This window comes from Stenotrophomonas sp. YJH_SMC_53 (genome assembly GCF_059369995.1).
Window position 1 is genome coordinate 57,168 of sequence record NZ_JCAFTF010000009.1, and the last position, 56,324, is coordinate 113,491.

Below are 56,324 nucleotides of genomic sequence, written 5' to 3' on the forward strand. Positions count from 1 at the left end.
CAGCGCAACGTGGCTGCGGCCGAATCCAGCCACCCGGCGATGAGCGCGTAGTCGTGGGGTTGCACGGGCTGCAGGCGGTGGTCCATGGCGGCCGGATCGCAGGGTGAGGCGCCAGCATATCCGAGTGGCCTCGCGGGCAGCGCGCGGACGTGGCGCCGCGAACATGGTGACCCCGGCCCGATTCGAACGGGCGACCTTCCCCTTAGGAGGGGGACGCTCTATCCAGCTGAGCTACGGGGCCATGCAGCCGGGAAGTTTACAGGCAACGTGCCCTGCCCTCCAAGCATTCATGTTCCACTCGGTTCCCCTGGCGCGTTGCACCATGGCCGGTCGGGGCGCTCTGCTACCATCGGCGATTCAGTTCATCGCGTCCCCCACCTGCCCGCGATGGCACCAAACAACGTAACGAAACACAGGAGTCTGCATGTCTTCCGAGCTGCTCAAGTCCCTTGGCCTGGACGCGATCAACGCTGGCACGTACCTGGGCAACGGGGAGTGGTCGAGCGCGACCAGCGGTGAGCTGATCACCCCGGTCAACCCGACCACCGGCGAGCCGATCGCGCAGGTCCGCGCCACCACTGAGGCCGAGTACGAGACTGTCGTCGCCCGCGCCCAGGAAGCCTTCAAGGTCTGGCGTACCACGCCGGCGCCGCGCCGAGGTGAAGCCGTGCGCCTGTGCGGTGAAGCACTGCGCAGGCACAAGGACGCCCTGGGTTCGCTGGTTGCCCTGGAAATGGGCAAGAGCAAGCCGGAAGGCGATGGCGAGGTGCAGGAGATGATCGACATCGCCGATTTCGCCGTGGGCCAGAGCCGCATGCTGTACGGCTACACCATGCATTCCGAGCGCCCCGGCCACCGCATGTACGAGCAGTACCACCCGCTGGGCCTGGTCGGCATCATCTCGGCCTTCAACTTCCCGGTCGCGGTGTGGAGCTGGAACTCGTTCCTGGCGGCGATCTGTGGCGACGTGTGCATCTGGAAGCCGTCCAACAAGACGCCGCTGACCGCCATCGCCTCGCTGAAGATCTGCAACGATGCCCTGCGCGAAGCGGGCTTCCCGGACATCTTCTTCCTGATCAACGATGCCGGCACCGCGCTGTCGGAAAAGATGGTCGATGACCGCCGCGTGCCGCTGATCAGCTTCACCGGCTCGACCCAGGTCGGCCGCACCGTCAACGAGAAGGTCGCACGCCGCCTCGGCCGCTGCCTGCTGGAGCTCGGCGGCAACAACGCGATCATCCTGGACGAAACCGCCGACCTGAAGCTGGCTGTGCCGGGCATCGTGTTCGGCGCCGTCGGCACCGCCGGCCAGCGTTGCACCACCACCCGCCGCCTGATCGTGCACCGCTCGATCTACGCCGACGTGCTGGCCACCCTGGTCAAGGCCTACAAGCAGGTGGAAGGCAAGATCGGCGATCCGACCGATGCCGCCAACCTGATGGGCCCGCTGAACAGCGAAGGCGCCGTGCAGCAGTTCCTCGATGCCATTGCCCAGGCCAAGGCGGCCGGCGGCACCATCGAGACCGGCGGCACCCGCATCGACCGCGCCGGCAACTTCGTGCTGCCTGCAATCGTCACGGGCCTGAAGAACAGCGACGCCGTGGTCCAGCACGAGACCTTCGCACCGATCCTGTACGTGATGCCGTACGACACCCTCGACGAAGCCATCGACATGCAGAACGGCGTGCCCCAGGGCCTGTCGTCCTCGATCTTCACCCAGAACCTGAAGACCGCCGAGAAGTTCCTGTCGGCCGCCGGCAGCGACTGCGGCATCGCCAACATCAACATCGGCACGTCCGGTGCGGAGATCGGCGGCGCCTTCGGTGGCGAGAAGGACACCGGCGGTGGCCGCGAGTCCGGTTCGGATGCCTGGAAGGTCTACATGCGCCGCCAGACCAACACCATCAACTATTCGGATTCGCTGCCGCTGGCGCAGGGCATCAAGTTCGACCTGTGATGGCAAACGACGCAGACACGTCTGTGGGTCAGAGCCCCTCCGGGGATCTGAGCCATGCCCAGGGTCTGATCCCCGCAGGGGCTCCGATCCTCGATTTCAGCGGCCGCCGCGTGCTCATTGCCGGCGGCAGCAAGGGCATTGGTCGTGAAATGGCACTGGCCTTTGCTGGTGCCGGCGCGCAGGTCTCGGTCTGCGCGCGCGGCCAGGCCGGACTGGAGGCCCTGCGCACCGATGCACAGGCGCAGGGCACGCCATTGCATGCGTTTTCCACCGATCTGGCCGATCCTGGCCAGATCCAGGCCTGGCTGCAGGCCGCCGCCGATGCCTTCGGCGGCATCGATGTGCTGGTCAACAATGCCACCGGCTACGGCATGGCCGACAATGAGGAGGGCTGGGCCGCGAGCCTGCAGATCGACCTGATGGCGGCGGTGCGTGCCTCACGCCTGGCCCTGCCCTGGCTGCGCGCATCCAGCGATGCCTGCATCCTCAATCTGTCGTCGATTGCCGCGCAGCAGCCGCGCCCCGGTGGCGCGCCCTACGCCGCTGCCAAGGCCGCGCTTTCGCACTACACCACCTCGCAGGCGCTGGCGCTGGCCAAGGACCGGATCCGGGTCAACGCCATCGCACCGGGCTCGATCGAGTTCGATGACGGGCTCTGGGACCGTCGCCGCATCGAGGATCCAGCGCTGTACCACGGCACCCTGGCGAAGATCCCGTTCGGTCGCTTTGGCCACCCGCGTGAGATCGCCGACGCCGCCCTGTTCCTGTGCTCGCCACTGGCGCGCTGGGTTACCGGCAGCGTGCTCAACGTGGATGGCGGCCAGGTGTTGATGGGCTGAATCTGTAGAGACGAGCCCATGCTCGGCTTGCACGCAAGACGCGGTCGATCCCGCATCAGCCCAAGGGGGCAGCCGAGCATGGGCTCGGCTCTACAGGGCACTGCCCATGGGATTGCCCGGGCAGAGGCACTATCATGTGCACACTGCCAAGGAGGACCCGATGAGCGTGGCACCCCGACAGACAAGCGCCCTGGCCGTGGTCAGCCTGGTCATGGGCATCGCCAGCTGGACCGTCCTGCCCTTCGTGGCCAGCATCGTCGCCATCATCACCGGCCACATGGCCCGCGCCGAGATCCGCCGCCGCCCGCATGAACTGGAAGGCGACGGCCTGGCCGTTACCGGCCTGGTGCTGGGCTGGGTCATGGTCGGCGCCGCGCTTGCCGCCGTCCTGGTCTTCATCCTGTTCTTCGGCGGCCTGGCATGGCTGGCGGCGGTGTCGAACTGACGCCATGACCGCCTCCGACAGCACTGAACGCTTCAGCAGCCGCGTCGCCGACTACGTCCGCTACCGGCCCGACTACCCGCCCGCACTGCTGGACTGGCTGCACGGCCCGATGGGCGTCAGCCACCAGGCCCGTGTCGCCGACATCGGCGCCGGCACCGGCATCTCCAGCCGTCCGTTTCTCGCCAGCGGTCATCCGCTGGTGGCGGTCGAGCCCAACGCTGCGATGCGCGCCGCCGCCGAACAGTGGCTGGCACCGCAGTATCCGGACTTTTCCGCTGTCGATGGCCGCGCCGAGGCCACCGGCCTGGGGGACGCCAGCATCGATCTGGTCAGCGTCGCGCAGGCCTTTCACTGGTTCGACACCGTGGCGGTGCGCGCCGAGTGGCAGCGCATCCTGCGCCCCGGTGGCCAGGCACTGATCTACTGGAATTCGCGCCTGCTCGATGCCAGCCCGTTCCTGATCGGCTACGAACAGTTGCTGCTGGACTACGGCACCGACTACACCGCTGTGGCCGAGCGCTACCAGGACGATGCCACCATGCAGGCCTGGTTCGGCCCCGGCCTGCGCGGCAGGGTAGAGCTGCCAAACGTGCAGCATCTGGACTTCGACGCCTTGCGCGGGCGCCTGCTGTCCTCCTCCTATGCACCCCAATCCGGTCATCCCCGCCACGCGGCGATGATCGACGCTCTGCATGACCTGTTCGCCGCCCATGCGGTGGACGGCCAGGTCGCTTTTGAATATCGAACCCGAGCCTTCCTCGGCACGCTGGACTGAACCGACGCATGTATTCGCTTGCCCGCCCCTTCCTGTTCTCGCTCGACGCCGAGCGCGCCCACGGCCTCGGCCTGTCCGCACTGGACCTGGCCTATCGCACCGGCACCACGCCGCTGCTGGCCGCACGCATCGCGCCGATGCCCAGCACGGTGTTCGGGCTGACCTTCCCCAATCCGGTCGGCCTGGCCGCCGGCCTGGACAAGAACGGCGAGCACATCGATGCACTTTTCGCGCTCGGCTTCGGCTTCGTCGAAATCGGCACCATCACCCCGCGCCCGCAGGCCGGCAATCCGCAACCGCGCCTGTTCCGCCTGCCGGAACACAACGCCATCATCAACCGCATGGGCTTCAACAATGCGGGCGTGGATGCGCTGGTGCGCAACGTCGAGCGCGCGCGCAACCGCCGCGGCCTGCTCGGCATCAACATCGGCAAGAACAAGGACACCCCCAACGAACAGGCCGTGGACGATTACATTGCCTGCCTGGACAAGGTGTACCCGCTGGCCGATTACATCACCGTCAACATCTCCTCGCCCAACACCGCAGGCCTGCGTGAGCTGCAGGAAGAGACCGCGCTGCGCCAGCTGGTCAGCCAGCTGCGCGACCGCCAGGAAGACCTTGCTGCCCGGCACGGCCGACGCGTGCCGATGCTGGTGAAGGTGGCGCCGGACCTCAGCGAACGCGATATCGACGCCGCCGCCCGCGTGCTGGGCGAACTGCAGGTGGACGGCGTGATCGCCACCAACACCACCATCGACCACAGCAGGGTGGCCGGCGATCCGCTGGCCAATGAGGCTGGCGGCCTGTCCGGTGCACCGGTGCTGGAGCAGTCCACGCTGGTGCTGCGCCGCCTGCGTTCGCGCCTGCCCGAATCGGTGCCGCTGATCGGCGTCGGCGGCATCCTGTCCGGCGCCGATGCCGTGGCCAAGATGGCCGCAGGCGCGGCACTGGTGCAGTGTTACAGCGGCCTGATCTTCCGTGGACCGGCGCTGGTTTCCGAATGCGTGGAGGCGATCCGTCGCCGCCGTGAAGCGCCAAGCCGCGGCGCGGTGGCCCCGCTGTGAGCGCGCCCATGGATACCATCGACGGCAACGCCCCGCTGCGCTGGACGCTCACCCGCAATGCGCCGCTGCAGGCGCTGAATACCTTCCATGTGCAGGCCAGCGCCGCGCAGCTGCTGGAACTGCACGATGCCGCGCTGCTGCCGGACGTGCTGGCATTGCCTGAGGTGGCCAGCGGCCCGCTGCTGGTGCTGGGCAGCGGCAGCAACGTTCTGATCGCCGAGGACCTGCCCGGCACCGTGCTGGTGTTCGGCAACCGTGACATCAGTTTCCTTGAACACCGCGCCGACCATGCGGTGATCCGTGCCGGTGCCGGCGTGCCATGGCATGGCCTGGTGATGTGGTCGCTGCAGGAAGGCCTGTCTGGCCTCGAAAACCTGGCCCTGATTCCCGGCACGGCCGGTGCCGCGCCGATCCAGAACATCGGTGCCTATGGCGCGCAGGTTGGCGAGTTCATCCAGGCGGTCGAAGCGTGGGACTGCCAGGAGCAGGCCTGGGTGCGGCTGGACAACGAACAGTGTGGCTTCGCCTACCGCGACAGCGTGTTCAAGCAGCAACCCGATCGCTACCTGATCACCGCCATCGAACTGAAGCTGCCACTGCTGCACGATCTGCGCATGGACTACGCCGGCATCCGCGAGGAGCTGCAGGCACAGGGCGTGGAGCTGCCGAGCGCAGTGGACGTGGCCAATGCCGTGATCGCGATCCGCCGCCGCAAGCTGCCCGACCCGGATGTACTGGGCAACGCCGGCAGCTTCTTCAAGAACCCGGTGCTGCCGCTGGAACAGGTCGACGTGCTGCTGCAGCACTTCCCCGACCTGCCGGTGTTCCCGGCCGAGCAGGATGACAAGCGCAAGGTCTCGGCGGCATGGATGATCGAGTCCTGCGGCTGGAAGGGCTTCCGCGAAGGTGATGCCGGCGTGGCGCCAAGCCACGCGCTGGTGCTGGTCAACCACGGCAATGCCAGCGGCGCTGAACTGCTGGCGCTGGCGCGCCGCATTTCGGCCTCGGTGCTGGAGAAGTTCGGTGTGCCGATCGAACCGGAGCCCCGCCTGCTCGGCGCACAGTGGTGAACACCCCCGCCCTTTCCCCAAGCGCCCCGATGCGGGCGGCGCTGCTGATGCTTGGCAGCACGATGGCATTCGGCCTGATGGCGGTCGCGATCCGCTACGCCACCCGGTACGTGCCAACCCAGGAAGTGGCGTTCTTCCGCAATGCCTTCGGCCTGCTGGCGTTGCTGCCGATGCTGCTGCGGCCGGGCCGTGCTCCGCTGAAGACGCAGCAGCTGCCGCGCTATTTCGTGCGCAGTGCGATCGGCCTCGGCTCGATGCTGTGCGCGTTCTGGGCGCTGGGCCACCTGCCGTTGGCGCAGGCGGTGTCGCTGTCGTACTCCACGCCACTGTTCGTCACGATTGCCGCCGTGCTGTGGCTGGGTGAAACCGTGCGCGTGCGCCGCTGGGCCGCGGTCGTGGTCGGCTTCATCGGTGTGCTGGTGATCGTGCGACCCGGTACCGCCGGCTTCACCGCGGGCAGCCTGGTCGCCGTGGCCGCCGCGGTGCTCAGTTCGCTGGTGGCGATCCAGATCAAGCAGCTCACCCGCGTCGACAGCGCCGATACCGTGGTGCTCTACACCTACGTGTTCTGGGTGCCGCTGTCGCTGGTTCCGGCGCTGTTCGTCTGGGTCTGGCCCAGCGGCATGGCCTGGCTGTGGCTGCTGGCCACCGGCGTGCTCGGCACCATCGGCCAGCTGTTGTGGACGCGGGCGCTGCGCCTGGGTGAAGTCTCGGCGCTGACCCCGATCAGCTTCCTGCAGCTGCCGCTGGTGACGCTGTTCGGCTGGCTGCTGTTCAACGAAAGCGTGGACCGCTGGACGATCATCGGCGCCGGCATCATCCTCGCCGCCAACGCCTACATTGCCCACCGCGAGGCCGTGCTGTCGCGCCGCGCCGCCAGCGCAGCCGCCTCTGCAGCGGCGAAGCCCGCCGAGTAGATCCGCGCCACGCGTGGATGACGCTGCACTCCTCTGTAGAGCCGAGCCTACGCTCGGCTGCTCTTCGCGCCTCCACCGTTGACTGAGCGCGCAGGGTTCATCCACGCATGGCGTGGATCTACAGCGCGCGATACACCCGCTCCGCCGCGTCGAACACATTGCCCGGTGCGAACTGTTCGCTGAGGAAATGCAGCGACTGCCGGCGCAGCTGCGGCGACCGGTCCTCCCCATCGCTGCCCAGCAGGACCTGCTGGAACTCGATCAGGTCCTGCAGGATGCGCCAGTGACGGTACCAGGCAATCCAGCGAGGGTCGCCGCGGTCGCTGCCATAGCCCTCCTCGAATCCCAACGGGTTCTCGCGGCCCCAGCGCCCGCCGACAGCGCCACCGATGAACATCAGGTCGCGCTCGCGCGGTGCCAGCGACAGGCCATCCCAGTCGATCAGATGCAGGCCACCGTCATTGCCCATCAGCAGATTGCCGGCATGAAGGTCGGTGTGGCACAGGTGCAGCCGCACCGGCACATCCTGCAACGCCGCGTGCAGCTGCAGTGCCTGCGCGTGCAGCGCCGCGATGCGCGCGTGCTGCTGGTCCCAGACGGAAACGAAGGCACGGCCCAGCCCATCCTTGGCAGCCGCCAGGCCTTCGCCGGCCAGCCACTGCCCGACGGTATCAAGCGCCGCGGTTTCCATCCGGATGCTTGGCAGCGCTTCCTGCAGCGCCGGTGGCGGGCACGCCTCGTGCAGGCGCCGCAGCACCTCGCCCAACCGTTGCCATTGCGTGCGGCTCAATGCCGCCTCGAAACCGGACTGGCCTTCCACATACGGGAACAGGGTGAACTGCAGGCCCCAGCGCTGCACCGATGCCCCGCCGGTCAACGCCGGCCAGGGCGCAACGATCTCCTCGATACCCAGCGTGCCGCGCAGCCAATGCAGGGTGTCCCAGACGGCAGGGGCCACCTGGTAACTGCGGCATTTCAACCACCACTGCCCGCGCCGTGCATCGATGCGATACACGCTGGCGTTGGCATCGGCGCCAACCGGGCGTGGCACCACGGCGGTCGCGGTGATGCCATAGGATTGCTGGAGGACTTCGCCGAGATGCTGCGCCGAAGCGGATGACATGGATGCAAGCGGAAAGTGTTATCTGCGACAACTATCGCAGATGTGCCCGCCACGACACAGACATGTCCGTCACAACATCGTGCCTGCGCGACCAACGTGCTAGCCGGCGACGCGACGCATCACCGCTTCCAATGGCCCCCGCGTGAACCGCCACGACCACAGCCACGCTGCGCCCGTGGCCAGCATCAGGAACAACAGCGCCCACAGCAGCACGGTCGGTAGCGACGCGCTGCCATCGAGCAGCCCCAACCATTCCAGCGTACCCATGCCCAGCAGGATGTGGCCGACGTAGAGGGTCAGGGTCATTCGCCCTGCTGCAGTCAGCGGTTCCAGCCAATCCCCCGGATAACGGCGGCTGATCCAGAGGCACGCGGCAATCGCACTGCAGGCTGCGCCCGCACCGGTCAACACGTAGGCCGGTCCCGGCGGCATCGGCTGCGTTCCCAGCCACGGCTGCCAGGGCGTTCCCTGTGCAAGGTGCTGCACGGCCTGGCCTGCGCCGATCAGCAGCAGGCCCACCAGCAGCAACGCACGCTGCGCCCGCGGTTGTGACAACGGCAGGCGCGCCAGCAGCATGCCCAGCAGGAAGAAGCACATCCAGGGCAGCAAGGGATGGAAGCCGTTGAACAGCAGGTTGCGCGCGGCACCCGGCCACTGCCAGAGACCGGCATACTCCAGCGTCTGCCAGTTCCAGCCCTGGCTGTAATTCCAGTGCAGCAGTGCCCAGAACGACCCGGCCGCCAGGCCGGCGATGCTGGCCAGCAGCACCCGTGACGACGCACGCAGCCACAGCACCGCCAGCGCGAAATACACCGCGTAGTAGTGCAGGATGTCGGCCGGGAACAGGGTCAGGTTGAGCAGGCCCAGCACCAGCAGGAACAGCGCGCGCCGCCAGGTCTGCGCGCCGGCCGGCATCCAGCCAAGGCGCTGCGTGGCCAGTACCAGGCCAAGTCCGGCCAGGGTGACGAAGGTCGCAGAGGCCTTGCCTTCCAGCAGATGGAAGAAGCCGGCCAGCCAACCCTGACCCTCTGCCGGCACGGCCATCGCCAGGCGGAAATTGACCAGCACCATGCCTGCCAGCGCCAGATACCGTGCCAGGTCGAGGCCGTGCAATCGCCGCTCAACCGCGCTCATGCGCGTGCACCGAGCAGCAGCGCGAGCAGGCCAGGGTCAAGCGGAGCCTCATCGGTGCCACCGGCTTCGCCCAGCCCGCGACGCAGCGCATCGCTTTCGATGGCATCCAGCAGCACCTGCGCCTGCAGTGCCGGGGCCAGCACGGGACGCCGACGTTCACGCTGTGCCACCTGCTGCAGCGCTTCGGCCAGCACAGCCTGCAACTGCCTGCGATTGGCCGCAAATGCCTCGGCCACGGCCCGATTGCGTGCGCTCTCGGCCAGCACTTCGACGGCGAGCGTCGCCCATTCCGGATGGCTGCACAGCGCGTGGAAGTCCTGCAGGAACGCCAGCACCTGCGTGCGATCACCGTCGGCCACGGCCAGCCGCTGCAGCAACGGCGCCAATTCCTCGCTCTCGGCCACGGCCACTGCAAGGATGATCGCTTCCTTGCCAGGGAAGTGGTTGTAGAGATTGCCCAGGCTGACGTCGGCCGCCTGCGCGATGTCACGCATGCTGCTCTGGTGGAATCCCTTGGCGAGGAAGCACTGCAGGGCGGCCTGCAGGATCTGCGCGTTGCGTTGCGCGTTGCGGTCGGCTCGGTTCATGGCGCCAATACTGAACGAACGTTCGTCCACATGGAAGATGGCAACCCGGCCAACCAGCGAGTTCCGTTCAGCCGGCCCTTGACCTCAACTGCGGTTGAGGCCCGATGCTGCACGGCCCGTTCCAAGCCCAACCCGGAGAGACTTCATGCCGCGGATGATCACCGCCCTGCTCGACAGCCGCGTGCTGTGGTTCCTGGCCCGACTGCTGCTGGCCGTGGTGTTCCTGTCATCGGGTCTGGCCAAGCTGCTGGCGTGGGACAACAGCGTGGCCGAAATGCAGGCGGCCGGGCTGCAACCGCCTGTGCTGTTCAACCTCGCCAGCGCCGTGGTGCTGCTGGGTGGCTCACTGTGCCTGCTGCTTGATCGCCTGCTCTGGCTGGGCAGCGGCGCGCTGGCGGTGTTCATGCTGCTGACCATCGCCATCGTGCATGCCTTCTGGACCAAGCACGGCGCGGAACAGCAGCTGGCCCTGTTCTTCGCACTGGAACACCTGAGCGTGATCGGTGGGCTGATCTGCGCGGCCATCGCCAGCCGCGCGCGGGCTCAGAAGAACTCGTCGAGCAGCCGGTAGAACGCCAACCGGCGCTCGTCGGCTACAGCGCCGTAGCGTTGGAACAACGGCGTGACCCAACGCGTATCACCGAAGTTGTGGACCAGGCTGCGCGCGGCCAGCGCCAGGTCCTGGTAACGGTCGGCCACGCCCAGCCGCCCACAGTCGATGAAACCGCTGAAACGCCCCTCGGCCACCATCAGATTCGGAAGGCAGGCATCGCCATGACTGACGACCAGATCTTCATGATCGGGACGGGTGCTGCACAGTTGGGCGAAGACCTGCTGTGGACTCTGTCCCAGGCGTTCGTCATCGAAGTCATCGGCGTCCACGCGCCCCGCCTCGACCCGTGCCTGCGCGGCCGGCAGGCGCGAGGCCAGCCGCTGATCGAACGGACAGGCTGCTACCGGCAACGCATGCAGCCCGCGCAGCGCGTCGGCCAGTATCTCCACCCGTTGCTGCGGCGCGAGTTCCGGCGACGAAGCCAGATCGCGGCCAGGCAGCGCGCTCATCAGCAACCAGTGCCGGCCCGCTTCTTCGGCCGTGGCAATCACCGTTGGCGCCGGTTGTCCCTGTGCCTGGAGCCAGCGCAGGCGTGCGATCTCATCGCCCAGCTCACTGAAGGCATCGATCAGTTCCGACTTGAGGAAGGCGTCGGGTCTACCTGGCCGCAGCACGCGGGCAACGTCGGCCCGCGAAACACCCATCGACTGCCGCTCGATGCGCGCGCCGGCCAACGCTTTCTGCCACGCCAACGGCAGCGGCATGCCATCCGTGGTGGCGTTGTGCTCGTCCATGCCAGGAGATTCCTGTTGCCGGTGACCCTACGCATTCTCGCTCATCCTGGCGCACATCGCCCCCCGTGCGGGAGGCAGCCTGAGCGAGCTGACCGGGCCGTCGGCGGCCACTGCGTCCCAGCGCCTGCAGCAGCGACGGCTGCTGCCACGGTACCGGTGCCAGTTCGACGACACGGCCTCGACCCTTACCGCCGAACGCGGCGGCCCGCGCGCGTTCGCCAAGTGGAGCACCGTTCTGGCAGCCGATCGTGGCTGCCGCAGTACAACGAGGAAGCAACATGAAATTGATGGTCATCGGCGCCAGCAAGGGCCTGGGACGCGCGTTCGTGGAAGGCCTCTGTGCCGCGGGTGACACTGTGATTGGTGTCTCGCGCAACCGCCCGTGCGGCATCGCCTGCGCTGACGGCGTCACCCTGCAATGGATCGAAGCAGACCTGTCCCGGCCGACCGTGGCTGCCGACCACATCGCAGCGCAGGCACCGGCCGATATCGATGTGCTGATCCACAACCTGGGTATCTGGGAAGACAAGGCCTTCAGCGACGAGTACGCCTTCCTCGATGAAAGCGATGCTGCACTCAAGAAGCTGGTCGACGTCAACATCACCGCGACCCTTTTACTGCTGCAACGCCTGCTGCCCCGCGTACTGGGCGCAGCGCGCCCGCAGCTGGTGCTGACCGGTTCGACCTCGGCCCTGCCTCGCAGTGGCCGCCCGGAAGTGGCGTTCGGCGCCTCGAAGTTCGCCCTCAACGGCATCGCCGATGCGCTGCGCGAAGGCTTCCGCGATCGCCGGCTGGCGGTGACCAGCCTGCAGTTGGGCTACCTCAACACCGACGACGCCTTGTCGGTGCCGGTGGCCGAGGCCGCAGCGCGCGGCGACGGTGAGCAGGTGCCGGTCCACGATGTCGTGGCCATGGTAAGCGCCCTGTTGCAGCTGTCATCCTCCGGCTTCGTGCGCGAACTGGTGCTGCCCGCCATCGCCGACCCGCGCTACTGACCTTGCCGGCCGCCGCAGAGCACGCTCAGTGGCCGCGCGCGCGGTCGTGGTTTACCCTGCTCGTCACTGGCCGTCGGTCACAGGCGGGAACCTGCTATGGATGCGCTTTCACGGGTCTCGACCCAGGTCCTGGACAGCGCCCTGCCCAGCCTGCCGCTGTATCTGCTGCAGGCCACGGCAGTGATCGGCATGATCGGCGTGCTGCTGATCGCCACCCGTCGCGCCGGGCACGCCATTGAAGGCCGTCGCCTGTATGTCGGCGTAGCGCTGGGCCTGATCTACCTGTTCAATTCCTGGTTCGTGGCCCGTTATTCCCAGGGTGTGGTCAAGCTGCACCTCGGCTTCGACATCCTGCTGGTCAGTGGCCTGCTGGGCGGATGGCGCGGGGGCTTGGCCTGCCTGACCGCCGCCCTGCTGGCCCGCTACCAGTTCGCCGGTATCCCGTTCTTCCTGCCTGCCAGCCTTGAGGCCGTGTTGCAGATGGTGGCCGGCGTCTGGCTGCGCAGGCACCTGCACCCGCGCATGCTCAACGAGCTCTCGCCGCGCATGATCCTGCAGGCCTGGGGCGTGCGTATCGGGGTAACCGCTCTGGGTTTGGCGCTGGGTGTGGCGATCATTGGCACCGATCAACTGCCGGTGGCCGAGCTGGCGATCCAGCGCGTGCTGGCACTGCCGGTCTCGCTGCTCGTGCTCGGCGCTGTGTTCGCGCTGGTCTACAACGATGCCCAGATCGATGCGCAACGCCAGCGCGAACAGGCCTGGCTCCGCATCGATCCGATCAGCGGGCTGCCCAACATGCGTGCGCTCGGTGAACGCCTGCAACAGTACTGGCGGGATAACGACGGCACCGGCAAGGCCTGCCTGATCGTGGCCGAGATGGGCAACCTGCGCGATCTGCGCCTGCGCTACGGGCCGTTGCAGGACAACGGCCTGTGGCAGCGCGACAGCACCGGGGAGGTGCATCGGTTGCTGCCCTCGCTGTCGGCTGCGCAGCTGGAGATCTACCAGTTCGGTGATGCCGCGCTGGCGATCCTGGTGCGCGGCCTGACCTTGTCCACACTGCGCACGCAACCGCAGATCACCGAGCTGGCCAGCAACCTGGCCGATCGGGTCGGCCGCGATTGGCCGGTCTTCCGGCCGCTGTTCCGCTGTGCAGTGGTTGAATTGAAGCCCCCTGCTGATGCCGACGAAGGACATCTTCCGTTCCGCGCCATCACCGTGGCACTGAGCGCGATCGAGTCGGGCGTGGTGTTCTTCGATGACCCGATCCAGCGCGACAGCGAGATCGACGCCCTGATCGAGGCTGCGCTTGAGCACTGGCTGCAGCAGGGCAATGCGCCGCTGTGCTACCAGCCCAAGCATCGTCTGCAGGACCGCCAACTGGTCGGCGCCGAAGCACTGCTGCGCATGCGCGACGGGGAAGGCCGGCCGATTGCCCCGATGCGGGTGATCTCGCTGCTGCGCCGGCAGGGGCGGCTGGCAGACCTGGAATGGGCCACGCTGCGGTCGGCGGTGCACTTCCTGCAGCACTGCCGGCGGGACGGCGCGGCGCTGACCATTGCAGTCAATGTTTCAGCCGAATCGCTGCGACTGCCCGACTTCGGCCTGCGCCTGCAGGAGCTGCTGCAGCTGCATGACATCCCCGGTGCGATGCTGCGCCTGGACATCGTCGAATGGACCGAAATCGTCGAGCGCGACGTGGTCGATGCCAACATCGCACAGCTTCTGGCAGCCGGGGTCACCCTGTCGCTGGATGATTTCGGCGCCGGCTATTCAACCCTGATCCTGCTTTCGCAGCTGGCCATCGCCGAGGTCAAGATCGAGCAGGCACTGATCGCCACGCTGTCCGACGCCAAGTCACAGTCGATCGTTCGCTTCATCGTCGACGTCGCGCACCGCTGCGGCGCGATCGTGGTGGCCGAGGGTACCGAGACCCTCGCCCAGGAACAGAAGCTGCGCGCACTCGGGGTGGATGTCGGCCAGGGCTACCTGTACTCGGCGGCACTGCCGGCCGACGAGTTCCGTCGCTTCGCAGCCAGCTAGACCGCGTAGAACCCCAGGAACATCGCCACCGCCGATTCGGACACGCGCGCACGTTCCTGCGCGGTCAACGGTGGCTGCCCCATCGTGACCTGCGGCCAGAACGCGAAGCTCTTCACCAGCCCATGCAACTGGTGGCCGGCAAAGTCCGGATCCACCTCGCGCAGACGGCCATCGGCAATTGCTGCGCGGATCCAGGCACTCTCGCCACTTTCCTTCTCGCCCATGCGGCAGACGATGGCCTGCGCGCGCTCCGGTGAATGGATGATCTCGGCCATCGCGACCCGCGCCAGATCGATGAAATTCCCATCGCTGAGCAGGTCCAGCTTCTGGCCCAGCAACTGCAGCAATTGCGTCTGCAGCGGCTGGTCGGCGCGGTATGGCAGTGCGTCGCTGGCCACGCTGCGTTCCCACAGCTCCTCCAGGATCATCGAGAACAGCGCTTCCTTGCTCGGGAAATGGTTGTAGACGGTGCGCTTGGAGACCCCCGCCGCCTCGGCGATGCGGTCCATGCTGGTCGCCTCGTAGCCCGATGCACGGAACTCCTCCACCGCCGCGCGCACGATGGCGTCACGTTTGCGGTCGGTCAGGCGTTGCGGGGGGCGGGACATGGCGGGAACCGGATAACTGAACGGATGCCTCTATTTTACACTCGACAGTGTACTTTTGAAAAACACGACACTACACTGTGCAGTGTACCCAGCGGACGTCACCCATGAAGCGCCTGCTCCTTGTCCTCCTGCTCGGAATCCTCGCCGTGACCGCCTACACCTTCTGCAAATCCTGGTCCCTTCCCGACTTCCCCGATTCGCCGCAGTACCGTGATGGCAAGTTCCGCAATGCCCTGCCCCGTCCGGCGATGGGCCTGCGCGACGGCGCGGAGATCTGGTGGACGTTCCTGTTCAACAAGCCCAAGGGCACCGTGCCCGCGCACCCGATTCCGGTGAAGCCGCTGGACCGCGCCACGCTGGACGCCGCACCGGATCGCAGCCTGTTCCGGCTGGGGCACTCCACGATCCTGCTGAAGCTGCGTGGCCAGTACTGGCTGACCGATCCGGTGTTCTCCGATCGCGCCTCGCCGGTGCAGTGGATGGGGCCCGCACGCTTCCATGCACCGCCGATCAGCATCGACGCGCTGCCGCCGATCGCCGGTGTGATCCTCTCGCACAACCACTATGACCACCTGGACCATGCCGCGGTCATGCAGCTGGCCGGCAAGACCGCGCGCTTCATTGCACCGCTCGGCGTCGGCGACCAGCTGATCGCGTGGGGGGTGGATGCGCGCAAGGTCGAGCAGCTGGACTGGTGGCAATCCACCGAAGCCAACGGCCTGCGCCTGACCGCGACCCCGGGCCAGCACTTCTCCGGCCGCGGGCTGGGTGACAGCGACCGCAGCCTGTGGGCTTCATGGGTGATCCAGGACGGTGACTTCCGCATTTTCTTCAGCGGCGACACCGGCTACTTCGACGGCTTCAAGGCCATCGGCGAGAAATACGGTCCGTTCGACCTGACCATGATCGAGACCGGCGCCTATGATCCACGCTGGGCATTTGTGCACATGCAGCCGGAACAGACGCTGCAGGCGCACCTGGACCTGCGCGGCAAGTGGCTGCTGCCGATCCACAACGGCACCTTCGACCTGGCCCTGCACGCATGGCAGCAGCCATTCGAACGCATCACCGCGCTGGCCGCTGCAAACAATGTTGCAGTGGCTACGCCGATGATGGGCGAAGCACTGGACATGCAGGCGCCGCAGGCAGGTACGCGCTGGTGGGAGACGGTGGAGCTGTAACAGGTGGGGGCACTTGACCTGCCAGAAATTATGTAGAGCCGAGCCATGCTCGGCTGCTTCTCAAAAGTGTTCCGTGGAAGTCAAACAAGCCCAGCTCTGGAGGCACCGCAAGTAGAATTACTGGCAACATTGCTGACATTGAAATGCACGGTTATCAACTCGGCTGCCGGGAGCGAATTTTGGACCTGCATGCATGTGTCACGCACGACATCGTTTGCGACCTTTCCCTCTCGTTGGAATCGCAATGCCAAGATGCCCGGTAAACCACTGCCCAGCAGCGCATCATCACATCCCGACTCTGCAAGACATCGCTCAAATGCACTGGGATCTTCTCCGGTATCGGGCACTCGGTACATCAACGTGAAACTGAATTCCATCATCAACCATTCCAGATCCGAGGTGGCTTCCAATAGCGTATGGCCTGGCCGACAGCCGTCCAGAGCCACATCCGTCAACCCCATTGATGATGATCGTGACTCAAACCGGCGATCGAGGCGACCGGCCATCATCCGCAACCTATTGCAGTGCGTCATGTAACCGTTTACATCCCTTGCTAGCGTAGCGCTCGCCCGATTCCGGTCGAACCTGCGAGGCTGTCCGTAATGACGTTGCGCGCCGAACGCTCCAAGGTTTCCACACCGTTCTTCCCATTGCGCCCTGCCGCGGCCCTGCTGTTGGCCGCCCTGGCCTCCAGCGCACAGGCACAGACCCTTCCACCGCGCAGCCAATGGCAGGCCAGCAGTTCCTCGCAGCAGGTGCCGGCGATGGCGATCAGCCACCTGATCGACGGCAACCCGAAGACCGTCACCGGCGGCGCCTTCAGCCCCGGCCACTGGTTCCAGATCGATCTGGGCGCGCCCACCCTGCTGGCCGGCGCCCGCCTCATCTGGGACGTATCGAACCCGGAAGGCTATTCACTGCAGACCTCAATGGATGGCAGGCAGTGGCAGACCGCGTACACGATGGCCGATTCGCTGGGCGATGTGGAAACGCTGTACTTCGCGCCGCGCCAGGCGCGCTACCTGCGGCTGGCCAGCCCGCAGCGCACTTCCGATTGGGGCGTGTCGATCTTCGAGATGGAGCCGCTGGACAGCACGCTCAGCGCACGCATCAGCGGTATCGATGCAACGCAGGCAGCGGCGCTCTGGCAAGGCGGCGGCGCCGTCGCGATGCCGGCCGGGGCAAATGGATCGCATACGTTCGAGATCACGCTGCCGCAGGCCCAATCAACGGCTGGCCTGGTGGTCGACTGGGGCGATGGCGCACGAGGCGCCGCCCGACTACAGGCGCAGGATGCACAGGGCCGTTGGCAGGACCTCGCACACGATGCACAGGCGGCCAGTCACCGGCAAAGCTGGCTGGCCGCCACTGCAGCACAACCATTGCGTGCTTTCCGCCTGAGCGTGGACGGCGCTGCGCCACGGATCGCACGCCTGCGCCTGCTCGGCCCGAAAGCCGTGATGACGCCGATGAAGCAGTATCAGATCGTCGCCAGCGGCGCCCAGCGCGCGTTGTTCCCGGCCTCGCTGCAGATGCAGCAGACCTACTGGACGGCCGTGGGTGTGCATGCAGGACGACAGAAATCGATCTTCGACGAGTACGGCAATCTGGAAGCGTTCAAGGGTGCGCCGCTGGTACAGCCCATCTGGCGCAATGCCGATGGCCAAACCGCCGGCGCCGCCGGGCAGGCCATGCAGCATGCCCTGCGCGACGGCTGGAAGCCGATGCCCTCCGCCACCTGGTCACCGCAGCCCGGCCTGCAGCTGCACAGTGAAGTATTCGCCATCGAGCGCGATGGCCAGCCGGTGACCTTCCTGCGGCATCGCCTGCACAACACCGGCAGCACCCGGATCGATGGCACGCTCAGCCTGGTGGTGCGCCCGATGCAGATGAATCCGCCGTGGCAGAACGGCGGGCTGTCCCCGATCCGCGAGGTGGCCATCGATAGGCAATCCGTGCGCGTCAATGGCCGCACGCTGCTGCAGTCGCTCACGCCGTTGGCTGCGTCGGGTGCGGCGCCATTCGGCAAGGATGGCGCAACGGAGATCACCGCGACCCTCGCTGCCGGCCAGCTGCCTTCCACGCAACAGGTGCGTGATGATCAGGGGCTTGCCTCGGCTGCATTGAACTACCGCGTCTCGTTGGCGCCGGGAACCAGTGATGCCGTCGTGGTCGCGTTCCCGTTGGGCACCGCCGCCGCCGATGCCAATGGCGTGCTGCCCGAAGCGCCTGCGCTGGATCTGACCACGCTGCCCCACGATGCCAATGCGGCGTTTGATTCACTGGCCACGCAGGCGTCTGCAGACTGGCAGGCACGGCTGGGCCAGGTCGGCCTGCGCCTGCCCGATCCGTCGCTGGTGGACATGCTGCGCGCGCAGGCCGCCTACATGCTGATCAACCAGACCGGTCCAGCCATGCAGCCCGGCCCGCGCAACTACAACCGTTCCTTCATCCGCGACGGCATGGCCACCTCGGCGGTGCTGCTGCGCATGGGGGAAGCCCGCGTGGCGCGCGACTACCTGGCCTGGTACAGCGAGCACGGCGTGCATCCCAACGGCCTGGTCTCACCGATCCTCAACGACGATGGCAGCGTCAACACCGGCTTTGGATCAGACATCGAGTACGACAGTCAGGGCCAGTACGTCGCGCTGGTGGCCGATGTCGCGCGCCTGGACGGCGGCCCCGAGTCTGTGCGTGGCTATCTGCCGAAGGTGAAAGCGGCGCTGCGCTTCCTGCAGGAACTGCGCGAACGCACGCTGGTGCCCGGTTACAAGGCTGACCAGCCTTCGCCGGAACGGTTCGCGGGCATTCTTGCGCCGTCGATCAGCCATGAGGGCTACCCGTCGCCCACCCACAGCTATTGGGATGACTATTGGGGCCTGAAGGGCTGGCACGACGGTGCCTGGCTGGCCGAATCGCTGGGCGACCACGAGACCGCAGCCTGGGCGCGCGAACAATACAAGCTGCTCTACGACGCACTGCATGCCTCGATCCGGGCGACGATGGCGTGGAAGGGCATCGACTTCATTCCCTCCTCGGCCGACCTGGGCGATGGCGATCCCACCGGCGTTTCGATCGCACTGGACCCGACCGGTGCGCAGAGCGTGTTGCCTGCAGATGCGTTGCGGACCACCTTCGCCCGCTATCTGGAGGACGTGCGCAAGCGCAGCCACCCCTGTGCGCTGTATGCGTACACACCGTACGAGATCCGCAACGTGCTGAGTTACGTACACCTGGGCCAGCCGCACGTCGCCGATGAGCTGCTGCAGGGGCTGCTGCATGACCGGCGCCCGCTTCAGTGGCAGGTGCTGGCCGAGGTCGTGCACTCACGCCTGCGCTTTCCTCGCTACCTGGGCGACATGCCGCACACCTGGATCGGTGCCGAATACGGCCGCACGCTGTTCGGCATGCTGATGCGCGAAGACGATGATGCGCTCTCGCTGCTGCCGGGCACGCCCCCCTCGTGGGTGGCGGGCGATGGATTGGCGGTGGAACGCCTGCCCACCGCGTACGGCACGTTGCAGATGCAGGCACGGCAACGCGACGGCACGCTATCGATCACGCTGGGCAAGGGCCTGCGCAGTGGGACGGCGGTGAAGGTCTGGTGGCCGGCGCGGACGATGCCGAAGACCGTGCGTGTGGATGGGCGCAACGTTACCGCGTTCGATGCGGAGGGCGTGCGCCTGGCAAGACCATTCAGAACGCTGGAGGCGCGTTGGTAGAGCAGCCGAGCATGGCTCGGCTCTACGGAAAGCAGACTCCACCAGTAGATCCACGCCATGGGTGGATGCTCCTGCAGAGTCGAGCCATGCTCGACTCATCGCGCACCGCGCGAACTGCAGCCGAGCATGGCTCGGCTCTACAGAAGCAGCGGTAGCGCCGGGCCACGCCCGGTGTCATTGCAGCGTCGGCAACCCCGGCGGATTGGTCTGCGATTGCGGCACCGCCTCCTCGGCCACGTTCCAGCGCGCCAATGCCTGCGCATAGGTGCCGCTGCCGATCTGGGTGTTCAACGCCTGCGTCACCGCATCGGCCAGGCCGCTGCCCTTGCGCGTGGTCACCGAGATCGCCGCAGCGTTCGGCCAGCCACCGGGGAACAGGCCCACGCGCCGCACCTTGCCATCGCGTGCCGAGTAGGCGCCGGTGGCATTGGGCTCGAACGAGACATCGGCGCGGCCAGTGATCACCGCCAAGCGGCCGACCACGGCGTCGTCGAAGTACTGGTACTCCACCGGCTTCAGCCCGGCCGCGATGTTCTGCCGGTCCCACTGCCGCAGGATCTGGTCCTGGTTGGTGCTGGCACCCACCACCACCTTCAGCCCGGCCACATCAGCGGGCTTTTCGATCTTCTGGATGGGCCCGTCGCTGCGCGTGTAGATGCCCAGAAGATCGTAGCGGTAGCTGGAGAAGTCGAACTTCTTCTTGCGCTCTTCGGTCACCGTAACGTTCGACAGCACCGCATCGTACTTGCCCGATTCCAGCCCCAGCGGCCAGTCCGCCCACGCGACCGGCACGATCACCAGCTTCAGGCCCAACGCATCGGCGATCAGCCGCGCGATGTCCGGCTCGATGCCGACCACGTCCTTGCTGTCGGCGCCGTAGTCGGCCAGCGGCAGCTGCCCCGGATGGGTGGCCACGGTAAACGCACCCGGGGTGACGAACTGATAACCGGCGGGGATCAATGCCTTCGCCTTCGGGTCGAAGGTGCCCTTCAGGACGGCCGTGTTCGCGCCGGCCAGGCTGGTCGCGGCCACGGTGCCTGCATCCGGTGCCTGGCGCACGCGCGAGTAGACGATACCGGCAATGCCGATGACCAGCACCGCCACGATCAACAGGGTGCTGCGCGAGGGACGACGCGATGCTGCACGACTCATGGTGCTCCTTCCGGGGTTACAGGGTCTTGGCCAGGAAATCGGCCGTGCGTTGCTGGCGCGGCTGCTCGAACACGGCGTCGGGCGTGCCCTGCTCGATCACCCGGCCCTGGTCCATCATCACCACGTGGTCGGCCACGCGGCGGGCGAAGCTCAGCTCGTGGGTGACGATCACCAGCGTGGTGCCGGAGCGGGCCAGCTCCTCGATCACACTGAGCACTTCGGCCACCAGTTCAGGGTCCAGCGCAGAGGTGGGTTCGTCGAACAGCAGCACCTTCGGTTGCAGCGCCAGTGCGCGGGCAATCGCGATGCGCTGCTGCTGGCCACCGGACAGCTGGCGCGGGAAGGCATCGGCCTTGTCGGCCAGGCCGACCCGCTCCAGCAGCGTGCGCGCCTGTTGTTCGGCCTGCGCACGTGGCACGCCACGCACCGCGATCGGTGCCTCGATGATGTTCTCCAGCGCGGTCAGGTGCGGGAACAGATTGAAGCCCTGGAACACCATGCCCACCTCGGCACGCCGACGGCGGATCTCACGCTCGGGCAGTTCGTACAGGGTTTCACCGTCACGGCGGTAGCCGATCAACTGGCCGCCGACGGTCACGTAGCCGCTGTCGGCACGCTCCAGGTGGTTGATCAGCCGCAGCAGCGTGGACTTGCCGGCGCCCGATGGGCCGATCAGCACCGTCACGCTGCCGGCGCGCAGGTCCAGGTTCACATCCTCCAGCACCGGCTGGTCGCCAAACACCTTGCCCACGCCGTGCAGCGACACCGCCGCGCCCTCGCCGGCATCCACCTGCGCGGCGATGCGCGGGCGGTTGACCACGCGCGGTGCGGCATCACTCTGCACGCGCGGCGATGACACGCGCGATGCCGAGCGCTCGCGCTGCAGTTGGCCGCGCGCGAAGCGCTGCTCCACGCGCCGTTGCAGCAGTGAAAGTACGGTCAGGATCACCAGGTACCAGACCGTGGCCACCATCAGCAGCGGCACCACTTCCAGGTTACGGCGGTAGATCACCTGCACGGTGTAGAACAGCTCCGGCAGCGCCAGCACGTAGACCACCGAAGTGCTCTTGGCCAGGCCGATCACATCGTTGAACGCGGCCGGCAGGATCGAGCGCATCGCCTGCGGCAGGATGATGCGGCGGACTTGGCGGCCACGTGGCAGGCCCAGCGCGGCCGCGGCCTCGTACTGGCCGTGGTCAACCGACAGGATGCCGCCCCGGATCACTTCGGCCGAGAACGCGGCCTGGTTCAGGGTCAGGCCCAGCACCGCGGCAGTGAACACACCGATCAGCTGCGTGGTCGGGTACGAGAACAGGTTGATGCCGGTGAACGGCACGCCCAGCTCGATGGTGCTGTACAGGTAGCCCAGATTGTTCAGCAGCAGCAACAGCACCAGCAGCGGGATCGAGCGGAACAGCCACACGTAGCCCCACGACACCGCCGACAGCAGCGGCGAACCGGAGACGCGGGCCAACGCCAGCAAGGTGCCCAGCGCGAAACCGAGGCCAGTACCGAGCGCGGTCAGCAGCAGCGTGCGGCCCAGGCCCTCAAGCACCGGGCGCGCGAAGAACCATTCGGCAAAAGTGCCCCAGCCCCAACGCGGATTGCCAAGTACTGATTGAAGGCCGATCAGGATCAGCGCGAGTGCCAGCACCGTACCAACCCCCTGCAGTGGATGCCGGGCCGGCACGATCTTCAATTCGGGCGCTGGCGCAGGACGCGCAGTGATTCCCTCAAGCGCAGACGACGGTGTACTCATGCATGGGCCCCGTGCAGCACGGCCTGCGACGACGAAAGCACTGGCGCCGGTTGCCCAAGGTGCTTCTCGAAGGGAAGGTGCGCGACGGTTTCCGGATCTGCATCCAGATCGAACAGCGCGGTGTAGCCATGACTGAGGTACAGGCCGACAGCTTCGGGCTGGCGGAAGCCGGTGGTCAGGAACACACGCCGATAGCCTTGGCGTGCCGCCTGTTCTTCCAGTTCCTGAAGCACGCGCCGCGCGATGCCCTGGCGTCGCAACCCCGGCAGCGTCCAGATGCGCTTGAATTCGGCGGTGTCTGGATCGCGGTGCGGCATGAAGGCGCCACCAGAGATCGCCACACCGTCGCGCAGCAACAGTACGAAGGCCCCTACCGGCGCCGCGAAGGCCTGCGCCGGATAGCGCTGCAGCTCCTCGCGGGCGCTGCCACCGATGCGTCGGCGCACGTCGGCGTAACGGCGGTCGTACTCTTGTTCCAGGCCATCGAACAGCGGCCGCGCCAGCGGGTCATCGACCGAGGTATAGAGGAAGCGTTCGTTGTTGCTCATGCCACGTCCTTCACCAGGTAGTCTTCGGCCAGCCGCGCCCACAGGCTGGCAGCGGGTGCAATGGCGGCGTCGTTGAACACATAGCGCGGGCTGTGCAACGGTGCACTGTCGCCGTTGCCGACGAACACGAAGCTGCCGGGTCGCGCCTGCAGCAGGAAGGCAAAGTCCTCGCTGGCGGTGCGCGGTGCGAAGCCGGGCACCACCTGTTCGGCGCCGAAGCACTGCACCGCCACCTTGCGGGCATAGGCCGTCTGTTGCGGGTGGTTGATCACGCTGGGGAAGCCGCGCGGGAATTCAATCTCGGCGCGCGCGCCGAACGCGGCGGCGGTCTGCTCGGCAAGTTCCGTGACCCGGCGTCGCAGCGTGTCGCGCACCTCGGGCAGGTAGGCGCGCACGGTCAGCTTCAGCTCGACCACGTCCGGAATCACATTGGCAGCCTGCCCACCGTGGATTGAGCCGACGGTGACCACGCCCATCTGCCGCGGATCGACATTGCGCGACACCACGCTCTGCAGCGCGGTGACGATGTGCGCTGCCGCCAGGATCGGATCCACGCTGCCCTGCGGCTCGGCACCGTGGCCGCCCTTGCCGATTACCTTCAGCCGCGCCCAGTCCACCGACGCCATCGCCGGGCCATCGACGAAGCCGAAGTGGCCGACTGGTACGCCGGGCCAGTTGTGCAGCCCATAGATCGCATCCACCGGGAAGCGCTCGAACAGGCCGTCGGCAAGCATCTTCGATGCACCCGAACCGGTTTCTTCCGCAGGCTGGAACACCAGCTGCAGGGTGCCGTCGATATTGCCGTGATGGGCCAGATAGTGCGCAGCGGACAGCAGGATCGCGGTATGCCCATCGTGGCCGCAGGCATGCATCAGGCCCTCGGTCTGGCTGGCGTAGGCCAGGCCGGAGTCCTCGCGGATCGGCAGCGCATCGATGTCGGCACGCAGGCCCAGGCGACGGCTTCCCTGCCCGCGCTGCAGCGTGCCGACTACGCCGGTGCCGCCGAGGCCGGTGGTGACCTCATAGCCCCATTGCTGCAACAGCTCGGCCACGCGGGCACTGGTGCGATGCTCCTCGAAGGCCAGCTCCGGGTGCCGGTGCAGATCATGACGAATCGCGATGGCCGCCTCGGCGCGTGCCGCGATCTCCGGCACTATGCCGCTGGTTGGGGAATTCCGCCGGGCGTGGCCCGGTGCTGCCGCAGTTTCTCCGCTCATCGCCCTACCCCGCCTTCCGCGCCGGTTCGGCGTCGGTCGCATGGCGGCTGGCCTTGTACGGCAGACCCAGATGCTCGCGCAGGGTCTGTCCTTCCAGCTCGCGCTGGTGGTAGCCGCGCGCCTGCAGGATCGGCAATACCTGGGTCACGAAATCGTCCAGGCCCTCGCGCTGCGCGGCAAAGCCGAGAATGAAGCCATCGCTGGCACCGGCATCGAACCAGCGGATCAGCTCATCGGCCACGTGCTCCGGCGTGCCGATGAAGTTCGGCCGTGGGCTCACTGCTTCCAGTGCCACCTGGCGCAGGCTCAGCCCCTTTTCTCGCGCATCCTGCTTGATGCGATCGGTGGTGGAACGGAACGAGTTGCTGCCGATGTCACCCAACTCCGGGAATGGCGCGTCCGGATCGTACTGGCTGAAGTCATGGTGATCGAAGAAGCGCCCCAGGTACGCCAGCGCATCCTCCAGCGTGGCCAGTGCAGCGATCGCCTGGTACTTGGCTTCAGCCTCCTCGGCAGTACGGCCGACGATGGGGCCGATACCCGGGAAGATCTTCACGTCATTGCCGCTGCGGCCATGCGCGATCGCCGAGTTCTTCACCTTCTGGGTGAACGCGCGGGTTTCTTCCAGCGACGGCGAATGAGTGAACACCGCGTCGGCATACTTGCCGGCCAGCGCGATGCCGTCGTCGGACGAACCGGCCTGGAAGATCACCGGCTGGCCCTGTGGCGAACGCTGGATGTTGAGCGGCCCTTCCACCTGGAAGAAGCGGCCCTTGTGGTCGAGGCGGCGGAACTTTTCCGGCGCGAAGAACGTACCGCTGTCGCGCTCGCGCACGAAGGCGTCGTCGTCCCACGAATCCCACAGCCCCTGCACGACGTCCAGGTACTCATCGGCGATCTGGTAGCGCAGCGCGTGCTCCGGATGCGGCCGGCCATAGTTGCGGCCCGAACCCTCCAACGGCGACGTCACCACGTTCCAGCCGGCGCGGCCGCCGCTGAGCAGATCCAGCGAGGCGAACTGGCGGGCCACGGTGAACGGATCGCTGTAGGAGGTCGACAGCGTCCCGGCCAGGCCGATCTTCTTCGTTGCCGTGGCCAGCGCCGACAGCAGCGAGATCGGCTCGAAGCGGTTGAGGAAGTGCGGGATCGACTTCTCGTTGATGTACAGGCCGTCGGCCACGAAGCCGAAGGCGATGCCGTTGTCCTCGGCCGTGCGCGCGATGTCGATGTAGAACTGCAGGTTGACGCTGGCATCAGCCGGATTGGACGGATGCTTCCAGGCATGCATGTGGCTGCCGGGGCCCTGCAGCATGATGCCGAACGGAATGTGGCGCGGGGTCGTGCTCATTGGGGAACGCTCCTGCAGGTCAGGCCACCGCCGCGCGCGGCGCGGGCGACAGCAGTTCGAGGGATGTCAGGCGTGCGTCGAGATCGGCCACCGGCGCGTCGAGGATGAATTCACCCACGCCGAAGCGTCGGTGCAGCGCATCCAGTTCGCCGCGTACCTGTTGCGCATCGCCGGACAGCACGCTTGGCCGTGTTTCCTCGATGCGGAAGTCCGCCACACCTACCTGGCGTGCATACTCGGCAGCCGCCTCGGGGCTGGGCAGGTTCACCGTCTGCCCCGGGCCAAGATGCAGCTTGTAGACGCGCAGCGCGCCGATATGGCGTGCGGCTGCTTCGGCAGTCGGCGCGGCGAAGGCCACCGTGGCCAGCAACGGCGGTTGCGTGGAGACACCGCGGTAGGCGTCGAACGCGGCCTCGATGTGTTTCGGGTCGCCATCAAAGTGCGCGGCATACACGAAGCGCCAGCCGAGCTCGGCCGCCTGCTGCGCACTCTGCGGGCTGGCACCGAGCAGGAAGCGCTCCGGCGCCTGCTGTGGAATCGGACGCGCCAGCGCCTCGGTTGCGGCACCGGACAGATAGCCCTCCAGGTCGCGCAGCTGCTGGTCGAAATCGGCGAATGCCGGGCGTCCCGCCGCCAGCGCGGCGGTCGATGCTGGCAGGCCACCGGGCGCCTTGCCCACGCCCAGATCCACGCGCCCCGGTGCCAACGCCGCCAGCAGGTTGAAGCTCTCGGCCACCTTGTACGGCGCATAGTGGCGCAGCATCACCCCGCCACTGCCGATGCGGATGCGACGGGTCTGTGCCAGCACCCAGGCGGCCAGCACTTCCGGCGCCGGGCTGGCAAGCGCCGGCGCGGCATGATGCTCGGCAAACCAGTACCGGTGATAGCCCAGCTGCTCGGCACGCTGCGCCAACTGCAGGCTGTTGCGCAGCGCCTGCTCTGGCGAGGCGCCTTCAGCCACCGGGCTCTTGTCCAAGACGCTGATCAGATAGCTCAAGGTCGTGTCCTCGCTCAGGGGTGGGCCACGGGAATGCCAAGCAATCCGTTCAGCGCAGCCAGGATCGGCTCGGCACCGGAGATGTACTGGCGGTCCTGATGCGCGCCACTGGCCAGCTCGCTGCGCACGCCCTGCGGCAGCACCAGCTTGGGCAGCGACTGGTCCTGCTCGCCGATCTCGGCGATCACCTCGCGGCGCGGCCGCGCGAAACCGATGCGACGTACGTCCAGCTGCGCGTCGAGGCCGTCGATGCTCGACAGCGCCCCTTCCAGCAACAGGCTGTGCCGGCAGAAGAAGCGCTGGCCGGGAATCTGTCCGTCCTCGAACTCGCGGTCGAGCAGGAACAGGATGGGTTTGCTTGCTGCGTCCAACGCCACGGGAGTGTCCTCATCAGGGCCGGCAATGCGATGCCGCTTCGATTTCGATGCTAGGGATGCCGGTGCTTGCGGTGGCGATGCCAGGCGACAATCGGCGGTCGGATCCGGCCACGCAGATGCGCCTTGGCCATATGCAAAGCGCCGCCGGTTATGGCATCAGGCGATGCGTCGCAGCGGCGCCGCTACCGCCAGCGCCTGCGTAGCCAGATGCCCGGCCGCCCGCTCGGTCGCCAGCGCGATGCGGGCCTGCAACGCTGCACTGTTGAGGTGCTCGCCATCAAAGTCGGCCGGCGTGGCATACACCCCGATCGGCAGCGTGTGCGCCTGCAGGAAACTGAACAACGGCCGCAGCTGATGGTCGATCACCAGTGCATGGCGCTCGCTGCCACCGGTCGCCGCCAGCAGCACCGGTGTATCCACCAGCGCCTCCAGCCCGATGAAGTCGACCAGGTGCTTGAACAGCCCCGGATACGAACCGCGATGCACCGGCGCGGCCACCACCAGCAGTTCAGCGGTCTCGATGGCCTGCAGCGCCTGTTCCACCGCCGGCTCCACTTCATCGCGCGACAGCGACTGCCCCACTGAGCGCGCGATCGGCGCCAGCTCCACCAGCTCCACGCTGGCGTGCACCCGCTGCTGCAACGACGCCAACAGGTGCCGCACCAGTAGCAACGTACGCGACGTCGCCGAGCTGGTCGGTGACCCCACCACTGCAACCACCCTCAATGCAGAAGACATGAACTGCTCCTCGATGATGCCGAACCCCGTCCGGCCGCCTTTCGCGTTCTGAAGAGCCGAGCCATGCTCGGCTGCATTCGCCTTTGTAGAGCCGAGCCATGCTCGGCTGCTCCACATCAGAACCGGTAATTGATCCGCCCGTACCAGAACGCCCCGATCCGGCTCAGCACGTCGCCCGAATCCCACGTCGTCTCGATGCTCGCCACATCGGTGGCACTGCGCGCGTACGCCGGCACCTTGCGCGTGCGCTTGTCGAACACGTTGTTGATGCCCAGCGCCGCACTCCAGCCCGCACCCAGTTCCACCGCACCGGAGAGATTGGTCAACAGCACCGGCGGCTGCTTGTACTCCACGCCGTTGTTCAGGCGCTTGATCGGGCCGTAGTAGGTGAAGTCGACATTCGAGCGCCAGCGCCCGTTCTGCCAGCCCAAGCCCGCCACCTGGGTGTAGCTGGGCGTGCGGAAGCGCAGCGCGTACTCGCTGGACTTGGTCAACAGGTTGATGTTGGGCAGCCCCTGCAGCGCCGGCGGAATATCACTGATCTTCCGGATCGTGGTGCGGCCGACGTTGGCCGCGTAGCTCCAGCGCAGCTTGCCCCACGCGGTTTCCTGGTTCGCTTCCAGGGTCAGCTCGACGCCACGGGTACGGGTATTGCCCACGTTGGTGAAGTAGCTGGCATAGAACGCATCACCCGGCAGGATGCTGATGCCGGCCGACCCCAGCAGTGCATCGATGGTGTTCTTCTGCGCTGCGCTCAGCACCGTGCCGCTGTTGTCGGTGATGCGCGTCGGATCCTGTGCGTTGTAGCCGATCTGGCTGGACTGCCCGAGCTGGCCACGGATATCGATCTGGTACGCATCCACGGCCAGGTGGAAGGCCGGGCTCGGATCCCAGGTCACGCCGAGGCTGTAGTTGGTCGCCTTCTCCGGCTTCAGCGGTGTGGCACCCAGTGCGACCGCCGCCGGCGAAGACACCTGCGCCACCAGCGTGGTACCGCACGGGCAGCTGCCGGTGGCCTGGTAGAACTGCGCGCCCAGGCTGGGCGCATGGAAGCCGTTGCTGACCGTAGCGCGCACACCCAGCGCATCGGTGAAATCGAAGCGGGTGGTCAGGCGGCCGGTCGAGACACTGCCGAAGTCGGAATGGTCTTCCCAGCGCGCGGCCGCATCCAGATACCAGCGTGAGGTGATGTTGGCGGCCGCACCCACGTACACCGCCTTGCTGTTGCGGGTGGCCTTCACCGCGTCCGCAGTGGAATAGCCGACGAACGCTGCAGCACCAAAGCCGGTGTACGACTCCCACTGCCCCGCCCCGCGCTCGTACTGTTCATGCTGGTACTCGGCACCTGCGCTCACTTCCAGCGGCGAAGCGAATGCCACCACCTCGAAGCCACGGCGCAGGTCGAGGTTGGCGATGCCCTGCTGGTAATCCAGCTTGCCATCATAGAAATCAGTGGGCGAACCGGGGTACGGCAGCGAGTAGTTCACCGAGTTGCGGGTATAGGTGCGTACCGTGCTGCGGTTGCCGGTCAGGCTGGCGTCGTAATCCCAGCCCGCGATCTGGCCTTTCACACCTGCGGTGCCGGTGTACTGCTTCTCCTTGGTTTCCAGCACCGGCAGGAAGCCATCGGGAAACACGCTCAGCACACCCGGCGCCTTGTAGGTGGTGAAGATGGTCGCCGGCAGGCGGAAATTCTGGATCGCCTGCGCGGTTCGATCACTGGCGGTGGCATTGGCGTAGAACTGGGCGCTCTCGCCCAGACCATGGCCCACGTTCACCGCAAACGCCTTCAGCGCATACGATGGCGAACTGAGGATGGTGTTGGCCTCGGCATCGCGGTTGGCCTCGGCCGGGTTCGGCGATGCGCCGGCCGGCAACCGGTTGTTCGGTCGCAGCGCGACCAGATTGCCGTTGGCATCCACCACCGGATAGCTCAGGTAGCCATCGATGTAACGGCGGGTACGGATCGCGTGGTGCTGCCGCGTGGTCTCGCCCGACAGGTTGACGAAGCCATCGGCGCCCCACGGCAGGCCCACGTTGGCACGCACGCTGGTGCGCGAGCCATCGCCATCAATGCTCTGCCCGCTTTCCACGGCGAGCTCGCCACCGTGCGCCTGCGATTTCAGGATCACGTTGACCACGCCGGTGATCGCGTCCGAACCATAGATGGCCGACGCGCCATCACGCAGCACTTCCACGTGGTCGATCGCCGAGACTGGAATCAACGCCAGGTCTGCCCAGGCATGGCCGGGGAAACCGCCGCCGTTGGCCCCGCTCACATAGGCACTGGCATTGCGGCGCTTGCCGTTCACCAGCACCAGCGTGTAGCCCGGCGAGAGATTGCGCAGCTGGTAGCCACGGATCAGGCTCTCCTGGTCGCTCTGGTAGCCACCGATCTGGCTGAGCGACGGCAGCGCGCGTTGCAGTGCTTCCAGCAGGTTGGCCTGGCCGGTGGCGGTGAGGTCTTCGGCCGAGATCACATCGATCGGCGTGGAGCTGTTCTTCACCGTACGCGTGCTGGTGCGCGAACCGGTCACCACCACCGCATCCAGCGTGGACGCTGCCACGTTGGCCGTCGCAGCGGTGGCAGCAGGATCTGCATCGGCGTCAGCCGCATGGCCAGGCGATGCAGCCAGAACGCTGGCGATCAGGACGGCGAGAGTGTTCAGCACAGGGGCATGGGCGGCAGGCATGGGGACTCGTGGGAGTGGGCCGGAAACACGCTTCCATTCAAGGGCCTGTTCACCCACCGCGACAGGCGCGATCGCGTCACCCAGCCGTAACATCCGGCCACCCACATGACCGCTGGTAATGAGGTTAGGCGGCATTGCCGGTGCACTGCTGTCTGTAGAGCCGAGCCCACGCTCGGCTGCTCTACGCGACGGCGTCAGATGCATCCCCCTGCCGGTACTGAGCCGAGCGTGGGCTCGGCTCTACAAGAGGGGAGCGACCGCTCCATATGCCTGGCAGGCATCACCTCATGCCCGCGCACCACGCAGCCCCACGCATCTCCACCCGTAGCATCAAGCCATGCCCAGCCCACCCGCCGATCCCACCGCGCCGCTCGTCACCATCGTCGCCTGCCACGGCCAGGGGCTGTTCGAGTTCGGTTGTGCGGTTGGCCTGTTCGCACCGGTGCGGCCAGAACTGGGCGTGGCCTGGTACCGCACCCAGCTGTGCGCGGGTGAACCCGGTGCACTGCGCATGCTCGGCAATGTGCAGGTGCAGCTGCCCTACGATCTCCGCACTGTTGATGACGCCGACATCATCGTCATTCCCGGATGGCGCGAACCCAGCGAACGCCCGCCGCAGGCACTGCTCGATGCACTCATCCGCGCCCACGCCCGTGGCGCACGCATCGCTTCGATCTGCTCTGGCGCCTTCGTGCTGGCCTGGGCCGGGCTGCTCGATGGCCGCCCGGCCACCACCCACTGGCGCCTCACCGAAGCGCTGGCACGCGACTTTCCGCGCATCGATGTGCGCGAAGACGTGCTGTACGTCGATACCGGCAACGTCATCACCTCGGCCGGCTCGGCCACCGGCATGGACATGATGCTGCACATGGTGCGCAAGGATTACGGCGCGCGCGTGGCCAATCTGGTGGCCGAACGGCTGGTGCTGGCGCCATGGCGTGATGCCGAACGCAGCCAGCGTGTCAGCCGGGCCATTCCCAATGGCGAGCCCTCGCGTCTGGCAAAACTGATGGAATGGATACGCCGCAACCTGCGCGAGCCGCACTCGCTGGGCAGTCTTGCCGAGCAGGCCGCGCTCAGCCAGCGCACGCTGCAGCGGCAGTTCCTGGAAGCCACCGGCCTGTCACCCATCGACTGGCTGATCCGCGAGCGCGTGGCATTCGCCCGCGAGCTGCTGGAAACCACCGACCGGCCGCTGCAGTGGATTGCCGAGCAGGCCGGCTTTGGTTCGCAGGAGTCGTTCCGCCGGCACTTCCGCGGCCAGGTGGACGCCAGTCCTGCCGAGTACCGCAACCAGCACCGCAGCGGTCTCGGTGCCGACCGCCTGGTGGGCTGTTGACCCGGTGCGCTGTGCCAGGCGTGGCGTGAGCAAAGCCTCACGACGGTGCGGGCTTGCGTGCGTATAGTGACGTGCGTCACAAGAAGCCCCTTCCATGCTCCATGCATTTGCTTACTCCAGCCGCATGTCGGCTGGGCTGTCCAATCAAGCCCTCCGCCAGATCATCTCGCAATCTGCCGCGTTCAATCGCCGGGTGGACATTACCGGTGCGCTGATCGTCGACGGGCAGCGGTTTTTCCAATACATCGAAGGCCCGCCCGACGGCCTGGCGGCGGTCAGGCGCCGCATCCAGGACAGCCGTTCGCACGCCGCCATCGCCCCCGTGCTGGACATGGCAATCGGCGCACGCGCCGTACCCTACTGGGCGATGACCTGCATCGAGACCGGACAGATCGTGGTATCCGGCTTGGTGAATGCGCGCTGGGACGAGTTCGGCCACGCCATCCCGGGCATGGACCAGCTCGTCGGCCTGCTGCGTCCGCACTTTCCGCGCATCTGCCCGCTCAGTGCCCACCATGCGTCCGTCGGATCCAGCTGAACCGCCGCCTTGCGCGCGTACTCCCACGCGGCCGCGTGCTCCCTGCACACGTCATCATTCAAGCCGCGTTACCCATCGTTCCTGCCAGATCCACAGCATGCCTGTACCCGCTCAACCTTCAACGGAAACACGTGCCTCGCCCGCCGAGTTGTTCGAGGTCGTCGTCCTGCGTGCAGGCACGGCCCTGTTCGCGATCGACGTACAGGTAGCCGTGGAAATACGCGGCCCCGAGACCTTCGGCCCTGCAGACCCGCATGGCAGGCGGAACCTGGAGGTACGAGGGCAGCCATTGCCGGTGGCCGACCTGCGCAGGCTCAGCGGGCAACCGGCATTCGATGGCAGCAGCCCAGCCATGCTGCTGATCACCGCCGGCACTGCAACCCTGGCGCTGGCGGTAGATGAAGTGCTGGAGATCGAAACACCGGACGCATCTCCAGACGCAGCCTCGCCGGCCCAGGGTCGACCGTTCAACTTCTGCATCCGGCACGTTCGGGTGGATGCCACACGTTCGGCTGCGCTGATCGAACCCCAGTCGCTGCTGGCTGCGCTCGCGGTGCGGGACTGAGGCGCCTCTGCTCAAGGGCGCCTGCTGCGAACCGTTTGAAACCGCATGCGCCAGCACTGCGCGGCAAAGCCGATCACAAACACCACCGCCAATCCCAGCAACGTGTGCAGCACCACCGGTGCCATCGGCGCAGCCGCAATGGGATGGTTCACCGGCAACCGTGTCAGCGTTTCATTCACGCCTGGCACCAGCGACAGCAGGAAGCTGAAAGACAGCGCAAATGTCGACACGTAGCGCGCTGCTCGACCCAGCCAGCGCAGCCGGGTGGCCAGCACGCCGCCGAACGCCACCAGCAGCACGATCACGCCGAACGCATGGCCTGGATTGAGCCCACCCGTGCTGGAGACGGTCAATGACGTAGCGACCGACAGCACCAATCCCAAAAGGTACAGCTTGCCCGAGCGTATGGCGGGGTCGATGGCACGATGGCAAATGAAGGCATACAGGCCGGTGATAACCGGTACCAGGCTGACGGCCGTGTGGATCAAGCCCAACGTGGACAGAGAGTGCGACATGGAACATCTCCAGGGATTGATTGAACCTACTAGTAGGTAGGTTATTGATTCAAAAAAGAAGGCCTACGTTGCCGCAGGCCCACCACACATCCATCAGGCAGCCGCGCTCACCCGCGCGATGGCCAGCCGTGCCAGCGCAGCAAACGTCGCCGCGTCACCGAAGCCGCGCGCCGCAAGCATCGCGCCATGCACCGATGACATGAACGCCCTGGCCTCATCGGCCGCCGAGCCCTGCAATTGCAGTTGGCCCATGGCAGCGCCCTTTTCCAGCGTGAGCGCCAACCAGCCGCTCAAGTCCTCGAAATGCCCGCGTACTTCATCGGCAACCTCCGCTGGGATCATCGGTGCCTCGGCCGCCAGCATCGCGCAGATGCAGAACGAGGACGTGCCACCGGCGATACAGCTCGACCAGTAGTCCACATAAGCGTTGAGCTCCTGCAGCGGGTCGCCCAGCTGCCGGTCCAGGAGCGCCAGGCCTTCGCGCGCCTCGGCCCGGTACAGCTCAACCACCGTGCGCACCAGGTCTGCCTTGCTGGGGAAGTGGTGATGGATGCTGGCCTTGCTGATGTTCACCCGCGCCGACACGTCGGCGTAGCTGAAGCCGTTGTAGCCACCGGCCTCCAGCAGCGAACGGGCGTGGGCCAGGATCTCCTGGGCCTTGGGCGAGAGCGGCTCTTTCATTTCGTCAACCTACTAGTAGGTTGACTCGCTGTCAACTACCGCTGCTGGACTCGCCGGGCTTGGCCCGGCGCTCCCCGGTCAGTCCTCCTGCACCAGCTTGAACTCGCGCAGCAGTCCACCGATCTGGGTCTTGTCCAGCTTGTTCATCAGCAGGGTGCGCAGGAACGCCGGCCCGGGGATGTCCAGTTCCTTGCCATCACGCAGGCGCCCGGTTGCAGCCAGCAGCGAGCGCACGTCGTAGGTGGAATTGAACACCTCCGGCACGCCACGTTCGATATCCAGCAGCGTGTACACCGCTTCCATCGGCGTGCGCACCGAGTACTCGGTGGTGAAGATGCAGTCGCGCTGCTTCGATTCGGCGAACTGGCCGATGAACGCGAAGTTCACCGCACCGTCCGGCACCACATCGGGGCGGTCACCGGCCTGGCGCGGCATGAAGAACGCGGTGATGTAGGGCATCATCACCGGCACCGTCTTCGCACCGGTTGCGGCCAGCTCGTCTATCTCCTCCACCGGCACGCCCAGGTGGTACAGCCACTCGCGAGTGATCTCCTCGCCGGTGCAGTCCTGCATCGGCTTTTTCACATAGTCGCCGGGCGTATCCACGAACAGCGAATACACCCAGACCACGATCTGATCCTTGGGCTGGTTCTTGAAATGCGGCTGGCGGTTCACCGTCCAGCTCATCAGCCAGCGCGAGTCGCGCACGCTGACGATGCCGCCGGTCACCACCCTGCCACTGAACGGGTCGCGCTTGGCGATCTTCTGGATGTAAGCCGGGATGCGCGCATCCAGCGTGGTCACCGTCGCCGATTCCCACTTGGTTTCCGGTATATGCGCGCCGAACACATCCGGGCGGCCAAAGGCCTCGTCCTTGGCGGCGATGCGGCGCCACAGGTCCCAGGCCGGCGCAGGGCCTTCGTTCAAGCGTGCCGCCGTGTGGTGATCGCCGTTATCCGAGTTCTCGGTCAACGAACCGATGGTCATGAACAGCAGATCGTCCGCGCCCAGATCCACTCCACCGGCCACGCCGTCACGCGTCCAGTGGATGTGGGTCGCCTGCTTGCGCCCCGGCTGCAGATCGAAGTCGACGTCGGTCACCTCGGTGCCGTACTGGAACACCACGCCCTGGTCCTGCAACCACGTCACCAGCGGCAGCACCAGCGATTCGTACTGGTTGTACTTGGTGAACTTCAACGCCGAGAAGTCCGGCAGGCCGCCGATGTGGTGGATGAAGCGATGCAGGTACAGCTTCATCTCCAGCGCCGAATGCCACTCCTCGAACGCGAACATGGTGCGCCAGTACAGCCAGAAGTTGCTGTCCAGGAAATCACGGCCCAGCACTTCGTTGATGCGCTTGTTCTCCATTTCCTGCCGGGTGGCCAGGAACAGCGCGATGATGTCCTTCTGCGCCTGCTCGGTCAGCGTGAACAGGCCGTCGGTATGCGCGTCCTCGCCGCGATTGATGGTGGCGCGCTGCAACGAATAGTTCGGGTCGTCCTTGTTCAACCAGTAGAACTCGTCCAGCACGCTGGCGTCCTCGATCTCCAGCGAGGGGATCGAGCGGAACAGATCCCACAGGCACTCGAAATGGTTCTCCATTTCTCGGCCACCACGGATCACGAAACCTTTTTCCGGCACCTTCAGGCCATCCAGCGCGCCGCCGGGAATCTGCTGCTGCTCAAGGATGGTGATGCGCTCGCCGGCCATCCGCCCATCGCGCACCAGGAACGCGGCACCGGCCAGCGAGGCCAGGCCCGAACCGACGAACCATGCGCGCTTGTCATCGACACCCGCGGGCTTGCGCGGGCGCGCGAAGGCTTCGTAGTTGCCACTGCTGTAGTACATGCGCTGCTCCTTCCTGGAGGGGTGGCCCTACTCTAGCGCCGAACCGATGTACCGTTTCCTGCACGCAGGCTGCGACGCAATGACGCAGCCACGTCAGAGTTTTCGCCCCAGCAGCATGCCCGGCCAACCGTCCACGATGAACGGTGCGATGCGCGTGTAGCCGCAGGATTCATAGAAGCGCACCAGATCGCCGCTGCCTCCGCCGTAGCAATCCACGCGAAGCTGATCGAGGCCGGCTGCGCTCGCCTGCTCATCGGCAAACGCCATCAGGCGGCGGCCAATGCCACGCACGCGCGCATCACGCGAGGCTACCAATACCCGCACGTACAGCTCTGGCCCATCGGGCGCCGGCACATAGGGCATCGATTCGCCCAGCGCCAGGAACGCGCGAACCTCACCCTGCTGGTTCTGCGCCACCCACGCGCCCGGCAGCGCGCAGGCATCGGTCACCTGGGTGATCCGGCGCGGCATGGTCGACCACGGCTCGCTGCCCCATTGCTGCTCATTGCCGATCGACACGAACCATTCGATCACCTGGTCGAAGAGACTCAACACTGCGGGGGCATCGGCCACGCTGGCGCGGCGGAGGGTCAAGGTGTCCTTTCCGGTTTCAGTCATGCGTTCCACTCCTGTCATACCACGCGCCCAACCTTCGTCAGCCAGGGAGCGTCGGCAGGTTCCACCAGTCTAGCGTCCCCCCAACACGGCCACCTGTACCGGACTGAAGCAGTCGGAAGTCCACGTGACTTCCAGCGCTGTTCACTCCGAAGACCGGCGCTGAACCTGCGGCGAACCACCCGCCAAGGACGCCCCATGAACCGCTCCCCGCTTTTCGTGATCGCGCTCGCCCTCTCGGCCTCATGCATCCTCCTCGCCACGCCACTGCGAGCGGCCGACCTCCCCCCCGGCCCCAGGTCATCGGCCGCGTGGGTCGAACGCAGCAATCAGTACGCACAGATCCTGCTCGACGCGCAGGCGCCGTTCGGTCCCGAGGACATGTCGTTCATGGGCATCCCCGGCTACGACCTTCTCATCACCGATCTGCAGCCGGACTTCCCCGCACGCTTCCGCGCCGCCAGTGCGAGGGCCCGCGACCAGCTGAAAGCACAGCGGGCCCGCGAGCAGGACCCGAACGTCCGTCAGGACCTGGACATCATGATCCGCGCCGCCGATGAGGCCATCGGCAGCAGCCAGCTCAACGAGCAGCTGTCATTGCCGTGGCGTGATGCGCCGCAGATCATCTTCAATGGCCTGCGCACCCTGCTCTCCGAACAAGCCACGCCCGAACGCCGCGCACTGGCAGTGCAACGCCTGCAGCGCTACGTAGGGCAGGACGGCGCAACGCCCCCGTTCACCGAACTGGCCAAGGCCCGCTATGCCGAGCGCGCAACTGATCGCGCCTTGCTTCGCCCATCCAAGGCAGAGGTCGAGCAGGCCCTTGGCAACATCGACACCTACATCACCGGTATCCGGGCCCTGTTCGTCCGTTACCCGCAGCCTGGCGCCGAGGCCAGCCTGGCGTTGATGGAAACGCAGCTGAAGGACTACGGGCAATGGGTGCGCACGACGGTGCTGTCCGATGCACGCGTGGATACCCGGCTGCCGCCAGCGCTGTATGCCAACCAGCTCCGGCAGATCGGCATCGACATCGATCCGCAGCTGCTGGTGCAGCGCGCGCAGGTGGAGTTCATGGAAACACGCGCAGCCATGCAACAGCTCGCGCGCAGGGTGGTCGAGGAACATGGATTGCAGGTCTCCGATCCGCACGATCACGTCGCAGTAGTCCGCGCCCTGAAAACGAATGGCATCCCCAACGAGCAGCTGGTCGCGCGCTATCAGCAGGCCGTCGAAGCCATCGAACCCATCATCCGCACCCAGCGCATCGTCGACCTGCCGCGCCGGCCGATGATCATCCGCCTGGGCACGCCGGCCGAATCAGCCGTGGTGCAGGCCCCGCATCTGCTGCCAGCCCCTCTGGTCGGCAATACCGGGCAACAGGGCCAGTTCGTCCTGCCCGTTACACTGGCCACAGCCGATGGCAACACCCTGCACTACGACGACTTCAACTTCGATGCCGCCCGCTGGACGATGTCCGCCCACGAGGGGCGGCCGGGCCACGAACTGCAGTTCACCGCGATGATCGAGCGCGGCGTTTCGCTGGCGCGCACCCTGTTCGCGTTCAACTCCGTCAACATCGAAGGATGGGCGCTGTATACCGAAGCGGAGATGGTTCCGTACGAGCCCCTCGACGGCCAGTTCATCGCGCTGCAGTTCCGCCTGATGCGCGCGGCACGGGCCATGCTCGATCCGATGATCAACCTGGGCCAGATCGACCGTACCGCCGCAGCACGCATCCTGCGCGACGACGTCGGCCTGTCCGAAGCGATGACCCGACAGGAGCTGGATCGCTACACCTTCAATGCGCCGGGCCAGGCCGGCGCCTACTTCTACGGCTATAGCCGCATCCTCGAGCTGCGCATGGAAACCGAGATCGCGCTGGGTAGCCGGTTCGACCGCCTTGCATTCAACAACTTCCTCATCGACCAGGGCCTGTTGCCGCCAGACCTGTTGGCCAAGGCGGTACGCGAGCAGTTTGTACCGGCGCAGCGATAGCCCGGCCTGGCCTCGTTCAAGTGCCGGGAAACCGGATTTGACATGCAGGCATTTGCCTGCATATAGTCCACTCAAGGGCGGCGCCTGCCAGCCCATCGCGAGGAACCTGCAATGGTGGATATCGCACACAGGGTCGGCATCAAGGCCCCCGCAAGCCAGGTGTACCAGGCCCTGGCCACCCCCGAAGGCGTGGCCGGATGGTGGGCCGAAGACACCCACGGCGACCGCGAGGTTGGCGGCACGGTCAAGGCGCGTTTCACGAGCAACGGCCAGGAGATCGGTGCGATGGAAATGAAGCTGGAACAGCTCATTCCCGGCGAGCTCGTGCTCTGGCAGTTCCTCGCCGGTCCTGCCGAATGGATCGGTACCCACGTGCGCTTCGCGCTGAAGCAGGAAGGCGACTACTGCATCGTCCTGTTCACTCATGAAGGCTGGAAGGAGCGTGTCGAGTTCACCTCCCACTGCAGTACCAAGTGGGCGGTGTTCCTGATGAGCCTGAAAGCACTGCTGGAAACCGGCAAAGGCCAACCCAACCCCCACGACGTCAGGATCGACAACTGGAACTGAAGACTTCCCCATGGCGGTAGACCACGTGCGCGACGCAGACAGGGTGTTCAGGGCGCTGGCCGATCCCACGCGCCGCACGCTGCTGGATCTGCTCTGCGAAGACAACGGCCAGACGCTGGGCCAGCTGTGCGAGCACCTGGACATGGCCCGGCAATCGGTCACCCAGCATCTGGGCCTGCTGGAAGACGCCAACCTGATCAGCACCGTGCGCCGTGGCCGCGAGAAGCTGCACTTCATCAACCCGGTGCCGCTGCATGAAGTCTACGAGCGCTGGGTACGCAAGTTCGAGCAGCAGCGCCTGAGCCTGCTGCATGACCTGAAACGAGAGCTGGAAGGAGAATGACGATGTCCGTTGAATCGACCCGCTTCATCCACGTGATCTATATCGCCTCCACCCCACAGAAGGTGTTCGAGGCCATCACCCGCCCCGAGATCGCCAGCCGCTACTGGGGCCACGAGAACGTCTCGGACTGGAAACCCGGCTCGCGCTGGCAGCACGTGCGCGCCGACGAAACGCGCTCGGTCGAGCTGGTCGGCGAAGTGGTGGAAAGCACCCCGCCCTCGCGGCTGGTCATCACCTGGGCCGCCGCCTCGCAGGCCGACAATCCCGATGCCTACAGCCGGGTCACCTTCGAGATCGTGCCCTACCAGGACATGGTGCGGCTGACCGTCACCCACGACGAATTGGAACCCGGCAGCGGCATGGATACCGGCATCCGCCAGGGCTGGCCGATCGTGCTGTCGAGCCTGAAGTCGCTGCTGGAGACCGGCAAGGGATTGGATGTGTTTGCGAAGCCGAGCTGAGTCGTGCCGCTATCGGCGGCGGAGCGCCATCCGCCGCCTGCGCCACCATCCGCTCAATCGCTCACTGTGCGCGCGCGCCCGTATTGTCCGTGCACATCCTGCTTGATCCAATCCGCCAGCAGGCGCAGATAGCCGTCGGTGATCCGCGTCGACACGCGGTTGCCCTCGGCATCGGTGCGGAACTCGACCATGCCATGGTCGGTGTCGGGGAACAGGTAGGTCTCGATCGGCTGTCCTGACGCGCGCAGGCGCGACAGGATCGAACGCGTGGCGGCAATCGGCGCGGCGCGGTCCTGCTCGGCCAGCACCCACAGCAACGGCACCTTCAGGCGGCGCAGCGCGGCCTCGGCGTCGTAGTCCCAGATCAGCTCCAGGTTGTCGAAGCGCGCACGACCGATCCTGCGCAGGTCAGCGTCACTCATGCGCAGCATGTCGCCGCTGTATTCGCCACTGATCGTCTTTGCCCACGGCGCAGCACCCACCTGCGCACGCACCCGGGCCAGTGCTTCGTAGCCCTGGCTGAAATGCGTGCGCATCAGCTGCGCGCTCGCATCCGATAGCTGGCCGACCTGCTTCATCGCCGCTGCATCCAGCTGCATGCGGCGCGCCTCGTCGAACAACTGCTCGCGGTCCTCCTCGATCGGTGACACCACCAGCCCGAAACCGATCGCCACGAAATCCGCCTGCGAGCGCGTCGCCGCCAGCGGCGCGATCCAACCGCCCTGGCTACCACCGAAGTACCCGGCCCGACCGAAACGCCCCGCCGCCAGCTCACGTGCCTTCGCCAAGGCCGCCGCCGCATCGTCAGCCAGCAGCTCGAAGTTCTGCGTGTACTCGCCTTCCGAATCGCCGGTGCCACGCTTCTGGTAGGCAAACACCGAGATCCCCTGCGCCACCAGCATGCGTTGGTAGATCGCCGCCACCGCCATCGTGCGTTCCGAGCCGTGCACCAGCACCACCAGCGGCCGCGTCGGGTCGGCCGGGCCAGCCGGCTCGATCAACTGCCCGACCAGCCTGGTTCCCGCACTGATGAAGGTCGCATCGGTATCGCGGGTCTGCAGTCGCTGCCAGCGCTGCGCGGCTCCCGCAGACGACCTGAAGCTGACCACATCGCCGCTGCAGCTCACAGGTGTGTTGGCATCGCCTGTGGCACCACGTCGCCCGTCCAGCATCAGATAACGCTGCCCCTTGGCCGGTGCCGCAGCGGGTGCGCCCAGCACCACGATGTTGCCCTGCCCGTCACCGTAGGCGCTGGCCGTGCACAACGCAGTGGCTGCAGCGGGCAGCGCCGCAGACAGAAGTACCGCCGTCAACAACAGGTTTGTTCCCATCAGTGCCTCGGACCTCCGTCGAAGTGTGCTGCCCAGCGCCAGCAGCAGCGAGATGCAGCGTAGCGCGTCCGGTGGTTGGCGTCATCGTCCTACAGTCCGGGCGCGTTGCATATTTCGTAGGCGTCCGATGGAAGCCTCCCGGCCCTGCGGCGAGGCTGATGCCCCCTTGAACCGCATCATCGATGCCGCAACTCCCCGGACGCGCATGATCCCCTCCCGAATCACCCTGGGCCTTCTGGCCTCTCTCACCGCAGCGCCTGCGTTCGCCGCGCTTCCAAACTGCCCCTACCAGTTCTGGTCTCCGCCTTCCCTCAAGTACAAGGAAAAACTACCCAACACGCACGCTCCGGGCGACAACACCTGCAGGAACACGGAGCTTTCCATCACGGATTGGTACTGGATGGACCGGGTCGAGCTTCCCGATCGCTTCCGGAACCTCAGGATCAAGAACATGTCCGTCTACCCGTCAAGCGTGGTGGAGATCCAAGGCCCGATCTACAACGTTCCGGGCGGGCCATTGAAGCTGCCCAGCGGCGAATCCATCGAGTTCCACGCCAACGCTACTGGTAGCGAGGGCGCATGGCTTGAATGGCAATCCAGCCTCGAGCTGAGCGTGCCCAACCAGCAACGCTGGCAGATCCCGACCAGCAAGCACCTGGTCTCCTTTGTCGTACTGCGCGATGGGCAACATGCTCGCGAGCTGCTACTGCCCAACCAGGGCACGGCCTATCAAACCATCGTGATCGACAACCTAGCGACCACGCCGACAGAGGTACTGGGTGGGGGTACGGACTTCCTCGACCAGCGAATCACCGTCCACCGCAAGCAGCTGGCGCGTGCGGAGTATGATCCCGCCAGGAAGGTGTGGACGTGGGTGCACGCACCGTACTACCACAACAACGACCCTCGGACCTGGGAGCACCGCGTTTCTTCCCGCACTATCGTGGAATTCAGCGATGGCAAGTGGGCGGGACTCATCACGCTGCCCCGTACACGTTCTGATCGCGACAGGATGATCTATCGTTCAAGCGCCTCCATCGACTCCGTCATCCGCCTTGACTACGGTGCACCCCAGGTGATCCTGCGCAAGGGTGACGAACTCGAGTTCGTCTTCCTCGCCGAACTGGGACATTGGCAGCTTGTTCGCCGGAGTGGGAAGGAGGTGAAGTTCCATGAGCTGCGCAATGGAAAGCTCGAGGAGAAGACCTCGTTTGTCCGCGTGGTGGTCGGCTCTCCCAATACGTCTTACCGGACGCTGACCCTGCCCAAGCCGGAGACCGAACGGCGCGTGCTTGTGGAGAACACGGCGCTGTGGCAGATCGATGTCGCCCACGGCACGCTGCGCGAAACGGTACGGCCACGCGAACAGGTTGCGTTCCGGGTCAATGACAAGGGCGTTTGGGAGCGTGAAACAACCACCATCGATCTACTGTTCATTGTCGACCAGCAGGTGGAAGCCGTTGGTGGGATGGGCGGCGCATTGAAGCTCATGGAGGAGAACCTCAAGCTGACCAATGAGGCCCTTGAAAACTCGGGCGCCACCTTCCGCTATCGCCAGGCCTACACGTTGGCGGACGATTTCACCTTCCCGGGCGTGGAGTCATTCGATATCGCCTACCGCCTGGCGCACGACCCCGACGTGACGGCCATCCGCAAGCTGATCAGGGCCGACGGCGTCTACTACGGCGGCACGCTCAACACCAACAAGCGGCTGCCGTGCGGCAACGCATACGCAGCCCCCTCTCAGGGCATCTACTCGATTGCCACATCGCTGCTGTGCCCCACCACCACGCTGCGCCAGCAGGTCGCCTACGGCCTGGGCATGCCCAAGGCGCAGCCGCGCCAGCCGGTACCCGTCATTGGCTACGGCAATGAATTGCCGTACTACCCGACCCCGAACAGAGTGCTGCCCGACGGCTACCGCATGTTCAACCCTGGGCAGGAAGGCTATGTGGACAGGATGAACGAACGCGCCGAACTGGTCGCAGGATTCTCCGACCTGCTGTAAGTACCCCTGCCGCCCGGGTTCGCCCGGGCGGCAGCCTCCAAGGCCGGCGCACCGCTGCATACGCCAGATGAGCAGGAACGACGCGTGAACCCGGTTCCGACCGCGCTCCGACGCCGCCCGCCACAGCATCGCCCACAGGCTCCCCAGGCGACGTTCGATGCGTGCTTCAGACGCAGATTCCCTGCACAGCAAGGTGGCGGCGGTCACCCTCGGCTTCTGGGTGATGAAGATCGCCGCCACCACCCTCGGCGAGACCGCCGGCGACCTGCTGTCGATGACGCTCAACCTGGGCTATACAGCCAGCTCGGCCATCCTGCTGACGGTCTTCGCCGGCCTGCTTACCCTGCAATTGTCGGCACGGCGCTTCCACCCGGTGCTGTTCTGGTCGGTGGTGCTGGCCACCAGCACCGCTGGCACCACCCTGTCGGACCTGATCGACCGCACGCTCGGCCTGGGCTACGCCACCGGCGCCAGCCTGCTGGCCGGTTGCCTGGCGCTGGTGTTGCTGGCCTGGCGCATGTCGGAGAAGTCGATCTCGGTCAGCAATATCGCATCGCGCCGCGCCGAAGGCTTCTACTGGACCGCCGTGCTGTTCTCCAACACGCTGGGCACCGCGCTGGGGGATTTCCTCGCCGACGATTCCGGGCTGGGCTTCACCGGCGGCGCACTGCTGATCGGCAGCCTCATCGCGCTCACCGCACTGGCCAGCCGCATCAAGGGCATCAACCGGGTCATCCTGTTCTGGATCGCCTTCGTGCTCACCCGCCCGTTCGGCGCCACCTTCGGCGATCTGCTCACCAAGCCGCTGGAAAAGGGCGGCCTGGGCTTCGGCACGGTAGGCTCGTCGCTGGTGCTGTTCACCATCCTGTTAACGCTGGTGACGCTGCGGCGCACCCAACCGGCCAGCTAACGCGCGGTCCAGCCCCCATCCACCGGCAGCGCCGTGCCGGTGATCTGGGCAGCGGCATCCGAGGCCAGGAACACCACCATCTCGCCCAGCTGCTCGGGCGTCACGAACTGCAACGAAGGCTGCTTTTCGGCCAGTAGCGCGCGGGCGGCCGATTCCTGATCCGTGCCGTCCTTCTCCGCCAACGCGGTGATCTGCTGCTCGACCAGCGCGGTCCGCACCCAGCCCGGGCAGATGGCATTGGCGGTGATGCCAGTGCCCGCATTCTCCAGCGCGGTCACCTTGGTGAAGCCCACCACGCCATGCTTGGCCGCCACATAGGCCGACTTGTTCACCGAGCCCACCAACCCGTGCACCGACGCGATGTTGATGATGCGGCCAGCGCCCTGCTGCTTCATGTGCGGCAAGGCCGCCGCCGTGGCATGGAACACCGCCGACAGGTTCAGCGCCAGGATCGCATCCCACTTCTCGACCGGGAATTCCTCGATCGACGCGGTGTGCTGGATGCCCGCGTTGTTCACCAGGATGTCGATGCGCCCCATCTTCGCAACGGCGTGGTCGATCATGCCTCGCACTGCCTCGCCACGGGAAAGATCGGCGCCGTCATGTGCCACGCGCACCCCAAACTCGGCTTCCAGCCCGGTACGGATGCGCTCGATTTCCGCCGCGTCGCCGAAGCCATTCAGCACGATGTCGGCGCCCTTCCGCGCCAGCGCCGTGGCAATGCCGAGACCGATACCGCTGGTGGAGCCGGTGACCACCGCAACCTTTCCAGAGAACATGGGCGAGCTTCCATTGGGCGTAGGTCGCCAGTGTAGCGTTACCGGCCTCCGCACCCTCCTCCTACGTGCCCACGTCCAACGCCCCGTCAATCCAGACCGAAGTGGCTGAAGCCGCGCCGGTTGCTGCTCACCTCCACGAAGCCGAAGCAACACCATCGCCAATCCAACTTGAGCCAGACGTTCCAGCCCCCCTCGCAGCAGCCGAGCCCGCTGTGCCCCCGCTGATAACAGACGTCGCGCCCAAGGTTCCGGAGCATGAGGCTCCTTACACGCCACCACCCATGGAAGCGGAGGCAGCACCACCCTCAAGCGCAACGGCCCAGTGCGAACTCGAAGCGCCGCCCGCATCCCTGCTGCCTACCGAGCCCGAGCATCCCGATCATGCGCTCTACCAACAGGTGCGCGAAGGCGTAGCGGCGCTGGACGCCAAACACGGTCGCACCTTCGACGAAGCCAGCGAACGCATGACCGCCAGCCTGCTGGTGGTGGCCAAGGACAACGACCTGGACCGCGTCGACCACGTACTGCTGAGCAACGCCACGGCAGACAAACCGGCCGGTCACACCCTGTTCGTGGTGCAGGGCGAGCCCAGCGACCCGGCACACCAGCGCGCAGCAATGCCGACCGAACTGGCTGCGCAGACCACGGTGGAAGAATCCATGCAGCAGTTCGACGCCGTCAGCCGCGAAGCGCAGCAGCGCGCCATCGCCAACCAGCTTGAGCAGCAACTGGAAGATCAGCGCGTGCAGCAGGATATCCAGATCCGCGCCGCCAGCATGGGCTGATGGATTCCCGCAACACGCGAGGCACGGTTCAGCTTCAACAGAATCGAACGTTGCAGAATTTAGACCGTTTCAATCAATCATCGAGCTGGCCGACCTCAAAATGAGGTGTCGTTTCTCTTCACCATCCGCCCTAACATCACATCTTCTTCGAAGACGACTCGTTTCATTCGAAAAACTAGAAACAACACTCATGACCGATCTACCCGCCGAATCAATTTCCAGCGCCCCGCCTTCCCCGACTTCATTGCGAGCATCCCACCTTGCCAAGCTTCTTCCACCCCTGGCCGGCGGTGCAGTAGCCGTTGCAACCATTGTTGGCTTTGCGCTGCACTTTGCGGGTGAAGTTGCCTACTCTACTTACCTCACCCACATGGGAATACAGCCTTCCTCATTTTCCCAAGCGGCAGACTGGAAGATCATCCACGGTCTTTTTGTGGTCCTCGACCAAAGCACATGGTTCGTGGAACATACGCCACTGAAACGCATCGCGGTGGCGCTGATGATCGCAACGTTCCCACTTGTTATCGCCGGAGCATCCGCAAAGCAGAATCCCCGCCCAAGGCATTGGCTGATGCAAATTCCCTACTGGGTCCGCCAACCGTTCGTCGTCTACTTCTTCTTGGTGGCCATCCTCGCCAGCGGCGTGGCTTTTGGTTCACTGATCCTGCTCGGCAGCACGATTCCAGGTGTTGTGGGCGAGCGATTCGGCGCTTCGGAGGCGGCCAAACACGCCGAGCGCCTAGAACGTGGCGAATTCAAAGCCATTTCAGAGCTATGGAAGGACGACCAGCGACAGATGCGAGGCGAGATCATTGTTACGAGTGCAGATCTCATCGCCCTCTACGACATGGACAGCAAGGTCATGCGCACGATTTCCAGGGACAGCATTGAGATTCGCGCGCTGCTTGGACTGGCCGCAGACGCGGGTGCTGGCTCAACGCTTGGGTCGCAGTAATGGGACAAGCAATGCCTGACGGTGAAGCGGACTTGCGTTTGACGGCGAAGACTACTCCGACATGGCTCTACGCCTCGGCTTTCTGGGAGGCTGACGATGATGGAACTACAAGGGCTTCTTTTGAAGGTCATTGTTCGTTCTGCGTAAGCAGAATCCAAGAGTGATCGAACCGCGATAGCAAGCGGACAACACCATCGGCTGGCCACTGGCAGCAATAGAAGCCTTGAGGCGAACGTACCCGGCAACGGCGGAGCTACTGTGATGCTCCCTGGCCCGAGAGATTCAGCCCCGCCGAAGCCCGGAGGGCACTTCATCTACTTCGCATTTTGCAGGGCACCCTGGCTTCCGTACCCAGCCAGAGCTGCGCCCGCGATCTACAAAATTCCAGCCGCCTTGGCATCGGCGGTTTGTTGCGACAGAACATCAACTGCAGCGCGCATAGCCTCCTCCAACGATCTGCGGCGAGCCATCGCGGCCTGTCGCATCTGCAGAATGGCCAATCGGCCAGCCACCAGATCAGACTCGATTTGAGCCCGCCGTCCTTGAATGGTTCGATCGAGATCTGCGACCTGCCGGGGATCGATCGCCGAGTTCGGGTCAAAACGGAATCGCGCCTCTATGTCCTGCCGCCACTTCATCAAGCGATCCGTCAACGCGGGCCCAAACCCCGGAACGTTTAGGACTGCATGACGACTGACATCCGCTGCCGTTTCGATGCCGAAGGACTCCAGCATGGCCTTCTTGGTTGCGCCGATTCCAGGTATGGAGGCGCGCTCGATCTCGAACTTATCCAAGAACTGCTTCAGCGCGCTCTGATGGCGGTTGCTGAAAAGTGCGCGGTAACGCTTTTCTCGCTCTGCGGGCAGCCCGGCATGCTCGTCGCGCAATGGGCGAAGGTGGTTTTGCTTCGCCTGTAACTGTGTGTCGGCTTGCTCTTGAGCCCATCGCGCCGCAAGGCCGTCGTAGTGGGCCTTCGCCTTCTGGTAGCTGACAGCCAAGGGCGCCGAGTCCGGGCGTCCACGGCTGTTAACCCACGCCCCCATTGCCCACCCGATGCAAGCCCACAGAGGCGCGAGCACGGCCGAGAGCGCAATACCCAGCACCGAGATTGCCAGGCCCACAAGCCACCCCGAGGTTTGCCACAAAGCGCGACGTCGGCCCCACGCTTGCATCTGGGGAGCGGCCGGCACGATCTTCAGCTGAGGGATGGCCTGTATCGGGGGCAGCGTCGCCGTCATGATATCTCGCCAAACAGCTTCAAGGTCGAACGGACCAGAAGCGAGCTTGGGAATAACTACTGCAGCACCACCAAATAGCGCAATACCGGCGCGCTCAATCGGACACCAAGGGCACTCGGCCAGCCCATTGAAATGGAAATGGGAAGGCCTCGAAGTACACCTTTTGAAGTTCTGCTCTAGCTTGGTCAGGGCTTGAACCCAATCTTCTGCCTTGGGACGCCCGTTCGGTCTAGCCCCCTCAGTGCCGAACGCTTTTTCCCACAGGTCTGCAACCCAAGGCGACGCCGCAGCTGGATGAGCGCTCAGCGGCGGCGGGCTCATTCGGGCCCGTGCAGTGTCTTTGCCGTAAGCGTAGCGGAACTCCGGGATTGCCTTTTCGATTGGCATGTCTCCCGGGCCACTGTAGCGTCCGGCAAACGGGTGACGACCGTTCATGAGCATCTGGAAAATCAGGACGGCCAATCCGAAGTTGTCATGATTGGCCGTTCGCGCAACTTGCTTGAACGCCTTCCCGTGGAGCTCAGGGGGAGTGAAATCCTGGACACCAACCTCGCAAAGGAAAGTCCGCCCTTGATGCGTGATCTGGAAGCTGTCGGTATCGATCAGCTTCACCGTCGCATCAGGCGACACCCGTACGCCACCATGGTTGACGTCCCCAACCAAGTGGCCGGCCTGGTGAAGAACGGAAAACGCCCTAGCCGTGTTCAGCGCTGCGCGGACCACCAGCCGCCAGTCGGCTTGCGGGAAGTCCGCCAACCGGCTCTTGGGACTGTAGAGCTTATGGATGTCCTTAGATGCGCGAAGGTTGGCCATGACAAAGCCGCAGACCTTGCCGTCGGATTGTCGCAGCACATCGGTGGGCCAGGCCGTGAGTTGATCCAGTGCTGTGGTCCGGAGAGCGGCCATGGCCAGCAGTTTGTCCGCTCTCTCACCGCTGATCGCCGTCGAATAGATCTTGGCGGCCGAATCGGGCTTGCCTTCGACCTCGAAGACTGTTCCTTCACCGCCTTTGCCCAGCTGCTTTCCTAGGCGGACCGGTCCGGATTTGCCAACCAGAACAGGCAGAGCCACTTAGGCCTCCTCTGGTGACGCCGATGCCTCAGGCACCTTCCCCAGCCGACTGGCAAGCAGGAGCGTCTTGTCGTCGTCCGTCCGGTCGCAGATCAGGGGAGAATCGAGGTATGCCTCCAGCTTGGAAGACAACTCTTCGCTGTAACCCAGACTTGTTAGCGCTCGCACCGGTGAGAATATCTTGTCGAAAAAAGGCGAATGCACGCTTTGCGTGGCTTGATGAAGCACTAGCGCTTCAATGCCGTCAGTGAACACAGCGACCTCATCGACGGGGCCTGCACTACAAGAAAACTCGGCGTTCAAGACGGCCACTGGATCCGTGACAAAGACTGTGGTGTTGATGTATTCCCCGTGTTGGGGCCAGAACACGTAGGCCCAATCGTCGCCACGGGGGCGGATAACAATGGCGCCGTCGCCCACTTGGAAGAAACAAGCATGGGTTGGGGACACGATAGCGGCCACCACGGTGCACGCATACTCCCTGACCTCCAGCCCATCGGAAGCTGCCCTGTGGGCAATGCGGGCAGCTACGCCGGTAAGCCAGTTCAGTGCGACGTCCCGGGTGACCTGTTCAATGCCTTGGCCGTCGTCAAAATGATTGCGTACGCAATCCCGAATCTCCGCCGTCGCCAGCTTCGCTCCTGTCGCCGATCGCGAAGCGCTGCCGGCACCGTCCGACGCCACCAGGAGCACGGCACCGTGCTCTTGGAAGACCTCCTGCTCACAGGCATCCTGACAATCCGTCCCAGACTTGATGTGGGACGTTCCAATCGAGGACGCTGCGGCGACGCGCCAGTCCAGCAACTCCATTACACGCTGGCCCAGCCATCTGGCGCCGTGGGGTTTACCAAAGTCACATTGTCACCTGGGGTCGAATGGGAAACCGCGCCCATGGAGTTAGAGAGCCACTTGAACAACTCCCTGAACTGAAGGCCCTTGAGGTTGAGCGGCGCACGCGTGGAGATCTGGCTGAGGATATCCATGTCCGCGCCTTTCACGCCAACTGCGAAGAACTGGAAGTTCTTCGTCGCCTCCCCCTCTCGAACCAAAGCAGCTGCGCGCTGCCAGGAGTCGGTCGGCGCTCCATCGGTGATCAGAAACACCCAAGGCCGATAGTAGGAGACACCATTGGCTTTGTAGACTTCTTTGCGCTGCCGAACCATCTCCAGCCCCTGCTCGATCGCCGCGCCCATCGGGGTGTCCCCCGTGCATGACAGGACCGGCGGATAGAAGCTATCAGCCGTAACGAAGTCTGTGACCGTTTGAACGGGCCCGAACGTGACGATGGCCACCTCAACCCGCTTAGCTGCGAGCGAGTCGGAGTTCAGCTCTTCCTGAAACTGCAGCAGTCCGGCGTTGAGCTCCTCAATCGGCTTGCCTCCCATCGACCCAGAGGTATCCAACAGAAGCAAACAAGCACAGCGGTTTTCCGGGTTCTCGGCAAAATCGCTGGCCCCGAAAGGCACTTGATCAAAATCATTCATGACGCTGGATTTCCCTGTCCACTAACTGGAAGTGCCATCATAGCTCCGCCGTCCAACCCAATCTATGATGGGCCATGGTCACGCACTCCTCCCCCGCTTCACTACCAGTTTGGGCGCCGCGAGGATTCGCGGATTGGGCCCCTTTGGCCGTTTCTGCCGCCGTGATCCTGATTTTGGTGACCTCTTTGCTCGCGCGCACCGCAAGTGATGCAAAGTCCATGCCAAATTATGCGATCCGGAAAGAAAGTGCAGTAGCAGCATCGGCACCGCCGACATTGAATGGGGCAACACCTGCTGTCTCGACGGTTCGGGTGGGCACCCTGCGCTTGGTGCCCACCGTTCAACTGCCGTCGGCGAAGCAGCCGACTCAAGCAGACACGCAGTGCCCTCGCCCCGTATTGGGCTCGCTCTCGCCTCAAGCCAATGCAGCGAACGCAGCGGGCTGGCATGTCAGCGCGGACGAGACGGTCAACGGCTTTCAGTTTGTCATGGTAGACGCAGGCGCCGAGAAGGGGCCAACCGGTTGCGCGGCCATCGGAGCCAGCGCACTGGTGTTCAATGCCCACGGCCTGATTGCCATCGCCTACGATCGAAACACTAAGCCATCTTCGAGGCTGGGTTCGCTTACCGTCAACCAATCAAGTTCTGTGCGTCTCGGGTCGCTCAGAGGGCCTCTCGCCGCAATCATGGTCAGCGATCAGGAGATCGGCCTTAAGCCTCTGGCAACGAGCAGGCAGCGCAGATCATCGAAATGATATCCGGCCTAGATTGGTCAGTTGATCGGCAAAGGCGATCCCGTGACCCGGAAGACTCAGTATGTGCCTTCTTCTCGTTGGTGACGCCGAGCCTCCAAATCCCGGGAGAGCAGTGCGGAGATGTCTTGGTTCAGCGCCGCCTAAGCCAGCTCGCTGAGGGCCTAGTCCATTTGCTGTCCAAGAGACTGCACCGATATCGCCTTGGTCCGACCATGAAGAATTCTTACAGGGACAAAGAGCTAGTCGCCTTTCACGTAAGCACGCGCGAAGGGATCTGAACTTGTTCATTTTTGGCAAACTGCACTTGGTGGACGATCACATCCAGCCACCCGGCCCGCCATCCCGATCACGCCATCTATCAGCAGGTGCGCGCTATCGCCAACGAACTTGAGTAGTATCTCGAAGATCAACGCGTTCAACAGGATATTCAGATCTGTGCAGCCACCATGGGCTGAGTGGGCGGCAACCCGCCCTCCCATCCCCTCTGTTTACCAATCAGCGCGGCTGCTATCGCCGCAGAATCAAAAGAACAGACCGGCTCGATCAACGGTCGCCAGCGGATTGACCTTCCGCACCGCCTCCAGGAACAGTAGGAAATCGCGGTTGAACAGCGTCAGGTTGTTGGTGAACGTCACGCAATTTCTGCCCGACGCTTTGCTGAAGCACACCTGCCAGACATAGCGCCCGTAGATCCTGTCGGACGTTCGTGTGACTGAGGTGATCTGCGAGAGCGGAACCGCCGTGGGCACTGGCCCACTCCGCAGGTAGAAGGACGCCGCATCAAAGAAGTAGTGCTCCCGACCTTCTTTCCCATCCACCATCACCAAGGTCATGGACCTGCCGGAAATCCGGCGCGGAGCATGCAAACGCAGCCCCGTCTCTACGGACGAGCGAGCAGTTGCTGCCATTCGCCGCAGGGTGAACCATAGGATCACCAACGGAAGTGCCGCGAGGACAATGAAACCTACGGTCTTCAAAACAGTTTCCAGCGTGCTGGGCACACAGATCTCCAGGATGAACGTTCAGGCACTTGCAAGGCCCGACTAGATCCACGCCACGCGTGGATGTCTGGCTTCAACGCCCCATCACTTCCAATGATCCGGCCCCAGGAACGGCAGGCTCAACACAAACACCGGCACCGCCACAGGGATCAACGCCGCGCCGAGCACCTTGCCCGCCGCCGAACCCACACCCGGCTTGTCCTCCCTCTCCGGCAGGATCCGCTGCGCCCGCGCATTGATCGGCTGTGCCAGCTTCCCCTTCTCTGCCAGTGCCGCAGCATCGGGTAACTTCACCCGCTCGCCGTCGCCCTCGAACAGCGCGCTGTAATAGCTGCCGCCCTTCCTTGAAAGATTGCAGGCGCGGTCAAACGCCAGCGCGTAACGGGTCCGGTCCATCGGCAGGTAGTAGCGCGCCCGCTCCTCCACGGCCTTGGCCTCACGCGGGGGGACCTCAATCCGCTCCAGCTTGAACTGCGCGGCCTGTTCCGCCGTCACCTGCTCCGGCCGCAGCAGCAGCGCATAGCTGCCGTGCACCTTGGCCTTGTTGGCCGGGTCGCGCCAATCCTCATGGAAGTACATCTGCGCGCAGGCCACCGCCTCGCGCAGCGGGCTGTCCATCAGCGCCCGGTACTCGCGGAACGGCGCGGCATTGAAGCGCATCGGCTCGTCATAGCGCGGCAACAGGTACAGCTTGCCGTCGTCGGCCACGAACGCACTGGTGATCTCGCGACTTGAGGCGTGCTCCTCCGGGCCACTGGCACAGCCGGACAGCAAGCCAAGGCACAGGGCGGAGAGGATGAAGAAGGACGTTCGCATATCGTGTTCGAGGGCTTCCCTGAGAAAACGGCCCCTCCCGAAGGGACGAGGCAAGCCCGTCATGGTGCCATGCCGGCCTTGCCATGCCCAATCAGTGCGACTCCACCACACCCACAACGCGGTCGAACCTGCAGTTGCGCAGATCCTCACGACTCAACCAGAACGTGGCCTGGCCACAGTCACCAAAGACCAGATCAATCGCCGGGTCACACGCCAACTGCAGCAGGCAGACCGCGTCGCCCTCGCCTTCCACGTCGGGCACGATGCCGTGCAAGCGCGGTACGTGCCCCAGCATCTGGTGCACGCGCGCCTCGGCGCAGCGCTTGCGGCCATCAGGCAACGTGCCCAGGCTTTCATCAAACGGCAGATGTTCGTCCTGCAATTGGCGGTACATCAGTGCAGGAATACGTGCGGCCGCAACGGGTGACCCTGCCGCGTAGGCAACCGCCGCCAGCAGTCCCTTGGTGAACGCCCGGCCCATGCCCAGGTCGGTCAGCGTCATACGCTCGAAGTCGTCGCTGATCTGTCCGATAATCCACTCACGGAATGCCTCCCGCGTTGCATCATCCGGGGCTTCATCCAGACCAATGGCGGCGGCGCGCTTCACCCATGCGCGTACATCGGCGTAATCAATACCCCCGCGCTTGCCTGCACGCCGTTCATTACCGATCACCCGTGAAAGGCGGTCAATGATGATTCCTACCTGGGGAAAATCGGTCTGGTAACGCAACCATTGCACCGGAAAGGTCCACGCAGGTGACTGCGGGCGCTCCCATTCCGTGGCGGCGTCCGCGCGCGGAAACAGACCCGTGGCTGCCACCACCGCACCCAGCCGCATTTCGTGCAGTCGCGAGGGGTAGATCTCGTAGTACGGCCGATCCTCCTCACCCGGCGGCAGCTCCAGCTCGTCCGGCCAGGTATCCATGTGCCGCGCCACCAAGGGCCATTGAACATGCACGCATGGGCCATCTTCGTCAGGCAGCAGCCATGCAGGATTGCGGTGCGCATGGTCCGAAGGACCTTCATCCAGAATCGGGCGCACGCCGACCGGCAGCGCACGCACGTGCTGATCGACCGCGACCTCGGATGCGTACAGCACTCGCACACGTTGCTGCGGTTCGTCCGTGTCCCATATCTGCTCTTCGTCGTTCATGGCGAAGAAGAACAGCATGCCTTGCGAGGGCATATCGGGATCCACGCCTGGCAGCTCGGCGCAATCGATCTGCGCCAGGAAGTGCATCGGCGCCGCTTTGCCGTAACTCTCGCCAACCGGCCAATCCATCCCATCGGGCAATTGCGGCAGACCGCCTAGACGGCTGCGAACCCTGGGGAATGCCGCCGGCGGGTAGAAACGCTGCAGCACCAGGGCCGGGGTGCGGTGCTTGGCGAAGAAGGCCTCAAGCACGGCTTCAGCATGGTGGTCGCGCTGGTCGGCGTGGTACATTGAATCGGCCTGAGCATCCATTTCGATGACCTCCTTTTGAGTCTGGATCGAGCACCACAGGTATATCACCACCCGGTCTGCCAGTACCGCCCGGTGATGATCCACTCACCAGCGCGCCAGACTGCGTGTTGGTTGGCGAAATGAGCCAGCGGCTGCGGGCCGTGCGTCTTGGCCAAGGGCCAGGTCAGCCACCCGGCAGGCCTTTGAAGAAGCGCCGCGACATAAGCCGCATTTCCAGCATGCCGATTGCGGCATCCGTGGGTCGCCGCCCCCTTCAGCCGTGCCGGCGCAGTCGGCATCGCGATTGCCGCCACGTCTGTCGCAATCGCCAAACACTTTGCCCCGTTACTGGGGAACCGATGAAGAAGAAAGCCCACTCTTGAAAGGAGAGCGCGTAAATGAACGCTGATGATGTGAAGTCAATACCGATGATGGACCCGCTCGCGAACCAGCACACCGGTGGATCGAGTGCATCCAGACGCACCATCTACGTAGATCTTGATGGCGTAATGGCCGACTTCGACGCGGCATTTCCCGCCCTGTTTGGCCTGGACCACCGCGTGCTTGCCGATGATGAAATGTGGGGGCACATCAACAGCCACCCGTCATTCTTCCGCGACCTTCCGCCGATGCAAGGCGCAGTGGAGTTCTTCCACAGCATCCACCACTTGAACCCGGTGATTCTCACGGCCTGCCCGAAATCGAACTACCCACTCGCTGCCATGCAGAAGCGGCAGTGGGTCCGCGAGCACCTGTCAGCAACCTGCCTGGTGTTGCCTGTGCTCGGCGGCAGGCACAAGCCTCTTTTCATGCACCAGCCAGGCGATGTTCTGATCGACGATTTCGAAGCGAACTGTGATGCCTGGACAGCGGCCGGGGGCGTGGCGATCAAGCACGCCGGCGATTGGACTGCGACGCGTCACGCGCTTTCCCAGATTGAAGATCTGTCAGGGGCAGCGCTCGCAAAGGGCTGATGCCCTCTCTGCCGACCACGTTGGCACTTCCATAGACAGGCCGAGGCGCTGGCCCCTCGGCCCCCAAGGCTGGCAACCTGCTGCGCAGCCCCGCCCTACTTCAACCGCTCCACCAACCGCTGCCCCACCTCCAGCGCCGAGGCCGGGTTCTGCCCGGTAATCAGCTCGCGGTCCACCACCACATGCCCGGTCCACGGCGCAGCATTACTGCTGAACTTGGCCCCCGCCCGCTGCAACGCCGTCTGCGGGTAGAACTTCATCTCACCGCCGCCCAGCAGCGGCTTGGCCTGCTCTTCTTCCTGGTTGCTGATCACCGTCATCTGGTAGCCGCTGTAGATCCACTTCGGCGTTGCCGGCGTCGCGCCCGCTTCCAGCTTTGCCACGAAACCACCGGCATCGGGCAGTGTGGACAGCAGTGCGATCGGCCCATGGCAGACCAGCGCGGTGGTCTTGTTGCGCTGGTGGAAGTCGGCCAGCAGCCGGCCCAGCGCCGGGCTCTTCAGCAGGTCCTGCATCGGTGCGTGGCCACCGGGAATGTAGACCGCGTCGAACCGCGCGTAGCCCTGCTGCTCGACGCGCGCCAGGCTCACCACCGGCGAGGCCGTCGGCGAGGTCAGCGCCAGCTTCTCCAGCAGGTCCTTGTGCAGCGTCAGCTGCGCGGCATCGT

Annotated in this window: 54 protein-coding genes and 1 tRNA gene (2 of these 55 cut by a window edge); 25 read left to right on the forward strand and 30 right to left on the reverse strand. The window is 65.3% G+C overall.

What is annotated here, in order from left to right:
* Positions 1-86, reverse strand: the start of a protein-coding gene (locus tag AC5P7X_RS15065; RefSeq protein WP_053500017.1) for a GNAT family N-acetyltransferase. It extends 379 nt beyond the left edge of the window; 86 of the gene's 465 nt are visible here — the first part of the coding sequence; the start codon lies at positions 84-86; its stop codon lies beyond the left edge, outside the window.
* Positions 87-164: 78 nt separating this feature from the next.
* Positions 165-241 (reverse strand) — tRNA-Arg (locus AC5P7X_RS15070).
* 183 nt (positions 242-424) lie between these two features.
* Here AC5P7X_RS15070 and amaB point away from each other — a divergent pair.
* From amaB to AC5P7X_RS15105, 7 genes are all read left to right on the forward strand, one after another.
* The gene (gene amaB, locus AC5P7X_RS15075) at positions 425-1,957 is read left to right on the forward strand and encodes an L-piperidine-6-carboxylate dehydrogenase (protein ID WP_005416301.1); all 1,533 of its coding nucleotides are present in this window, start codon (positions 425-427) and stop codon (positions 1,955-1,957) included.
* Positions 1,957-2,796, forward strand: a complete 840-nt coding sequence (locus AC5P7X_RS15080) for an SDR family NAD(P)-dependent oxidoreductase (RefSeq protein WP_495215086.1) — start codon at positions 1,957-1,959, stop codon at positions 2,794-2,796. Before amaB ends, AC5P7X_RS15080 begins: the two co-directional genes overlap by 1 nt.
* Before the next feature lie 160 nt (positions 2,797-2,956).
* Positions 2,957-3,241 carry a DUF4190 domain-containing protein gene (locus tag AC5P7X_RS15085; protein ID WP_495215087.1) on the forward strand — a complete coding sequence of 95 codons (285 nt, stop codon included), beginning with the start codon at positions 2,957-2,959 and terminating at the stop codon, positions 3,239-3,241.
* 4 nt (positions 3,242-3,245) lie between these two features.
* Positions 3,246-4,016: a class I SAM-dependent methyltransferase gene (locus AC5P7X_RS15090; RefSeq protein ID WP_495215088.1), complete on the forward strand. Its 771-nt coding sequence runs from the start codon at positions 3,246-3,248 to the stop codon at positions 4,014-4,016.
* A gap of 8 nt (positions 4,017-4,024) precedes the next feature.
* Positions 4,025-5,080, forward strand: a complete 1,056-nt coding sequence (locus AC5P7X_RS15095; protein ID WP_053500023.1) for a quinone-dependent dihydroorotate dehydrogenase — start codon at positions 4,025-4,027, stop codon at positions 5,078-5,080.
* 8 nt (positions 5,081-5,088) lie between these two features.
* The gene (gene murB, locus AC5P7X_RS15100; RefSeq protein ID WP_005416296.1) at positions 5,089-6,150 is read left to right on the forward strand and encodes a UDP-N-acetylmuramate dehydrogenase; all 1,062 of its coding nucleotides are present in this window, start codon (positions 5,089-5,091) and stop codon (positions 6,148-6,150) included.
* A 29-nt stretch (positions 6,151-6,179) separates the two neighbouring features.
* A complete protein-coding gene (locus AC5P7X_RS15105; RefSeq protein ID WP_053500025.1) occupies positions 6,180-7,067 on the forward strand; it encodes a DMT family transporter in 888 nt (295 codons plus the stop codon).
* 118 nt (positions 7,068-7,185) lie between these two features.
* Here AC5P7X_RS15105 and AC5P7X_RS15110 read toward each other — a convergent pair whose 3' ends face one another.
* The 3 genes from AC5P7X_RS15110 to AC5P7X_RS15120 form a co-directional block, all read right to left on the reverse strand.
* The gene (locus AC5P7X_RS15110) at positions 7,186-8,190 is read right to left on the reverse strand and encodes an aminoglycoside phosphotransferase family protein (RefSeq protein WP_005416294.1); all 1,005 of its coding nucleotides are present in this window, start codon (positions 8,188-8,190) and stop codon (positions 7,186-7,188) included.
* A gap of 99 nt (positions 8,191-8,289) precedes the next feature.
* A complete protein-coding gene (locus AC5P7X_RS15115; RefSeq protein ID WP_495215091.1) occupies positions 8,290-9,324 on the reverse strand; it encodes a heparan-alpha-glucosaminide N-acetyltransferase domain-containing protein in 1,035 nt (344 codons plus the stop codon).
* On the reverse strand, positions 9,321-9,911 hold the full coding sequence (locus AC5P7X_RS15120; protein ID WP_495215093.1) for a TetR/AcrR family transcriptional regulator: 591 nt from the start codon (positions 9,909-9,911) through the stop codon (positions 9,321-9,323). Before AC5P7X_RS15120 ends, AC5P7X_RS15115 begins: the two co-directional genes overlap by 4 nt.
* A gap of 145 nt (positions 9,912-10,056) precedes the next feature.
* Between AC5P7X_RS15120 and AC5P7X_RS15125 the strand changes: the two genes are divergently transcribed.
* On the forward strand, positions 10,057-10,482 hold the full coding sequence (locus AC5P7X_RS15125; RefSeq protein WP_005416291.1) for a DoxX family protein: 426 nt from the start codon (positions 10,057-10,059) through the stop codon (positions 10,480-10,482).
* Here the strand turns inward: AC5P7X_RS15125 and AC5P7X_RS15130 are convergent.
* Complete coding sequence (locus tag AC5P7X_RS15130; RefSeq protein WP_053500030.1) at positions 10,455-11,258, reverse strand: APH(3')-II family aminoglycoside O-phosphotransferase; 804 nt, start codon at positions 11,256-11,258, stop codon at positions 10,455-10,457. The genes AC5P7X_RS15125 and AC5P7X_RS15130 overlap by 28 nt on opposite strands.
* Before the next feature lie 278 nt (positions 11,259-11,536).
* On the opposite strand from AC5P7X_RS15130, the gene AC5P7X_RS15135 reads away from it, so the two are divergent.
* Positions 11,537-12,253, forward strand: a complete 717-nt coding sequence (locus tag AC5P7X_RS15135; RefSeq protein ID WP_495215094.1) for an SDR family NAD(P)-dependent oxidoreductase — start codon at positions 11,537-11,539, stop codon at positions 12,251-12,253.
* Between the two features lie 96 nt (positions 12,254-12,349).
* On the forward strand, positions 12,350-14,296 hold the full coding sequence (locus AC5P7X_RS15140; protein WP_495215095.1) for an EAL domain-containing protein: 1,947 nt from the start codon (positions 12,350-12,352) through the stop codon (positions 14,294-14,296).
* Here the strand turns inward: AC5P7X_RS15140 and AC5P7X_RS15145 are convergent.
* Complete coding sequence (locus AC5P7X_RS15145) at positions 14,293-14,904, reverse strand: TetR/AcrR family transcriptional regulator (protein ID WP_053500036.1); 612 nt, start codon at positions 14,902-14,904, stop codon at positions 14,293-14,295. The genes AC5P7X_RS15140 and AC5P7X_RS15145 overlap by 4 nt on opposite strands.
* Positions 14,905-15,008: 104 nt before the next feature.
* Between AC5P7X_RS15145 and AC5P7X_RS15150 the strand changes: the two genes are divergently transcribed.
* Complete coding sequence (locus AC5P7X_RS15150; protein WP_329842564.1) at positions 15,009-16,085, forward strand: MBL fold metallo-hydrolase; 1,077 nt, start codon at positions 15,009-15,011, stop codon at positions 16,083-16,085.
* A gap of 80 nt (positions 16,086-16,165) precedes the next feature.
* On the opposite strand, the gene AC5P7X_RS15155 is transcribed toward AC5P7X_RS15150, so the two are convergent.
* Positions 16,166-16,465, reverse strand: a complete 300-nt coding sequence (locus tag AC5P7X_RS15155; RefSeq protein ID WP_138953623.1) for a hypothetical protein — start codon at positions 16,463-16,465, stop codon at positions 16,166-16,168.
* Positions 16,466-16,687: 222 nt separating this feature from the next.
* Between AC5P7X_RS15155 and AC5P7X_RS15160 the strand changes: the two genes are divergently transcribed.
* Positions 16,688-19,807, forward strand: coding sequence for a discoidin domain-containing protein (locus AC5P7X_RS15160; protein ID WP_329842563.1), 3,120 nt, complete (start codon positions 16,688-16,690; stop codon positions 19,805-19,807).
* 174 nt (positions 19,808-19,981) lie between these two features.
* Here the strand turns inward: AC5P7X_RS15160 and AC5P7X_RS15165 are convergent, their stop codons facing one another.
* The 9 genes from AC5P7X_RS15165 to AC5P7X_RS15205 form a co-directional block, all read right to left on the reverse strand.
* Complete coding sequence (locus tag AC5P7X_RS15165) at positions 19,982-20,959, reverse strand: ABC transporter substrate-binding protein (protein WP_206620096.1); 978 nt, start codon at positions 20,957-20,959, stop codon at positions 19,982-19,984.
* 16 nt (positions 20,960-20,975) lie between these two features.
* The gene (locus tag AC5P7X_RS15170) at positions 20,976-22,718 is read right to left on the reverse strand and encodes an ABC transporter permease subunit (protein ID WP_080375078.1); all 1,743 of its coding nucleotides are present in this window, start codon (positions 22,716-22,718) and stop codon (positions 20,976-20,978) included.
* Positions 22,715-23,266 (reverse strand): GNAT family N-acetyltransferase, encoded by a 552-nt coding sequence (locus AC5P7X_RS15175; protein ID WP_206620097.1) that lies wholly within the window; start codon positions 23,264-23,266, stop codon positions 22,715-22,717. Before AC5P7X_RS15175 ends, AC5P7X_RS15170 begins: the two co-directional genes overlap by 4 nt.
* On the reverse strand, positions 23,263-24,483 hold the full coding sequence (locus AC5P7X_RS15180) for a M20 aminoacylase family protein (protein WP_495215097.1): 1,221 nt from the start codon (positions 24,481-24,483) through the stop codon (positions 23,263-23,265). Before AC5P7X_RS15180 ends, AC5P7X_RS15175 begins: the two co-directional genes overlap by 4 nt.
* A 4-nt stretch (positions 24,484-24,487) precedes the next feature.
* Positions 24,488-25,831, reverse strand: a complete 1,344-nt coding sequence (locus AC5P7X_RS15185) for an LLM class flavin-dependent oxidoreductase (protein WP_012510831.1) — start codon at positions 25,829-25,831, stop codon at positions 24,488-24,490.
* 19 nt (positions 25,832-25,850) lie between these two features.
* Complete coding sequence (locus AC5P7X_RS15190; protein ID WP_005416278.1) at positions 25,851-26,828, reverse strand: MsnO8 family LLM class oxidoreductase; 978 nt, start codon at positions 26,826-26,828, stop codon at positions 25,851-25,853.
* Between the two features lie 14 nt (positions 26,829-26,842).
* Positions 26,843-27,205 (reverse strand): DUF3088 family protein, encoded by a 363-nt coding sequence (locus AC5P7X_RS15195; RefSeq protein ID WP_065197036.1) that lies wholly within the window; start codon positions 27,203-27,205, stop codon positions 26,843-26,845.
* 156 nt (positions 27,206-27,361) lie between these two features.
* Positions 27,362-27,943, reverse strand: coding sequence for an FMN reductase (gene msuE / locus AC5P7X_RS15200; protein ID WP_053498382.1), 582 nt, complete (start codon positions 27,941-27,943; stop codon positions 27,362-27,364).
* Positions 27,944-28,059: 116 nt separating this feature from the next.
* Positions 28,060-30,636, reverse strand: coding sequence for a TonB-dependent receptor plug domain-containing protein (locus AC5P7X_RS15205; protein ID WP_329842559.1), 2,577 nt, complete (start codon positions 30,634-30,636; stop codon positions 28,060-28,062).
* A 337-nt stretch (positions 30,637-30,973) separates the two neighbouring features.
* On the opposite strand from AC5P7X_RS15205, the gene ftrA reads away from it, so the two are divergent.
* The 3 genes from ftrA (at position 30,974) to AC5P7X_RS15220 (ending at position 33,078) form a co-directional block, all read left to right on the forward strand.
* Positions 30,974-31,975 carry a transcriptional regulator FtrA gene (gene ftrA, locus AC5P7X_RS15210; protein WP_329842558.1) on the forward strand — a complete coding sequence of 334 codons (1,002 nt, stop codon included), beginning with the start codon at positions 30,974-30,976 and terminating at the stop codon, positions 31,973-31,975.
* A 94-nt stretch (positions 31,976-32,069) separates the two neighbouring features.
* Positions 32,070-32,513: a BLUF domain-containing protein gene (locus tag AC5P7X_RS15215; RefSeq protein WP_329842557.1), complete on the forward strand. Its 444-nt coding sequence runs from the start codon at positions 32,070-32,072 to the stop codon at positions 32,511-32,513.
* A gap of 97 nt (positions 32,514-32,610) precedes the next feature.
* Entirely contained in the window at positions 32,611-33,078 is a 468-nt protein-coding gene (locus tag AC5P7X_RS15220; RefSeq protein ID WP_329842556.1) for a chemotaxis protein CheW, read from the forward strand.
* 11 nt (positions 33,079-33,089) lie between these two features.
* Here AC5P7X_RS15220 and AC5P7X_RS15225 read toward each other — a convergent pair whose 3' ends face one another.
* The 4 genes from AC5P7X_RS15225 to AC5P7X_RS15240 all read right to left on the reverse strand — a co-directional run bounded on the left by AC5P7X_RS15225 (position 33,090) and on the right by AC5P7X_RS15240 (position 36,740).
* Entirely contained in the window at positions 33,090-33,593 is a 504-nt protein-coding gene (locus AC5P7X_RS15225; RefSeq protein WP_329842555.1) for a hypothetical protein, read from the reverse strand.
* A 93-nt stretch (positions 33,594-33,686) separates the two neighbouring features.
* Positions 33,687-34,274 carry a TetR/AcrR family transcriptional regulator gene (locus AC5P7X_RS15230; RefSeq protein ID WP_329842554.1) on the reverse strand — a complete coding sequence of 196 codons (588 nt, stop codon included), beginning with the start codon at positions 34,272-34,274 and terminating at the stop codon, positions 33,687-33,689.
* 78 nt (positions 34,275-34,352) lie between these two features.
* Complete coding sequence (locus AC5P7X_RS15235; RefSeq protein ID WP_495215099.1) at positions 34,353-36,122, reverse strand: oleate hydratase; 1,770 nt, start codon at positions 36,120-36,122, stop codon at positions 34,353-34,355.
* 93 nt (positions 36,123-36,215) lie between these two features.
* Complete coding sequence (locus tag AC5P7X_RS15240; RefSeq protein WP_329842552.1) at positions 36,216-36,740, reverse strand: GNAT family N-acetyltransferase; 525 nt, start codon at positions 36,738-36,740, stop codon at positions 36,216-36,218.
* Between the two features lie 195 nt (positions 36,741-36,935).
* On the opposite strand from AC5P7X_RS15240, the gene AC5P7X_RS15245 reads away from it, so the two are divergent.
* From AC5P7X_RS15245 to AC5P7X_RS15260, 4 genes are all read left to right on the forward strand, one after another.
* On the forward strand, positions 36,936-38,735 hold the full coding sequence (locus AC5P7X_RS15245) for a DUF885 domain-containing protein (protein WP_329842551.1): 1,800 nt from the start codon (positions 36,936-36,938) through the stop codon (positions 38,733-38,735).
* Positions 38,736-38,846: 111 nt separating this feature from the next.
* A complete protein-coding gene (locus AC5P7X_RS15250) occupies positions 38,847-39,302 on the forward strand; it encodes an SRPBCC family protein (protein ID WP_206620106.1) in 456 nt (151 codons plus the stop codon).
* 10 nt (positions 39,303-39,312) lie between these two features.
* The gene (locus tag AC5P7X_RS15255) at positions 39,313-39,645 is read left to right on the forward strand and encodes an ArsR/SmtB family transcription factor (RefSeq protein WP_053498398.1); all 333 of its coding nucleotides are present in this window, start codon (positions 39,313-39,315) and stop codon (positions 39,643-39,645) included.
* 2 nt (positions 39,646-39,647) lie between these two features.
* The gene (locus AC5P7X_RS15260; protein ID WP_164229516.1) at positions 39,648-40,106 is read left to right on the forward strand and encodes an SRPBCC family protein; all 459 of its coding nucleotides are present in this window, start codon (positions 39,648-39,650) and stop codon (positions 40,104-40,106) included.
* A gap of 53 nt (positions 40,107-40,159) precedes the next feature.
* On the opposite strand, the gene AC5P7X_RS15265 is transcribed toward AC5P7X_RS15260, so the two are convergent.
* Complete coding sequence (locus AC5P7X_RS15265; protein WP_329842548.1) at positions 40,160-41,419, reverse strand: alpha/beta hydrolase family protein; 1,260 nt, start codon at positions 41,417-41,419, stop codon at positions 40,160-40,162.
* 184 nt (positions 41,420-41,603) lie between these two features.
* Here AC5P7X_RS15265 and AC5P7X_RS15270 point away from each other — a divergent pair, with 184 nt between their 5' ends.
* Both AC5P7X_RS15270 and AC5P7X_RS15275 read left to right on the forward strand, forming a co-directional pair.
* The gene (locus AC5P7X_RS15270; RefSeq protein ID WP_141750784.1) at positions 41,604-43,445 is read left to right on the forward strand and encodes a hypothetical protein; all 1,842 of its coding nucleotides are present in this window, start codon (positions 41,604-41,606) and stop codon (positions 43,443-43,445) included.
* 157 nt (positions 43,446-43,602) lie between these two features.
* Positions 43,603-44,355: a COG4705 family protein gene (locus AC5P7X_RS15275; RefSeq protein WP_329842547.1), complete on the forward strand. Its 753-nt coding sequence runs from the start codon at positions 43,603-43,605 to the stop codon at positions 44,353-44,355.
* Here AC5P7X_RS15275 and AC5P7X_RS15280 read toward each other — a convergent pair.
* The gene (locus tag AC5P7X_RS15280; RefSeq protein WP_329842546.1) at positions 44,352-45,134 is read right to left on the reverse strand and encodes a 3-hydroxybutyrate dehydrogenase; all 783 of its coding nucleotides are present in this window, start codon (positions 45,132-45,134) and stop codon (positions 44,352-44,354) included. The two genes, AC5P7X_RS15275 and AC5P7X_RS15280, sit on opposite strands and share 4 nt — an antisense overlap.
* A gap of 281 nt (positions 45,135-45,415) precedes the next feature.
* Between AC5P7X_RS15280 and AC5P7X_RS15285 the strand changes: the two genes are divergently transcribed.
* Positions 45,416-45,919 carry an XVIPCD domain-containing protein gene (locus AC5P7X_RS15285; RefSeq protein WP_329842545.1) on the forward strand — a complete coding sequence of 168 codons (504 nt, stop codon included), beginning with the start codon at positions 45,416-45,418 and terminating at the stop codon, positions 45,917-45,919.
* Positions 45,920-46,109: 190 nt separating this feature from the next.
* Positions 46,110-46,874 carry a hypothetical protein gene (locus tag AC5P7X_RS15290; RefSeq protein ID WP_329842544.1) on the forward strand — a complete coding sequence of 255 codons (765 nt, stop codon included), beginning with the start codon at positions 46,110-46,112 and terminating at the stop codon, positions 46,872-46,874.
* A gap of 374 nt (positions 46,875-47,248) precedes the next feature.
* On the opposite strand, the gene AC5P7X_RS15295 is transcribed toward AC5P7X_RS15290, so the two are convergent.
* Genes AC5P7X_RS15295 through AC5P7X_RS15305 form a run of 3 tightly spaced genes read right to left on the reverse strand, consistent with a single transcriptional unit; the run spans position 47,249 to position 50,667 of the window.
* Positions 47,249-49,183 carry a helix-hairpin-helix domain-containing protein gene (locus AC5P7X_RS15295; RefSeq protein ID WP_329842543.1) on the reverse strand — a complete coding sequence of 645 codons (1,935 nt, stop codon included), beginning with the start codon at positions 49,181-49,183 and terminating at the stop codon, positions 47,249-47,251.
* Positions 49,184-49,993, reverse strand: coding sequence for a PP2C family serine/threonine-protein phosphatase (locus tag AC5P7X_RS15300; RefSeq protein WP_180882508.1), 810 nt, complete (start codon positions 49,991-49,993; stop codon positions 49,184-49,186).
* Complete coding sequence (locus AC5P7X_RS15305; protein WP_262089698.1) at positions 49,993-50,667, reverse strand: vWA domain-containing protein; 675 nt, start codon at positions 50,665-50,667, stop codon at positions 49,993-49,995. The genes AC5P7X_RS15300 and AC5P7X_RS15305 overlap by 1 nt, the downstream gene beginning before the upstream one ends.
* A 143-nt stretch (positions 50,668-50,810) precedes the next feature.
* On the opposite strand from AC5P7X_RS15305, the gene AC5P7X_RS15310 reads away from it, so the two are divergent.
* On the forward strand, positions 50,811-51,422 hold the full coding sequence (locus AC5P7X_RS15310) for a hypothetical protein (protein WP_180882506.1): 612 nt from the start codon (positions 50,811-50,813) through the stop codon (positions 51,420-51,422).
* A 521-nt stretch (positions 51,423-51,943) separates the two neighbouring features.
* Here AC5P7X_RS15310 and AC5P7X_RS15315 read toward each other — a convergent pair.
* From AC5P7X_RS15315 to AC5P7X_RS15325, 3 genes are all read right to left on the reverse strand, one after another.
* The gene (locus AC5P7X_RS15315) at positions 51,944-52,423 is read right to left on the reverse strand and encodes a hypothetical protein (protein ID WP_329842539.1); all 480 of its coding nucleotides are present in this window, start codon (positions 52,421-52,423) and stop codon (positions 51,944-51,946) included.
* A gap of 84 nt (positions 52,424-52,507) precedes the next feature.
* Positions 52,508-53,239, reverse strand: coding sequence for a hypothetical protein (locus AC5P7X_RS15320; RefSeq protein ID WP_495215102.1), 732 nt, complete (start codon positions 53,237-53,239; stop codon positions 52,508-52,510).
* A 91-nt stretch (positions 53,240-53,330) separates the two neighbouring features.
* Positions 53,331-54,704, reverse strand: coding sequence for a YwqG family protein (locus AC5P7X_RS15325; protein ID WP_495215103.1), 1,374 nt, complete (start codon positions 54,702-54,704; stop codon positions 53,331-53,333).
* 377 nt (positions 54,705-55,081) lie between these two features.
* Here AC5P7X_RS15325 and AC5P7X_RS15330 point away from each other — a divergent pair, with 377 nt between their 5' ends.
* Positions 55,082-55,657 (forward strand): 5' nucleotidase, NT5C type, encoded by a 576-nt coding sequence (locus tag AC5P7X_RS15330; protein WP_346607516.1) that lies wholly within the window; start codon positions 55,082-55,084, stop codon positions 55,655-55,657.
* A gap of 95 nt (positions 55,658-55,752) precedes the next feature.
* On the opposite strand, the gene AC5P7X_RS15335 is transcribed toward AC5P7X_RS15330, so the two are convergent.
* Positions 55,753-56,324 carry the 3' portion of a type 1 glutamine amidotransferase domain-containing protein gene (locus AC5P7X_RS15335; protein ID WP_495215104.1) on the reverse strand. Its footprint extends 268 nt past the window's final position, so 572 of the gene's 840 nt are visible here — the last part of the coding sequence; the start codon falls outside the window, past its right edge; it ends in the stop codon at positions 55,753-55,755.

Coding starts and splice junctions, on each gene's coding strand:
- AC5P7X_RS15155 (WP_138953623.1), bottom strand. CDS start 16,465: ATGATGGAATTCAGTTTCACGTTGATGTACCGAGTGCCCGATACCGGA.
- AC5P7X_RS15150 (WP_329842564.1), top strand. CDS start 15,009: ATGAAGCGCCTGCTCCTTGTCCTCCTGCTCGGAATCCTCGCCGTGACC.
- AC5P7X_RS15220 (WP_329842556.1), top strand. CDS start 32,611: ATGCCTGTACCCGCTCAACCTTCAACGGAAACACGTGCCTCGCCCGCC.
- AC5P7X_RS15120 (WP_495215093.1), bottom strand. CDS start 9,911: ATGAACCGAGCCGACCGCAACGCGCAACGCAACGCGCAGATCCTGCAG.
- AC5P7X_RS15105 (WP_053500025.1), top strand. CDS start 6,180: ATGCGGGCGGCGCTGCTGATGCTTGGCAGCACGATGGCATTCGGCCTG.
- AC5P7X_RS15320 (WP_495215102.1), bottom strand. CDS start 53,239: ATGCGAACGTCCTTCTTCATCCTCTCCGCCCTGTGCCTTGGCTTGCTG.
- AC5P7X_RS15085 (WP_495215087.1), top strand. CDS start 2,957: ATGAGCGTGGCACCCCGACAGACAAGCGCCCTGGCCGTGGTCAGCCTG.
- AC5P7X_RS15205 (WP_329842559.1), bottom strand. CDS start 30,636: ATGCCTGCCGCCCATGCCCCTGTGCTGAACACTCTCGCCGTCCTGATC.
- AC5P7X_RS15235 (WP_495215099.1), bottom strand. CDS start 36,122: ATGTACTACAGCAGTGGCAACTACGAAGCCTTCGCGCGCCCGCGCAAG.
- AC5P7X_RS15110 (WP_005416294.1), bottom strand. CDS start 8,190: ATGTCATCCGCTTCGGCGCAGCATCTCGGCGAAGTCCTCCAGCAATCC.
- AC5P7X_RS15135 (WP_495215094.1), top strand. CDS start 11,537: ATGAAATTGATGGTCATCGGCGCCAGCAAGGGCCTGGGACGCGCGTTC.
- AC5P7X_RS15160 (WP_329842563.1), top strand. CDS start 16,688: ATGACGTTGCGCGCCGAACGCTCCAAGGTTTCCACACCGTTCTTCCCA.
- AC5P7X_RS15080 (WP_495215086.1), top strand. CDS start 1,957: ATGGCAAACGACGCAGACACGTCTGTGGGTCAGAGCCCCTCCGGGGAT.
- AC5P7X_RS15250 (WP_206620106.1), top strand. CDS start 38,847: ATGGTGGATATCGCACACAGGGTCGGCATCAAGGCCCCCGCAAGCCAG.
- AC5P7X_RS15125 (WP_005416291.1), top strand. CDS start 10,057: ATGCCGCGGATGATCACCGCCCTGCTCGACAGCCGCGTGCTGTGGTTC.
- AC5P7X_RS15215 (WP_329842557.1), top strand. CDS start 32,070: ATGCTCCATGCATTTGCTTACTCCAGCCGCATGTCGGCTGGGCTGTCC.
- AC5P7X_RS15305 (WP_262089698.1), bottom strand. CDS start 50,667: ATGAATGATTTTGATCAAGTGCCTTTCGGGGCCAGCGATTTTGCCGAG.
- AC5P7X_RS15300 (WP_180882508.1), bottom strand. CDS start 49,993: ATGGAGTTGCTGGACTGGCGCGTCGCCGCAGCGTCCTCGATTGGAACG.
- AC5P7X_RS15230 (WP_329842554.1), bottom strand. CDS start 34,274: ATGAAAGAGCCGCTCTCGCCCAAGGCCCAGGAGATCCTGGCCCACGCC.
- AC5P7X_RS15285 (WP_329842545.1), top strand. CDS start 45,416: ATGGAAGCGGAGGCAGCACCACCCTCAAGCGCAACGGCCCAGTGCGAA.
- amaB (WP_005416301.1), top strand. CDS start 425: ATGTCTTCCGAGCTGCTCAAGTCCCTTGGCCTGGACGCGATCAACGCT.
- AC5P7X_RS15275 (WP_329842547.1), top strand. CDS start 43,603: ATGCGTGCTTCAGACGCAGATTCCCTGCACAGCAAGGTGGCGGCGGTC.
- AC5P7X_RS15095 (WP_053500023.1), top strand. CDS start 4,025: ATGTATTCGCTTGCCCGCCCCTTCCTGTTCTCGCTCGACGCCGAGCGC.
- msuE (WP_053498382.1), bottom strand. CDS start 27,943: ATGTCTTCTGCATTGAGGGTGGTTGCAGTGGTGGGGTCACCGACCAGC.
- AC5P7X_RS15170 (WP_080375078.1), bottom strand. CDS start 22,718: ATGAGTACACCGTCGTCTGCGCTTGAGGGAATCACTGCGCGTCCTGCG.
- AC5P7X_RS15165 (WP_206620096.1), bottom strand. CDS start 20,959: ATGAGTCGTGCAGCATCGCGTCGTCCCTCGCGCAGCACCCTGTTGATC.
- AC5P7X_RS15260 (WP_164229516.1), top strand. CDS start 39,648: ATGTCCGTTGAATCGACCCGCTTCATCCACGTGATCTATATCGCCTCC.
- AC5P7X_RS15115 (WP_495215091.1), bottom strand. CDS start 9,324: ATGAGCGCGGTTGAGCGGCGATTGCACGGCCTCGACCTGGCACGGTAT.
- AC5P7X_RS15140 (WP_495215095.1), top strand. CDS start 12,350: ATGGATGCGCTTTCACGGGTCTCGACCCAGGTCCTGGACAGCGCCCTG.
- AC5P7X_RS15225 (WP_329842555.1), bottom strand. CDS start 33,593: ATGTCGCACTCTCTGTCCACGTTGGGCTTGATCCACACGGCCGTCAGC.
- AC5P7X_RS15245 (WP_329842551.1), top strand. CDS start 36,936: ATGAACCGCTCCCCGCTTTTCGTGATCGCGCTCGCCCTCTCGGCCTCA.
- ftrA (WP_329842558.1), top strand. CDS start 30,974: ATGCCCAGCCCACCCGCCGATCCCACCGCGCCGCTCGTCACCATCGTC.
- murB (WP_005416296.1), top strand. CDS start 5,089: ATGGATACCATCGACGGCAACGCCCCGCTGCGCTGGACGCTCACCCGC.
- AC5P7X_RS15130 (WP_053500030.1), bottom strand. CDS start 11,258: ATGGACGAGCACAACGCCACCACGGATGGCATGCCGCTGCCGTTGGCG.
- AC5P7X_RS15330 (WP_346607516.1), top strand. CDS start 55,082: ATGAACGCTGATGATGTGAAGTCAATACCGATGATGGACCCGCTCGCG.
- AC5P7X_RS15240 (WP_329842552.1), bottom strand. CDS start 36,740: ATGACTGAAACCGGAAAGGACACCTTGACCCTCCGCCGCGCCAGCGTG.
- AC5P7X_RS15185 (WP_012510831.1), bottom strand. CDS start 25,831: ATGAGCACGACCCCGCGCCACATTCCGTTCGGCATCATGCTGCAGGGC.
- AC5P7X_RS15180 (WP_495215097.1), bottom strand. CDS start 24,483: ATGAGCGGAGAAACTGCGGCAGCACCGGGCCACGCCCGGCGGAATTCC.
- AC5P7X_RS15325 (WP_495215103.1), bottom strand. CDS start 54,704: ATGGATGCTCAGGCCGATTCAATGTACCACGCCGACCAGCGCGACCAC.
- AC5P7X_RS15280 (WP_329842546.1), bottom strand. CDS start 45,134: ATGTTCTCTGGAAAGGTTGCGGTGGTCACCGGCTCCACCAGCGGTATC.
- AC5P7X_RS15290 (WP_329842544.1), top strand. CDS start 46,110: ATGACCGATCTACCCGCCGAATCAATTTCCAGCGCCCCGCCTTCCCCG.
- AC5P7X_RS15090 (WP_495215088.1), top strand. CDS start 3,246: ATGACCGCCTCCGACAGCACTGAACGCTTCAGCAGCCGCGTCGCCGAC.
- AC5P7X_RS15255 (WP_053498398.1), top strand. CDS start 39,313: ATGGCGGTAGACCACGTGCGCGACGCAGACAGGGTGTTCAGGGCGCTG.
- AC5P7X_RS15145 (WP_053500036.1), bottom strand. CDS start 14,904: ATGTCCCGCCCCCCGCAACGCCTGACCGACCGCAAACGTGACGCCATC.
- AC5P7X_RS15175 (WP_206620097.1), bottom strand. CDS start 23,266: ATGAGCAACAACGAACGCTTCCTCTATACCTCGGTCGATGACCCGCTG.